We start from the raw sequence: 47761 nt of genomic DNA, 5'->3' as shown, positions 1-47761 counted from the left end.
GGATCAACAGCACCATCGCCTGATGACGGATTGCGCCGTCTAACACCTTTTGCGTCCGATAATCATGGATACAGGTGGTCTGGGTATGACAGGACGGACAGATATGGGGTTTCTTCTCCATTTGTAGATGGATGTGAATGGCCGCCTCTTTTCTATCGATTTTCGTTACTTCTACCCCTTCCAATCCGAGTAATTCATTGGTATAATCTTTATTGAGCATGATGGTTCCTCCTTGAATATGGTCTGGTCGCTTTATTCTAACGGATATGAACCACTCATGCTCATTTTTTTCAAAAATAATAAATGCTGAGGTGGTCCTCTCCCCAACATTTATTATAGAATCGGAATAATCAAGTGTAATACAAAGGGACGGTCATGCCCATGGGGGATGCTGTCCCTTTTGGCGTTCGTCTTTATTTGGAGGGAGGGGAGCCCTGTTTTAACGCCTCTCGAATCCGACGGTATTCAATAATCGGGGAATCCCCGGGAATGAGATGCTCATCCATAACGTACTCTGATTTTAAAGGACGTTGGGTTTCCACCACCCGGCGATCCTGATTGAGTACAATTTTGCTGAAGAGCTTTCCGCTGAGGTCCACGGCCTTGTGGAGAAGGGGTGCTCGGACAAAGCGCTGATAATAGCGAATATAGACCATGGTATGTTCTTCATCGATGGGGGCAAAGGCGGCAAAAACCCGCATCATGGGAGAAATTCGGTTTTGCCAGATATTGGGATATCGAAATTGCAGGGAGAACCATTTTTTATAATCCACCTCAGCATCGGGGCGCAGGGGGATCGTCCGGCCGTCGTCTACCGCGTTATGGACATAAAAGGTGAGGGTATCGTCGTCGTAGATGACCTTCGGGCCATCCACCAGGGTTTTGTTCCCCCGACCAATGGTATTATGATGGACAAAGGGCACGTGCACGGCGTCCAGTTGGTTTTCGATGCACCGGGAATAATGGGTATTCCAGGGGTCCCGGATTTCGGAAAAGGTCATTCCATCCAGCTCTTTAAAGAAAGGAAGATCCCAGGTAGTGGGCTCACCCTGGCCATACCACACCCAAATGAGGTCATGGGCCTCCTGAACAGGATAAGCCGAGACCTGGTAGTAATCCGGGACCGGGGCGTTTTTACCATTGGCCGGAATTTTAGTGACCCGGCCCATCCCATCGTATTCGATGCCGTGGAAGGGGCAGGCAACTGTATCTCCACAATGCCAGCCAGCGGCGATGGAGGCCCCGCGGTGGCAGCACTTGTCGGCGATACACTGAATGTCACCTTGGGTATTTCGGAAAAAAACGAGTTGCTCACCCAGGCGTTTGACTCCCGTTAACTTCCCCTGTTTAACCTCTTTGGAGGACAGGATCGCGTACCATTTATTTTTAATCATGGGAAACCTCCTTTATCTGGAAGCCTATACTGGCATCCATCAATGTGACATCATTATATTCGGATTTTCTTAATCTTTACCAACAAAGGTGATTCATAGTCATCCAGCGGAGAAATTTGATGACTGGAATATGCAACGGCAAGGGATAAAAAAAGAATGAAAAGAAAATCGCGGATTCTTTAAGGCAAGAGCAGAGGATAAATGCAATAATGAAAAAAATATGGAAAAAGACATGGAGGATACAACGAATTTCTTGATTCAATTTAGTCGCTTTAAGAATTAATAAAATTAAGGGTAAAAATTAGGTTGGATAGGACGTGTACAATGGAAAAAATACCACAGGGGAGAAAGGAAATGAAAAACAAAAGACAGGAGATTATTCTAAAGCTTCTTAAGGAGCATCGAATGATCAAGGCAAAAGACCTTAAGCAAATGTTTAAAGTTTCGATGGAGACTATCCGTAGGGATTTGGAATTTTTGGAAGAAGAAGGGTACCTGAGCCGAGTTTATGGCGGTGCAATTCTAAAGCGGCTTCACGGGATTGAACCAGAATATGGTGGGCGTGGCATTAAAAATTTTGAAGAAAAGAAGAAGATTGCCTTGGCCGCCACTGCTCTGGTGGAGGATGGGGATACCATCATCATTGATGTCGGAACGACGACCTTGGAGTTTGCGAAGCACCTTTATACCTTTAAGAATCTAACGGTTTTAACCAATTCGATTCCCATTGTTGTTGAGTTGAAAAAAAGTGCGGATATTCGGACCCTGATTGTCGGCGGAGAGGTTCGACAAGGAGAGCTTTCCAGTTCTGGCTGCTGGGCTGAGGAGATGATCAGTCGTTTTAACGTGGACAAGGTGTTCCTGGGAATCGGGGGAATTGATGGAGAAAAGGGTGTCAGTGATTACCATATGGAGGAGGCTAACTTGAGAAAGTATTTTATCCATAGTGGCCAGATGCTCATTGGGCTGGCGGATTATAGTAAGTTTGGAGTAACAGCCTTAAACAAAATTTGCGAGGTTTCCGACTTTGATTATATCGTAACGGATGATTGCACACCGGTGAAAATGGTGAATCAATTGAAAGAGAAAGGAGTCGTCCCTCTTATTGGAAGAAAAGTCGTCTGAGAGGCGGCTTTTTTATTTGTGCGATTATATTGCGATTGCACACAAACACACAAAAAAAGGGCGGTTTTTAGGGCAATGGGTGCGTTGACACACACAATCCAACCTGATATCCTGACGACATCAACGAAGAACGTTGTGAATCAGTTGCGGGCCTGCGACACTGAAGAGGAGGAAATCATGTCAGAAAAAGTAAGGATTACGGTTCTAAAAAAACTGTTGCTGTCAGATGTGGTGAATCAATTTGCGGGAAAGGATGCCATTGGCATCTGTGGAAAATTTGAAGAAGGTGACGAATACATCACCGATGGCAGAACGGTACCGGAGGGGTTTTGTACATGGGCCTGGGCGGACATTTTTAAAGATATTATTTTCGTTCGCAATAATATGGAATGTATCGGGACCTTGGATAAGCAATCTCAGATTGCCAGCTGCACGGATGGATTTCGGCCAGTTGTCTTTCGGATTGAACCCATTGATTGAGGATTAGCCGGGGGGCTGCACAATCGATAAATACAACTGAATATACATTTTCTACAGGAGATAAAGGAGAACAGAAAATGTCTTTTGATAAGGTAATATTATGGATTATGGCAATCGGCTTATTGGTGGGTGCCATTGACAAGATAACAGGAAATCATTTTGGCCTGGGTGAGAAATTTGATGAAGGCTTTAATGCCATGGGGCCTTTAGCTTTGGGAATGGTAGGGATTGTCTGTCTCGCCCCCATTATTGCAAAGGTATTGGGGCCGGCCATTATTCCGGTGTTTGAAGCAATGGGAGCCGATCCTGCTATGTTTGCCTCTATTCTGGCAAACGATATGGGCGGTTATTCCCTGGCGACGGCCTTGGCCCAGAATAAAGAAGCGGGATTATTATCAGGGAATATCGTCGCATCAATGTTGGGGTGTACCTTGGTTTTTTCGATTCCAGTGGGGCTTAGTCTCATTGAAAAGAAGGATCAGCCTTATTTCTGTAAGGGGTTACTCATTGGCCTTATTACCATTCCTGTTGGCAGTATTATAGGTGGTATTATTGCAGGATTTGACTTTATGATGGTTCTGAGAAATACGATCCCGGTTATTATTCTTTCGGTTTTGTTGGTTGTTGGATTAAAATTCATCCCTAAAAAAATGACCAGTGGATGTATGGTTTTTGGAAAAATCATCACGATTATTATCTATATTGGCTTGGCATGTGCCGCTTTTGAGTATATCACTGGGGTTGTTATTATTCCGGGGATGGCGCCCATTATGGATGGGATGCAGGCCATTGCAGGCATTGGTATCGTCCTTCTGGGGACTTTCCCGGTTTTAGCGATTTTAACTCGGATTCTGGACAAGCCCCTGAATTTTTTAGGCGGGAAAATAGGAATGGATGCGACCAGTGCAGCAGGCCTTGTTTTTACTCTGGCTAACTCAGTTCCGGTTTATAAAATGATGAAAGATATGAACCCTAAGGGGAAAATCGTTAATACAGCATGGTTAGTGCCAGCGACAGCCGCTTTGGGAGATCATTTAGGCTTTACTGCGGGGGTTGAGCCGACAATGATTACCCCTGTGGTCATCGGGAAGATTGCTGCTGGAATATTGGCCATCGCCCTGGCCATTGCCTTTAGTAAAAACATGAGTGATGAAGATGCTGAGAGCGAAATGATCCGTATGAAAGAGATGGTGTGTGATGAGTAAAAAATATTATTTAGGGATTGATCAGGGAACCACAGGGACGACAGCTTTGTTGCTGGATGAAGAATGGAATCAAGTAGGACGTGGTTATAAAGAACATACCCAATACTATCCCCAGCCTGGATGGGTAGAGCATGATGCGATGGAGATTTGGGATCGACTCAGAGAGTCTGTGGAGATGGGGCTAGGGGACGCCGGGATTACCATGGATGACATCAAATGTATGGGTCTGGATAATCAGGGAGAAACCGTGGTGCTGTGGGATAATGTCACTGGTAAGCCTGTATATCGTGCCATTGTATGGCAAGATCGCCGAACAGCCCGGGATGCAGATGAAATTAAAGCAGGTTATGGAGATATGATCCGCGAAAAGACAGGATTAGTCGTCGATGCTTATTTCAGTGCGACCAAAATAAAGTGGATTATTGATAATGTACCAGGGGTTCAAAAAGATATCGAGCGGCATCGGATTAATGCAGGAACCCTGGATTCCTGGATGATCTGGAAACTGACCCATGGGCGGGTGTTTGTCACCGATCAGTCCACTGCGTCCAGAACCATGCTCTTCAATATACATACTGGTCAGTGGGACGACGAAATCTTAGAAATCTTGGGGATTCCAAAGGATATTCTCCCGGAAATTTGTGATAGCGCCCAGATTTATGGGGAAACGGATCCCCTGGATTTCTTTGGAGGACGGGTTAAAATATCCGGTTCGACGGTGGATCAGCAGGCGGCACTTTTTGGACAAGCCTGTTTTACCCCTGGAATGGTTAAAACAACCTATGGTACTGGAGCTTTTATGCTCATGAATACCGGAAGTAGTCCCGTTTATTCCCAAAATGGGTTGTTAACGACGGTGGGATGGGGTCTGGATGATCATCAGATGACCTTTGCGCTGGATGGTGGTATTTATATTGCGGGAGCAGCGGTTCAGTGGCTTCGGGACAAGTTGAAAATTATTGCAGATGCCGCGGAAACAGAAGCCATGGCGAAGGCCGTTGAGGATACGGGGGGCGTTTATTTTGTACCGGCTTTTGCAGGTCTGGCGGCCCCCCATTGGGATCAATACGCCAGAGGGACTATTATTGGTATTACAGGAGGAACGACAAGGGAGCAGCTTGTTCGGGCGACGCTGGAAAGTGAAGCATATCAGGTAAAGGATAATCTGGATGTCATGGAACGGGATTCTGGCATTCCTATAGAGGTTATGCGAGTGGATGGAGGCGCAGTGGCCAATGCGTTTTTGATGCAGTTTCAGGCTGATATCCTGGGAATTCCTGTTGATGTTCCTGTCATAACAGAAACAACGGCATTGGGTGCAGCTTATCTGGCAGCCTATGGCATTGGGGATTATGAAAGTCTGGAGGATTTATCCTCTAATTGGAAGCTATACAAACGGTATGAGCCGAATATGGACGATGCCACACGGGAACGTTTGCTCCACCATTGGCATAAAGCTGTGGAACGGGCAAAAGATTGGGATGAAAATTAAAAATTAATGGAGGAAGAAATGCAGGAAACAGATATTATCATTATCGGGGCGGGAGCCGTTGGTTGTGCCATCGCACGGGAATTGTCAAAATACGATGTTGCAGTTATTGTTGTCGATAAACGGGATGACGTTGGAGGGGATGCCTCTAAGTCCAATAGTGCCATTATCCACACCGGATATGATGCAAAGCCGGGAACCTTAGAATCCCAGCTGGTGGTCGCCGCAAATCCCATGTACGATCAACTGACCAGGGATTTGGATATTCCATTCCATCGTATCGGCGCGATTTTACCAGCCATTACGGCAGAGCAGTTCGAGCAGCTGCCGGCCATTAAAGAGAAGGCCTTTAAAAACCATGTGTACGATGTGGAATATTTATCCAGGGAAGAAATTCTGAAGAAGGAACCAAATCTGAACCCTGAGGTTAAGGGCGGATTGTTTATTCCCAGGGAAAGCCTCATTGATCCCTTTGTTTTTGTCCAGGCTTTAGCCGAAAATGCCCATGCCAATGGTACAACATTCCTGCTGGAAACAGAGGTGACGGATATTTTAACGGCGGACGGTAAAGTTCAGGGAGTCGTTACCACAAAGGAGACCATTAAAGCAGACTGTGTCATTAATGCGGCAGCCCTTCATTGTGATGATATCGCCGCTATGGTGGGAAAGGCAGATTATAAGGTTGTCCCCAGACGGGGTCAGTTCTATATTCTGGATAAAAAGACGTCCTGCCAGGTGAAGAATATCGTACTTCCCATTCCCACAAAGGTCACCAAGGGAAAATTGATGACACCCACGATTCATGGGAATATGTTAGTCGGACCAACCGCAGAGGATTTGGATGATAAAGAAAACACAGGGGTAACCACCGAAGGCCTTGATAGTATACTGGCCGATGTCAAGAAAATGATTCCTGGCGTAAATGTGCGGGATGCCATTACTGAATACAGCGGTCTTCGTCCCAATCGAAATCCAGAGGGTCTCCATGTGGATACATACGATGATTTAGGGGGATACGTCAATCTTTCTGGGGTACGCTCCACAGGGCTCACACTATCGGTTTCTATTGCAAAATATGTGGCGGAGCAGGTTAAAGCCATTGGTTGGGACTTGACCCTGAAGGAGCATTTTATTTCAGAGCGGAAGGGAATCCCCTGCTTCCATGAGATGAGTCGGGAAGAACAGGAAGCCATCATTAAGGAGAACCCACTGTATGGCAATATTGTCTGTCGCTGCGAAACCATTACTGAGGGTGAAATCCTGGAGGCCATTCATCGTCCACTAGGGGCCCGTACAATGGACGGTGTCAAACGCCGTGTCCGTGCGGGAATGGGACGCTGCCAGGGTGGTTTCTGCGGACCAAAGGTCCTTGAAATTCTCGCTCGGGAGCTGGGCGTACCCACCGAGGAGATTAATAAAAATCTGGATGGCTCCTATATGGTCACCCGGAAAGTAAAATAGGGGAGGGCATCGAATAATGTTAGATATGAAATGTGATGTAGCGGTTATCGGCGGTGGTCCTGCCGGACTATCGGCTGCGGTTGCAGCTAAAAAAGAAGGGGCAAAGAAAGTTGTGATTATTGAACGGGATGAAACCCTGGGGGGGATCCTCCAACAGTGTATTCATCCAGGCTTTGGTCTCAATTATTTCAAAGAAGAGCTAACGGGGCCGGAGTATGCCGGACGCTTTGTAAAAGAAGCACTGGATCTCGGGGTAGAACCAATTTTAAATTCCATGGTTCTTGAGGTGAATCCCCAGGAAGGAAGCATTATATGTATTGATAAAACCCATGGATTAATGAACGTTCAGGCGGCCAGTATTGTATTGGGGATGGGCTGCAGGGAGAGGACCAGGGGAAGCATCATGATTCCTGGGACACGTCCAGCAGGCATTTATACCGCAGGCTCAGCCCAACGCCTCGTCAACCGGGAAAATGAAATGGTGGGGAAGAAGGTCGTCATCCTGGGGTCTGGTGATATCGGGATGATTATGGCCAGACGGATGACCCTGGAAGGGGCAGAGGTTCTGGCTGTGGTCGAAATCATGGACTATCTGGCGGGTCTTACCCGGAACAAAGTCCAATGCCTGGATGATTTTAGCATTCCACTGATGCTAGGCCATACCATTACTGAAATAAAGGGATACCGTCGGGTGGAAGGTGTTGAGATTGCCAGGGTGGATGAAAAACGGAAGCCGATTCCTGGAACAGAGACCATTATCCCTTGTGATACCCTTTTGCTTTCTGTCGGGCTGATCCCGGAAAACGAGCTTTCAGGACAGGCAGGGATTGAAATATCATCAGTTACCGGAGGACCGGTGGTGAACCAATATATGCAGACTACCGAGGATAATATCTTTGCCTGTGGAAATGTCGTCCATGTCAATGATCTGGTGGATAATGTCACAGAAGAAAGTGCCAAAGCCGGAAAGTTTGCAGCACAATACGCGATGGGAGCCTTGCCAGAAGGGATAGGCACCATGAATACCAGCCCAGGAAATAATGTCCGATATCTGTGTCCCCAGAGTATAAAACGCAGCGAGGAAAATGAAGAAGTCCAACTTTTCTTCAGAGTATTATCACCAGAGAAAGATGTCGTCATTCAGGCAAAAAGTGGTGGGACCGTCATTGCAAAACGTAAAGTACAACGGGTTAATCCGGGAGAAATTGAGAAAATTAAATTTAATACCGAAAAACTCATGGATGGCCCACTCACCATTGATGTTGTGAAGGAGGCATAAGAAAATGAAAAAAAAGATTATTTGTACCGTTTGCCCAATGGGGTGTCTGATCACTGTTGATGGTGAAGGTGAACGCATTGACGATATCCAGGGATACGGCTGTAAGCGAGGATTGGAGTATGGCACCAATGAGTTTTCTCACCCCGTTCGAATTTTAACATCGACGGTTAGAACCAGCAGTACCCATACGCCACTGCTCCCTGTTCGATCCCAAAGCCCCATTCCCAAAGAAAGAATGATGGATTGCATGGAAGAAATTAGGAAGGTTACGGTGGAAAAAGGCGTTAGATGTTACGATACCATTATTTCAAACATCTGTAATACAGGGATTGATATTGTCGCGACGGGTGAATTTTTATAGGACCAAATACGAAAATAAAAAGAAGAAAAGCCGATGGCGCATGGCTTTTCTTCTTTTTTAAGGCTGTGGTTTCTTTTTGCTTTAATAATTTTCCGTATGCACTTCAAAATAGCTTTGGGCCTTAAAGCACACCGGGCAAACTTCTGGCGCCTTCTTACCCATGACCAAGTGGCCGCAATTTATGCATTCCCACATGGTTTCGTCAGCCTTTTCAAAGACAGCCTTCATTTCCACGTTGTTCAGTAGCTTACGGTAACGTTCTTCGTGGTGGCGTTCAATGGCGGCCACTTCCCGGAACTGCTTGGCCAGCTCGGGGAAGCCCTCTTCTTCGGCATCCTTGGCAAAGCCATCGTACATATCCGTCCACTCGTAGTTTTCACCCTCGGCGGCGTGGAGCAGGTTAGCCGCGGTATTACCCAGCTCACCTAAAGCAGTAAACCATAGCTTGGCATGCTCCCGTTCATTCCCAGCGGTCTTTAAGAAAAGCTGGGCGATTTGTTCGTAGCCTTCCTGGGCAGCAACTTCTGAGAAATAAGTATATTTATTTCTGGCCTGGGATTCCCCGGCGAAAGCAGCCATGAGATTCTGTTCGGTTTTTGTCCCAGCGTATTTATTTTCAGTTGCAGGTGCGTCAATCTTTTCAAATTTATCTGCGGGCTGTTTACATTTTGGGCAAACAAAATCCCCCGGTAGATTTTCTCCTTCATAAACATAACCACAAATAGTACAACGATAACTCATATTTGTTCTCCTCTTTCTTTAAAAATTACGGTTTGATAGTAATATTTTCCCCCTAATGCCATGAAATGTCAATGGCAAGTTGGAATCATTTCAATATAGAAAGAAAAAATTCAGTATCTTTACAGAAAGGACCCCCAGGATCATCCTGGGGGTCCTGCTGTGGTTTTGCCTTTTGTTTGAGGAACAGTATGGATGCAAAACCAAGAAACTTATGGGGATAGGAGTGTGATTCCGGCCGTCACTAAAGGTGGTCAGGCACCAGCCTGGATTTTCTTCACCTCTTCAATGAAAGCCGGCAGGACCTTCAGAGCGTTACCGACGATGCCGACGTTGGCAACCTCAAAGATCGGGGCATCCTCATCCTTATTGATGGCCACGATGTAGTCAGACCCGGTGATGCCGCTTAAATGCTGGGTAGCGCCTGAAATGCCGCAGGCGATATACAGCTTAGGGGCAACAATTTTTCCGGATTGGCCCACCTGATGGTTTCTGGGAATCCAACCGTCTTCGATGGCTGGACGAGTTGCTCCGACGACACCGCCGAGAAGCTCGGCCAGGTCCTTTACCATCTGGAAGTTTTCGGCACTGCCCATGCCCCGGCCGCCAGCCACAATAACCTCAGCCTCTTCCAGATTAACGGCTTCGGCAATTTCCTTGACCGATTCAGTAATCTGGGCACGAATGGCGTCATCGGCCACGGTAATGCTTTCAGAAAGGATGGTGCCCGCTGTGGATTCCTCCACCTTTTTAAAGGCACCGGAGCGGATGGTGGCAATTTGGGGACGGGCCTCTGGGATGGATACATCGGTGAGGACTGTGCCGCCGTAAAGGGGGGTGGTGAAGATGAAATCATCTTCGCCAACGGCGGCAGCCATCACATCCGAGGCACAGCCGGTTTTAAACCGAGCCGCCAGCTTCGGGGCTAAATCCTTACCATCCTGGGTTCCACCGATAAAGACGGCGTCTGGCTTTTGGGCTTCGATAATCTGTCCTAAGGCATCCGCGGTGGCATCCAGATTGAATGTCCCGAAGGCGGGATCGTCCACTGCAATGACGGTATCCGCACCCAGGGTGGCGGTAGCAGCAGCCGCTTCGCCAATCCCTTCGCCCAGAAGAACGGCGATGACGGCTTCGCCCTTGGCGGTGGCTAAAGATCTTCCGGCCGCCAGGGCTTCAGCGCTGACTTTGACGGGAGCACCATCAGCCAGTTCGACATAGACTAAGATATTTTTGGTTTCTGTTTTATTCATAATGGCCTCCTATCCCAGTACCTTTGCTTCGACCATCATGGCGATGGCCTTCAGGGCGGAATCCTCGTCGGATTCTTCCTGGACCTTGACGCCAGCGGCCTTTTTCGGCGGTTCGTAAACCTTAAGGGTGACGACCTTGGCACCAGTGGTGCCCACATCGGCGGCGTCGGCTAAGAGATCGGCGGCCAGGGTATCAATGGGTTTCTTCCGGGCGGCCATCTTGTTTTTAATGGTGGGGTATCGGGGCTCGTATTCGGGCTTTGATACGGTGAGCACACAGGGGGTGGCACTGACCACCGTGCGGTAGCCTTCTTCGGTTTCTTGCTTGGCGGTGGCTTTACCATCCTCCACCTGGATATCGATGACGTTGGTAATAACGCCGTCTCCCAGGAGATCCGCCAGGATAATGCCAGTTTGGCCCAGGGCCGCATCAGTGGCTTCCTTACCAGTGAAGATCAGGTCGAAGGCGCCTTTTTCGGCTTCCAGACTGGCGATGGCATCTTTTAAGATGGTGGCCACGCCCAGGGAGTCACTGCCATCGAAGGCCGGATCCCAGGCCAGGGTGGCGAAATCACCACCCACAGCCAGGCAATTCTTCAGGGAGTTTTTGGCTTCATCCGGACCGACGCAAAGGACGGTGATCTGGGTATCATCCCCCAGATTTTCCTTTAAACGGGTGGCCATTTCCAAAGCATAGGTATCGAAGGCGTTAACCACCTTGGTGATGTCTGCGATGGCAGGGGTGCCATCGGCACCCAGGTGCACCTCGATGGAGTCATCGGGGACCTGCTTGATGCATACGAGTATGTTCATGGTGTCCTCCTGATCTAGCGGGGAATGGTGTTATTGGCGGTGACGATGTGCAGGATTTCGTTGGAGCCTTCAAAAATCTGGAAGATTTTGGCATCCCGCATGAGCTTTTCAACTGGGTATTCCCGACTGTAGCCGTAGCCGCCAAACATCTGGACCGCTTCGGTGGTCACTTCCATGGCACGGTCAGAGGCGTAGCACTTGGCGATGGCCGATTCCTTGGCGAAGGGGAGCCCTAGATCCATAAGGGTCAGGGAGTGGGCTACCATCTGGCGGGAAACCTCAATCTTCATGGCCATATCGGCGATCTTGAATTGCATGGCTTGGAATTTGATAACCGGCTTACCAAACTGAACCCGCCCTTTACAGTATTCCATGGCTTCTTCCATGGCACGCTGGGCAATACCTGTGGAGACGCAGCCCATCCAGGTCCGGGCCTGGTCCAGGGTCTTCATGGCGATGCCGAAGCCCTTGCCTTCTGCGCCAATGAGGTTGGCAGCGGGGATGCGGCAGTCTTCCATGACCACATCGCAGGTGTTCGAGGTCCGAATTCCCATTTTATCTTCTTCGTTCCCAGTGGACAGACCGGGGGTTCCCTTTTCGATGAGGAACATGGACATCCCCTTGACACCGGCTGACTTATCAGTGAGTGCGGTAACACAGTAGAAATCGGCGATGCCTCCATTGGTGATGAAGCATTTGCGGCCATTTAAGACGTAGTCGTCACCGTCCTTAACGGCAGTGGTGGTGCCGGCAGCAGGATCAGAGCCCGCACCCGGTTCTGTCAGAGCAAAGGCCCCAAAGCCACCATCGACGATGATCTGACAAACCTTTTTCTTCTGTTCTTCCGTCCCGGCAATGAGTACCGGCTTGGTTCCCAGGCCACTGGCCGAGATGGTGGTGGCAAAACCCGCATCCGCCTTGGCCATTTCTTCCATTAAGGCAGCAATATCTACCCGGGAAAGCCCCGGTCCGCCGTATTCTTCGGGGATTTCTAAGCTGTGAAGCTGCATTTCAATGGCCTTGTCATAAATTTCTTTGGGCCATTCCCCACTGCGGTCGTATTCCTTACATTGTTCCTTGACTTCATTTTCGCAGAATTCTTTAACGTCCTGTAATAAATCCTTTGCTTCATCTGAGATGAGATATGCCATGTTTGTGTTCCTCCTAAAGAAAAAAGTTTTAGTTGAACTACGCTTCAATGGCGTAGCATACTTTACCGGGGTTTAAAATCATGTTGGGGTCGAACACTTCCTTGATCCCGCGCATGAGCCGCATATTCACCGGCCCTACAAAATCAGATAAGTATTCCATCTTACCCGAGCCGATGCCGTGTTCGCCGGAAATCAAGCCGCCCATTTCAGTGGCCTTGGCATAGACCTGTTTCATAAACTTCGCGGCTTCTTCCTTGAACTTCCCTTCCTCCATGTCATTGCTGCAGGTGTATACGTGGAGATTGCCATCACCGGCGTGACCGAAGCTTTTGATGGTAAAGCCGTGTTCATCCTGTAGGGACTTGGCATAGGTTAAAAATTCCGGAATCTTATTGACCGGGACCACCACGTCACATTCATCCAGAAGGGTGGTATTGGCTTCAATGGCTTCCAGCAAGGCACTGCGCACCGCCCAGGCATCCCGCATGAGCTGGGGTGTATCCGCCACCAGCACATCGATGGCGCCAGCTTCCAGCACGATTTCAGAGGCAGCTTCCACAATATCCATGAGTTCATCCTCATCGCTGCCGTCGAAGGTGGCCAGGACATAAGCGCCGATTTCCATCCCTTCCATCTGCTTGGGATAAACCTGCTTGCCCAGGAATTTTTCGGTGTCATCCACCACATCCCGTTCCATGAATTCCAGAGCCTGGGGTGAGAGATGGTTTAAAAAGAACTTCGGTACCGTGGCAATGGCTTCTTCCAGGGTTTCGTAGGGGATGATCATGCTGATGGTGGCCTTGGGCTGGGGGATGACCTTCAAGGTCAGCTCTGTGATGATGCCCAGGGTCCCTTCGGAGCCAATCATCAGATTCAGCAGGCTGAAGCCCGAGCTGGTCTTGGAGACGGTGGCCCCTTCGGTGACCACTTCGCCAGTGGGGAGCACCACCGTCATGGCCCGGACGTAATCTCTGGTGGTGCCGTATTTGACGGCACGCATTCCACCGGCATTGGTGGAGACATTGCCGCCCACGGTGGCAAATTTTTCACCGGGATCCGGGGGATACATCAGGCCCTGCTTAATGCAGTCCTCGGCCAGATCGTTGAGGAGTACACCCGGCTGGATGCGCACCACGAAGTTTTCCTGATCGTAGCCTAAAATTTTATTCATCTTGGTGGTGGAAATCATGACCCCGCCAAGCAGACTCACGGGACCACCGGTTAACGCCGTACGGGCACCACTGGGGGTAACGGGAATTTTATTTTCATTACAAATCGTCATGACTGCGGCCACTTCTTCCGTCGTGGTGGCTTCCACCACCACATCCGGCATAGCCTTGCCGTAGATGGACATTTCATCATGGCAGAAATCTTCGTTGATGGCATCGCCCACCAGGACATGGCCGGGAGCGGCCGCCTGGATGGCTGCAATAATTTCCGGCGTTACCGGATTGTAGGTAATACTCATAATCTGTTCCTCCTCTGAACACTCTAAACACAGGGATTGTCAGACCGATGGATTCAGCATGGGGATTAATTGGTCTGACCAATTACCAGTATTATATTAATTGGTCTGACCACTGTCAAGGTTTTTGTATTTTTTGTAAATCATGAAAATTTTGAAAATCAATGAAAGAGATTCGAATCTTAATCAAGGGATTGGGGAATGTACCGTTTGGCGTTGACATCATATCGTAATGTGATAATATAATGTAAAAGATTGCGATTGGATTTTGTGGTATTATTTAAGGAGGGTGGTATGAAAAAGCTCAGGAAAGCCAATTGGGTTTGTGGCCTTTGTTTGTTGGTTATGTTATTTAACGGAATACCTGTCCAGGCTTCCTTACCGGGAAGTGAAACTGTGGCGATGGAGCAAGAAGAGATGTCGGTGGCTGCACAAAACTTTTTCGATTCAGTTCCGGATGAAGATGGCGGCAGTTCCATTGATGACCAGACCATTTATAAATATGCTGCAGAATTAATTGATGTCGGATTGGATCCGGAGAAATTTGCTCAGTGGGGTGCAAAAAAACTATTGGCGGCAGCCATGGGAATCAGTGATGACGACCCCAATGCCGCAGTCGTGGCAAAGCTGGACATCATCATCAAGAATCAGGATGAATTGGCTCGGAAAATTGCCATGATCGACGAAAAGGTGGTAAAAAGCGATATCATTAAGAACCTCAATGAGTTTATGAAAACGGAATGGAATGGCGATTTTAAAAATTATTATGGGACCCTGCGGGACATCGACCAACAATACGAAGACGGGACAATCACCGCAGAAGCGGCAAAAGCAAGTCGCGAAGCAACATTGGTTTATTCCATTACTGGTGTTTCGCCAACGGGAGCACCCAGTGGGTCGATTTGTAAGTATGATGAGGATGCTTATACCTATGGCTCTTACATGACGGAGAATATGCAGGTCCTCTTTGGATCCGGATCATCGGATTTATTTGGGATGTATCATCAGCTCATGAAATATAAATACCATTGGGAGAACCAATCCTATGAGGATTGGGCAAGCTTCCAAAATTATGCCATTGGGAAATATTTATCCGTCATTTCGGTGGACCGATTATCCCTCATCGCCCGAATCCAGGCCATTGACGAATGGAACACGACTCATCCGACCCAGCCGGTTGACAGCAGTCTGCTGAAGAATCGTTTAAAATTGGTGGATGAGCAGGTTGTAAAGGTCCAGAAGCTGGTTAAGGATAACCAGGTTGTACCCAGGCCGGATAATGTGCGCTACTACCAATATCCGGGAAATGAAAAGCTAATCCACACCACGGCAACCCAGCAGGTGGTGCCCATTGAATCTAGTGGTCAGGGAAGTGATTCAATTCGGATGTGGGCTTACCATGGCAAGTCAGAATCAAGGCTGAAGGGTATTATTGGCAAAATGGTAGGGACGAAGGTCCGTTCCTTAGTGATAGAACCCGGAGCAGATTTTTGGCATCCCTTTGTTGCTTATCAAAATAGTGGAAACCTGGTTGATAATCAATGGCTTAAACAGGTCTATGATGATTATGGCGGGAAGGTTGACTTATACACCATTTTCTTTTCTGAAGGCGAGGGAAAGCTGACCCCTCCAGAAGGTGCTGATGGCAATTGGCGTTATGTGGTAAAACCCACCCGGGCCAATCCCCTGGAATTTTGGAATGGTGGCTTGTTCAGAGCGGATCGCATCAACACACCAACGGTTGATAATAGTGGCGGTGTGGAGCAAACCACCATTTACTATTATCATTATATGTCCAATGAACCCGCCAGCCGGGCCAATGCGTATATCGGAATTGGACTAGCAGAGGATCAATTGGAGGCATTTGAGCCCGATGCGATTATTACACAGGGGGCGGAGGTGCCGGATGTTTCGGGCAGCAATAATCCTAAAACTGGTGTTTGGGGTGTGCACAGTGGTTATTATGCCATACTTTTCATTGGTTTATCGGTTGTCATCACAGGGGTTTATAGGGGACGCAGGACGAACTAAGTGGGCTCTGCCTCCTGTGATTTGAATAAACGAAGGCGACGGGACAGTATGGGATATGGCTACTGTCCCGTTTCTTGTGGAATAATTGGAGTTGTGCTATGCTAAAGATAATACATTTAATAAAGGATGAACCATGAGCATTGTACTAGGAATCGATACCGGCGGAACCTATACCGACGCCGTTTTATTTAAACAGGAAACCAATACCGTCTTAGCCAAAGCGAAAGCCCCCACGACCCGGCAGGATTTATCCCTTGGCATCAGCCAGAGTGTTGGGGCTTTGGGCATTGCAGATCCAGCGGATATCACCAAGGTGGTATTGTCCACCACCCTGGCCACCAATGCCATTGTTGAGGGGGAAGGGCGGCCAGCGGGGCTGATTATCATCGGGGAGCCCCCCAGGGGTGGGCTGCCCCAGGGTGAGATGGTGCGCATCGAAGGACGGATCAACGTCAAGGGCAAGGAGGTTATTCCTTTGAATCCCGATGAGGTTGCCACGGCCTGTGACAGGCTTACAGGACGAGTGGAAGCCGTGGCTGTTGCTGGAATGATGAGTGTGCGGAATGCCGTGCAGGAGCTGGCGGTGAAGGCGGAGGTCGAAAAACGCTGCGGGGTACCCGTGGTGTGCAGCCACACCCTTTCCAGCAAGCTGGGTTTCCATGACCGAACGGTGACCACGGTGCTCAATGCCAGTTTAATTCCCATTATTGAGGGCTTTATCCAGGCAGTGGAGCAATCTCTGGCTGTACTGAGCATCCGGTCACCCATCTTCATGGTAAAGGGAGACGGCAATCTGGCCAGTTTGGATTTCATCCGGGAAAAACCCATTGAATCCATCCTTTCCGGTCCGGCGGCCAGTGTCATTGGGGCACTGGCTTTGGCCAATACCTCAGACGGTGTTGTGATCGATATGGGGGGGACCACCACGGACAGCGGCATCGTCCGGGGAAATACCCTGGCATTGTCTCCCATCGGAGCCCATGTGGGCAGCTGGCAGACCCAGGTGAATTCGGTGCAGATTAATACCTTCGGCCTGGGGGGCGACACCCAGATCATTGGTGAGGACGGGGGGCCCAGGTTGACAGGACGACGCATCCTGCCGGCCTGCCGGGGTGGTGGGGACGGATTGACTCCGACGGATATCCTGCACCTGACCGGAGAGTACGTCAAATGGTCCCCTGATGATGCCAGGACGGCGGCGGAGGTCCAGGCCCAGGCCTGCGGCCAGTCCATGGCAGATTACCTGGCCGCAGCACAAGATGTCATTCTGGAGACGATCCAAGGGGAGGTACTGGCTCAGTACCGCCACCATGAACCGGAGGATGCGGAGCCGGAGGTGGGGTATGTGGCCCGGATGCAGGGGCCGGTGGACCGGTCGGAGGATCTGTTGGCGGCTTTCCCCATCATCGCCATCGGCGCTCCGGCAGGGACCTGGTATGGTAAGCTGGCAGAAGCTGGGGACCGGGTGGTGATTCCAGAGCATTATGAGGTGGCCAATGCCGTGGGCGCCGCCTGTGCTGCTGTGGAGGAACGGGTGGAGGCCATGGTTCGGCCCGATGAGGTCAACGACGGCTACGTGGCCCATGTGGTCGGGCAGTGTAAAAGTTTTACCAACAAAGATGCGGCAGTGACCTGGGTCTCTCGGGAAGTGGAAGTGCGCAGCCTGAAAGCGGCTAGAGGACAGGGTGCAGAGTCGGTCCACACCCAGGTGTTTGTGGAAGAAGTGGTGGAAAAAATTGGCTGGCGGGAGCGCTACGTCCATACCAATGTATGGGCCGTAGCCAAGGCCACAGGGCTTAAGCTGAAATAAAAAGATAAAAATAAAAAGCTTCCGGTGTGTAATCCCCATTTTAAGGAGAATGCACAGCAGGAAGCTTTTTTAGGGTTGATTAAATCGTTAGACTATGCCAACGCCGCAGTAAGGATAAATTTATATCAAGGCATGCGACACGGCGGTATTGATTCAGCTACTGCCAGGGTAAGAAATGGCAGAATACCATTAGAAAATGAAGTTGAATAGTGAACCTATTTTTTGTAGCGTCCAGTTCCAGACTTCCATATAATCTTGTTTAAAAGTTCCAAAAGTAAAGACAATAAAAACAATGCTTCCGAAGATAATCAAAAGATAAAGGACTGCTTCTGTTGTACTCTCTTCAAAGGAATAATCTCCGCTACTCAGTTCAAGTACAATCCAGCCACCAATAAAGCCAAAGAAAAGCATGGTGATTCCAGCGGAAAATGTTTTTAAGATTAGCCAGAAATCCGTTGTATTATAGTTGAGGTCCGAGAGAATTCCGTGGTTCATTACGCCCAGTAAAATCAGGATGATGGTACATAATAACGTTCGGAAAAATTTACTGGCAGGATTGTGATAATCATCGTCATAAATTGCATAAATTGAAGTGATAATTGCAATGATATAGAATATGATAATAATAATTTGGGCCACCGAGACAACCGTATGAATGATGCTGGGGGGAATCATAAAAACCATGAGTATCATAAAAAGGAAAAAAACGACCTCAAATGGAATAACAAGAATCATAGCACGCTCCAATCATTATTACTGAAGATGTAAGAATTGTAATATGGGTTTAAAAACAGCAATGTAATGAAAACCAAAGAAACGATACATTAAGTAAATATAAATACCACTTGCAATAAAACGCAATATTGTGCTAAAACACTCTTCTTTTAAACTATAATCCTGTAAGTCAATAATAAGGAAAAGGGCTGGTACAGAAATAGGTATAATAAAGCCAACACTCATTATGGATTGGATAACAATCCATAATGGTGTTTCAACTGTTGCCAAATCAGAAAGAATGGCATACACTACAATCGCTGCCATTATTGTTATCAGGATACATAATAGTCCCCGAAAGATTTTGCTAATAGTGTAATCCTCGGGATAATCATCCAAAATATTCCCTAAAGTGAACACGCAGGATAAAACAGTGCTAATTATCAGAATAAAACGGACAACATTAACCACGGTATGGACGGCTTCTACAGGAAGTAGCATCAAAAGGATGACTTCCATAATAATGGCGACGGTACTACCGGAAATGAGAATAATCATTTTTCAGATTCCGCAAAGGGATTGTGCTCTACAATAATATCACCCTCAGTATTGATATACTCCATGGAACCGCCAAGGAGACAGAGGCCATCGGCAAAGCGATGGGAGAAGGTTTCATCATCAAAGGTCAGTTCCTTTTTTACAGTACCTTCTAAATCGGTTAACTGAAAGGTATCATAATCACTTTGAATGACAATGGTATTATTGGCGTAATCCTCCGTACAGATGGTTAGTATTTTATCGGACGCATAGGTTTTCCGGGGTTCAAAGCAGTAGGTACCATCCGATTTCATAAGGGTTGTATAATAGCCATCGATTCCTTCAATACCCACGGCAATATACCCTTCATTCGCAAGCTTAAGGCGCTCGATTTTGACGTTGCCTAAATCCTTAAAATCAAACAAAAGATTACCGGACGTATCTCCAATGAAGCCACGGCTACCCAGTTCTCCGGACTTCCGGGGAAAAAGGGTATAGATGATTCCCTTAGAGGAATCGAAGACACAGGTTGCGTCTGTGAGAAGCTCTGAATCGGTATTCGCCGTACCAAAGTCCAGTTCTTTATTGTAAGAACCATCGGTATTGTAAAGATAATAATGATGTCGATGGTCGTTGAGGTTAATAAATTCACTGGATACCACCAAGAACTGATTATCATAGTAATAGAGGTTCGAGATTGTTTGTTTCTCTACATTGGTGGGCATTGTAATCTTAAAGTAATGATTCGTTTGAACATTATAAAAAAGAGAATAGAATGTATCGGTGTTTTTCGATTGTTTAGAAACAAAATAGCTATCCCCGAGGTATTTTACTGTCCCGATTTTTGTTTTTACAGTTTCTTCTCGAGTGAGGAAATCTCCGCAGGTATTCCAAAACCCTTTTTCATCCTCGGTGATATCGTGAAGGGGTGTAATCCACTGGCCGTCTTTGTCGAGAACGCCGACCTTGGCAATATCGTAGGCATAGCCACTGGGAGCCTGTTTGGCTAAATAATAGTCACCACCGGGGACAATATCGATATTCTTATCTAAGGTGTTTAGAATCTTCCCCTCATGATTAATAATGACATGCCTACCGTCATCGAGAAGCATCACGGCTGAGCAGCTGTTGAATTTGGAAAACTGATGAGTATTTGGTGTTTCCCCATCTTCGTGGAGGGTGAATTCAACATCGGTGTCCGCATCCTCCACCTTAAAAACAAGCTGGCCTTGGGGATCAATGGCACCGATAAAGAGGTCACCCTCTTTATCGGCCCCTTTTATCCAGGCTAAGCCATTGGAAAAATTCGTGCCTTCGATGAGTTTGTAGTCTTGCTTGTGAGCGGGAGTATTCTTTAATCCACATGCGGTACAAAGAGGGATAAGGAGGAATAACAAGAGGTAGAAGGACCACTTGCTCAGAATATTTTTTTTCATTGAGTAATCTCCATTATTTTACTCAAAGGTGGGGAGGGAGTCGATTCTTAGGAATATATGAGTAACATCTTCGTCACTTACATCTTCATCATCTTGCTTAATTAATTTCATAGTAACAACATCGTCTGTTTTTTCTGCTCCCTCGGAAACGCTATATTCAAGCTCTGCTGATTTTACAAAGGTTACATCACGAGAGTTTTCAGGATAATCGTCTCCATATTTTACGGTCGACTTTGAGAAGTCATTTTTGAGGATACGATTTTTTTCATCAACTGAATATTTGAATTCATATGTATAATATGCCGATGTTCCTTGGAAGGCACTGACAACAGTATCTTTTTTATCGCGGAGGTTATAAGACCAACCGCCATAACCCTCACCGTCGACATAATAATCCTGTGCAGTGCCGTTACTTTTATAAGAGACAAATCCGGTAAAATAATAGAATTGATTATCATCATCATAGCGATATGCTGCCCATGTTCCCACAAGTGGGTTATTAGCCGACTGACATCCAGTTAGGCTAAATATCATTACGAATAAACTCATTAGGGTTAAGCCAATTAATATTTTCTTTTTCATTTTGAAATCTCCTTATTTAAATTTTTGCTAATTCAACATTTTATTTAAAAGCTGGGAGTGAATCAATTCGGTACAGTATTGTCGTCACTGCCTCAGGTATTTCTGTAAATTGAAGCGTTATTGTATCCTTCGAAGAATCGGAGCCTTGAGACAATGTATACTTTACTTTGTATATACCATCAGGTTTGAGATTGCGTTTGTCTAGTGGAACATCGTCCCCATATTTAATTGCTGCATCGTTTGAATCAAGGGTTAAAATACTATTTTTAGGATCAAGTGAATATTTCGCGGAGATGGCACAGTAATTTTTGGCATCTTTATACTCATCTATTAAATCATCTTTTGTACCAAGAACATCAAAATAAAGCAAGTCATAATCGTAAAAATCATTATATATATCATATGTTGTGAGAGTGCCGTTTGAATTGAAAGATTTAAAACCTTGTAAAAAATATGTATTTTCACGGGGTTCAAGTCCTTTTTCAATAGTATATTCAGCCCATGCTCCAACGAAAGGGTTATTAGTCAACGGACATCCAGTTAGGCCTAATATCATTACGAATAAACTCATTAGGGTTAAGCCAAGCATTAATTTCTTTTTCATTTTGAAGCATCTCACTTTCTATTTTGATACTAATTAAAGGCCGGAAGGTCATCGATGCGGACAAGCACTACATCATCTTCAATTGTATGCTCAACCATAGTCTCATCATTGTAAAGTCGAATAAATTGGAGCGTAATAGTATCCTCAGAGCTATTACTCCCTTTGGAAATACCATATTTATATTCACTAGTTGATTCAGTAGTATCGGTTGTCGGATAAACTTGATCAATTGGCCAATCCTCACCATATTGAGTATCTGATGCTTTAGTAATCAAACTTAAAACATTGTTTTCTTCATCCACGGTATATTTACATGTATTTGAAATATATTTCTTGGATCCTTCAAATTCTTTGGATAGGGAATCTTTTCTTTCAAAAACCTCATCTAGAGACAAATACCAATCATCATTGTATTCTATAAAACGGGAATCATCTATTGAGAAAGATGTTAGATTCCCAATTTGATTGAAATTCCAAAATCCTATCAAATGATAACCATCCTCAACAATACTGTCTCCTTTTGCAATAGAATACATGGCCCATGCTCCAACGAAAGGGTTAGTAGTTTGGCATCCTGTCATCCCTAGTATCATCACGGTCAATAGCAAACCGGTTAAAAGAATTCTTATCGTTGTTTTGTTTTTCATTCCTTACTTTTTTATAATTGACTGTATAATGATTATCTTTCCTTATGATTTCTGCGATAAAGCCCACAGAATATAAGGAGAATACTGGAAATAAGCGCTAATCCGAGTGCTTCTTGTAATCTTGCGTGGTTTGTGCTTAGACCTGTATCTGCATTAGTATTTGCCTCATCCGTCTTAGCAATAGTCCCTTCACTGGTTTTGTCTGTTGTTGGAGTGGCTGAAGGTGTTTTGGCTACGGTAACAGCACAGGTTGCAGCATGATTTCCATCTTTTGTTGTAACAGTAATGGATGCTCTACCTTCTTTTAGAGCTGAAACCTTTCCACCGGTAACCGTTGCTACTGTTTCATCTGAACTGGCCCAACACATTTCTTTATGCGTTGCATTTTCAGGAGTGATGGTTGCGGTCAATGTTGCACTATCGCCTTTTTTCATCGAAAGACTGGTTTGATCGAGTGAAATGCCAGTAACTTCAACTGCTGAGGTGGCAATGATGGTTTCATATTCGCCGTCACCGTCCTTATCAATGGAAGCTAATAATTCTCCGTTCTTTTCACTAATTAGCACGTTCTCCGAATCTGTTGATAAATTTAGATTTTTTTCTATGGTATTGTTGTTGCCTTTGATTGTAATATCCTTCAAACTATCACCATTGAGTAAGACGCCATTGTCGGAGTTTTCTAGAGAAACGATGTTTGCGTTGTTTCCACTTACTGTGGTTGTATAGAAAGTAGAATTATTATTGATAAGATTGTCATTTAAGGTCAAGCCTAGCGTATACTGTGCCTGATTACCCGTTAAAACTACCTTCCCCTTTGGATCAAAGGTGATGTTTGAGAGATTCTTACCGTCAATACTTCCAGAGGCATCGCTGGCTGTTACTGCAGCAGTGAAGCTTTCTACGGCATTTTGAGGGCTGATGATGATGGTATCTGTATTGTCGAGTTGATAGCATAGATTTCCAGATTCGGTAGGGATTGCTTTTGCTACACTTAAAGGGCCAGCCTCAAAGGTTTGATATGAAGTACCATCTGTTAATGCTGCTGTAAAAGAGAGCGCTCCTGTCGTTTCAATTTGTGTTTGTCCTTCCGGATAAGTAGTCAATGTAGTGTTGTTATCACGACCATCGATATTGATAAGGTCAAGGTCACTTAAATTGCTGGTTATGGTTACAGGTAAAAATGTTGTGTCTTTCCATTGCTGTTCTAACACATCCGCTTTTGTAGAATAAGTGAGAGTGAATAGACTAGCTGTTTGAAGTTGAATCTCTCTTCGATCTGCAGAAATTGTTAAAGTTTTTTCTTTGTTATTTTCGTTAGGGTCGCATATTTTTATTTCATAAGCGCCGTCTTTATTTTTATTCATGTCAAAAATCAGAATCGCATGCTGACTAAAGGATTTTGTTGGATTGTTTTTAAAATACTCACTCCATTTATCACTGCTTAAAGGGTGTTCAATGGATATAAAATAGTCTGGCACATATTTGTATTCCAACATACTCGGTTTTCCCTTATCATGCGCCGTCTGCCCTGCGGCAATGAGTCTATCTGCAAATGACGTTTCGGATTGAATAAGCATTTGAGAATCTTGAGCCTGATAATTTTTGTGATCGGGCAAATTTTGCATTAAGTAATAATAATTGATTAGTGATGCGGACATGGGATTTCCTATGCTTTCTTGTCCTGCACTTACTTTATAATTTAATAATTCATTGAGGTTAACAATATTTGCTTGATAATTCTCTAAATTAATTCGACCATACTTATTAATTGCTTCGGCAACAACCATACCATAACAGCTACCATTCATTTTTCCAGTCATTGATTTTAAAACGTTATTTTTTACAACGTTTGATTGTCCCTCTACCAACGTATTGAAGAAAGTCTTATTGGTCGATGGATTAATTATGAACATCCCCATATCGTGTGGGGCATTTTCATTATTATTCCAGCTTAAATTATCTTGTCCCATAACAAAAGTACTTTGCTCAGAATAAGAAACCGCAATGGCCTTCTCTGTGGTTACAGTATCAAAATTATCTCCTGACACGGATACCTTAATCGCAAGTTTATCCGGCCGGTTTCCCTGGGCCAGCGTATTGGTATAAAGGGTCAGATCCTTTGTTTCTTTTGCAAGTGCGTTAAGGTCGCTCAAGGAATAGGATGTTTCGTGCTGGTTCCCTTCTTTATCAAAGCTCAACCCAGTATCAACAGATAATGACATCTTTACATTTTTGGCTACCGTTGGAATTTCAGTGATTGCTAAATTGGTAACTTCAATTTTCAAGGGCACACTATCCAGCGTAAAGACCCCGTCACTCCGATTACAGTCGATTTTATCGGTTGTGTTAATGTTGATATGGACATCGGGTGTGGAGCTATATTCCGATAATGGGGTAGCAGGGATATTCTGATGTGGATAGGATGCAATGATAGACTTTGCCTTCTCTTCAGAAATGGGAGAACCATCTTTTCCAGATTCTATTTCTGCGGTATTGCTATAGAACCAAGGTTGATTGGGATTAGTCCAAGCATCATATAATACGCATTCAATGTGACTTAACTGGGAATCCTTGTAATTGTAGAAATGCCAGCTTGACAAAGAAGCACCACTAGATCCTTCATTCGCAATTTTATTATCGTTACAAAGATTGTATCGATCACGGGCCTGACTACGAAGTACTAGGGTGGCATTATTGTTAGAATCAAGGGTGTATACGTCATATAAATTCCATGAAGTGCTAGAGACACCGCCACTCATTGGGACGATCATCAATTCATCAATGCCGTTGTTATCAATATCTGAGAGATAATACCCAATATCGGATAATTTTTTAACATATTGACATTCTTCATTTAAACCTTCATCAATATACTGCTTTGCAGTCCAGCCCTCAGAAACACCTTGATAGTATTTATTGATGATTGACCGATAAACCCTTTCTTCATTCGGCGTATTTTTTGCCGATTCTTCTGCCAATACGCTAATGGGCAGTAAGCAAAGGCTACACAATACAACGAACAATAGAAGCAACTGATTTTTAAAACCTTTCATCTCTTCCTCCTTAATTAGACCTTAAGTCATATTTTCTTTATTATATGCTCTTAAAAGGCACTATGTCAATATAATAGAGATTGAAAATGCATAAAAAAATAAGAATGTGCTTTATAATAGAAAAGATAATTGAGGAAGTGAGGTGGGTACCTTGTATGAAGAGGATTTTTCTGACAGATTGGCAGAGCTAAGAATTAAAAAAGGGGTATCTGCTCGCGATATGAGTTTATCTTTAGGGCAAAGTTCGGGTTATATCAATCACATTGAAAATCGACAAATTTTGCCATCAATGTCGGTGTTTTTTAATATATGCGAATACTTTGGCATTACACCAAAACAATTTTTTGCGATAGAAGAAAAGGACCCAGTATTAATTGGAGAGACGATTGAATATTTAAAAAGGTTGAATCAAGAGCATTTACTCTGTCTATCGGTTTTAGCCCGTGATTTAGTTCGTGAATAAATAGTGTGAGGGCGCGTACACCGCGGATTTCAGACGATAACAGCAGTACAAAAAAAGGAGACCATCACCATATAAATATGGGATGATCTCCTTTTTCGATGGATAAAGACTATGCCAACGCCGCAGTAATAATGGCCATGGAGTAAACCTCTGCCGCATTACATCCCCGAGATAAATCATTAACCGGGGCATTGAGGCCCAGCAGGATGGGGCCATAGGCTTCAAAATTACCCAGGCGCTGGGCGATTTTATAGCCGATATTACCAGCGTTGATGTCTGGGAAGATGAAAGTATTCGCCTGGCCGGCGACCTTGGAGTCGGGGCATTTTGTCCGGGCCACTCGAGGGGCGACCGCAGCATCAAACTGGATTTCACCTTCGATATCCAGCTCTGGTGCACGTTTCCGGGCTTTTTCAGCAGCGTTGCGCATTTTATCCACATCTTCACCAGAACCAGAGCCCATGGTGGAGTAGCTTAAGAAAGCGACCTTGGGATCGATGCCGAAGATTTTAGCACATTCTGCGGCTTCTGTGGCAATTTCGGCCAATTCATCTTCGTTGGGATGGATGTTGATGGCGCAGTCCGCCATGGCCAGCACTTCGTTTTCACCAATGGCGGAAGGCCGAACCAGTATAAATACAGAGGAAACCAGATTGTTGCCTGGACGGGTTTTGATCAGCTGTAAAGCCGGGCGGACAGTGTCTGCGGTGGAATAGGTGGCGCCGCCGAGGAGGGCATCTGCTACACCCATTTTCACCAGCATTGTACCGAAATAGTTGCCCTGGGAGAGGATTTCCCGGGCTTGTTCCGGTGTGACGCCCTTGCTTTTACGCAGTTCACAGAAGGTTTCAATCATCTCATCCATTTTATCATAATTCCCGGGATCGATGATTTCGGCACCACGGATGTTGAAGCCGGCTTCTTCGGCTGCCGCCATAACCGCTTCAGGATTTCCCACCAGAATGGGATGCAGGAAGGTCCCGGCCAATAAACGGGAAGCCGCCTCTAGAATTCGGGGTTCCGTCCCCTCGGTGAAAACGATCTTTTTGGGATCTTTTTTCAAGCTGTCGATCAATTGTCCAAATCCAAACATAGTTACGCTCCTTCACTCAATTTATAATACAAACCTAAATTCATTCTAGGCACTTTGCCTTCAAATTGCAAGGGTATAATTTTACATAAATTTTGCGTTGGATCCGGAATGTCCCATGAATTTTCCATCTAAAAATTACGGTTTGATAAATTAAAGACAAAGAACAAAAAAATCCCCCCGTCCATTGGATGTCAGAGCTGGTTTGGGGAGATGGTTTTATTGGGATGGATGTTTTTTATTTTGAGGACTGAATCCGTTCCAACACAGCGCGTACGGTATCCGAAAGCCATTTTTTCTCTAATACGGCATGGATATCCCCATCCATGACGGCGGGGATGATTTCTTTAACCTGTTCGTCTGGCAGGTCCCACCATTTCAGAGCCATGAGCTGATTGATGGTGGCATCGTCAAAACGCTTGCGGATGATGCGGGCCGGAGAACCGGCGACAACGGTATAGGGGGGGACGTCATGGGTAACGACACTGCGGGTGCCAATGACCGCCCCATCTCCGATGGTGACACCAGGCATGATGACGGATTCAAATCCGAACCATACGTCGTTTCCCACGATGGTCGGCCCTTTCCATTCAGAGACTTTGGTCATGCTCTCTTCGCCCAGCTCCCAATGCTCAGGGATAATGGGGAAGGGATAATTGGCCAGAGAGGTAAAGCTGTGATTGGCCAGGGGGCAGATGAATTTGGTGCCACAGGCGATGGAGCAGTATTTTCCAATGACGATTTTATCCCCGAAACCCGGGAAATGGTACAGGATATTATTTTTGACGAAATCCCGGGGATCCTTAAAAAAATCATGGTAGTAGGTGTGCTCACCCACCTGAATTTCCGGGTCATCAACTACATTTTTCAGATACACTACATCAGTGCTGTCATCCATTAAATAGACGCGTTTGTCATTATCCTTACGCATTTTCCCTCTCCTTTTCGGCAATGGTACTGCATATTATGATGCTATTTTAGCATGTTTCAGGCCCGGGGGATAGAAAAGGACGAATTCTTCCATCAATCCATCAAAGTTTTACTGTATTCAGATATTTTTAACGCTGGAGTGCGGATAACACCTCGTCCACTTGGGCAGAAATATCCTGGACGACGACGATGGCCTGGACCGGATTCCCCTCATCAGAAAACTGAGTGGCAAAATCAATCTGCTCCCAGGAGAAGCCTCCGTTAATGTTTTGGATGCGGACAACCACGCTGCCGGTTTCCTCGCCATTTAGAATACGCTCGTAGAAAGCATTGTATTTCAGACGGTCCTGGGGCAGGACCGAGGCCGCACCATGGGGGATGTTTTGGCGAACCAGTGGGGCGCCGTGCTTTTGAGCATAGGCCTCAGGCATGGAAAGGGTACGGGTAGCAATATCAAAATAACACACGTGCTTGCCCATCTTTGAAATGGAGAGCTGGAGAGCCTTCTGGTTGATGCGAAGCTGCTCTTCGATATGCTTGCGGGAATTGATGTTTTCCAGAGCGAGATACAGGATGCAGGTATCACCGTTTTTGGCCAACAGGCGGACCCGGTTGGCTGTCCACAAAGGCTCGGCATCCAATGCGTGGGGTTGGCTCTTGATTTCACATTCGGCTTCTTCTCCGGTGCGTATGGCGGTTTCCAGCATTTCGATATATCTGGCCCGATTGACAGAATCAAAGCGCTTTAACAATTGCTGCTGGCACTGGAGGTACGCTTCCCGGGTGGTTCGGATTTCCTTGTAGAAGCGATCGTTGGCCCGGAGGATTTCAACCTCGCCCATATGATATTCAATGATGGCTGCTCCTCCGACGAAGCTGTTGAAAAGCAGGGCGTTTTGGGCCGAAGGATCCCAAAATGCGGCGATACCATTTAAATCCACATTTTTATACCGATCAGTTCCTTCGATTGCGTTGCGGAGGAGGAGGGGTTCGAAGGCATCAATGGCCATAGGCCGATCAAAATAATAGCCCTGCATATATAAGCATCCCAGGCTTTTCAGGTAATCTGCCTGATGTTGAGTTTCGACCCCTTCGGCGATGACAGGGATTTTGAGCCAATGGGCCATGCGAATGACTGAGGACAGAATATTACCGCCTCTGGCATCGTCCTCTCCAGAGGAAAGAAAACGCATATCCAGCTTGAGCAGGTCTACAGGGACATCTTTTAGGGTGTTCAGGGAGGAATAACCAGAGCCGAAATCATCCATTTCGATAAGGAATCCTGCCTCACGCAGGGCTTTCACCACAGCAATTAATTGGTTCGGATTTTGCATATAGGCGGTTTCGGTAATTTCCAGCTTCAGCATACCTGCAGGAAGATGATATTTTTCAACCAGAGCGGTCAGACGCTCGCAGAGATGTGGATTATAGATGTCCACCCGGGAGATATTAACGGAAACAGCGATGGGGACGTACCGTTGGGTATCATCCAGCCATTTACGCAGGATTCTGCAACATCGATCCCAAACATACTCATCTAAATCTGAAATAAAGCCATTGCGCTCGAATAGGGGGATAAAGGTAGACGGCGGAAGCATACCGCGTTCTGGGTGGTTCCATCGGACCAGGGCCTCTGCCCCAATCAAGGCGCCGCTTTCATAATTAACCTGTGGCTGGAAATAGATTTCAAACTGGCCTTGGGCAAGGGCGGCTGCCATTTCGCCTGAAAGCGCCTGTTCCTCCATGAGCCGGGCTCTCAGGGAATCATCATACCAGGCGATGCGCTTCGTGTAGCTGCCTTTGATGGATTTTAAAGCGAGGAGGGCACGGTCGCACATGATTGCAGCATCCATATCCCGGGATTCCACTGTGTAGACTCCCATGTGGGTAGAAAGTTTGAATTTTAAGGGATAGGTCGAAAACCAATGGCTAAGCTGTTCGAATAGCGCCGTATCATTAAGGGTATCCTGGGGGATGAGACCGGCAAAATGGTCCGAATCCAGTCGGGCGAAAAGGGTATGTTCGTTGCGATATTTCTGAAGAAAAGCTCCGCAGTCTTTTAAAAGGGTATCCCCGGCTTCGATGCCCAGAGTATCATTAAGCATCTTAAAATTATCAAGATCAATGCGGATGATGCTGAAATGCCGCTTGTTATCAGTATCCAGAACCCTTCGGACATGGCGATAAAACCCATACCGGTTTAGCAGGCCGGTCAGAGGATCCCGTTCCTGGGAAACGGCTTCGGTGATATCGGTGCTGGCAATGAGAATGATGGTTTTACGATCATCCAGATACGTGCATTTCCATTGGAAATACCCGTTTTTTACTGAATCGTGAGGTTTGACAGGAAAGTTACAAAGATAAGGGTCGTGGATCGCCAGTTGTTTAATGATGGTACTGAGGCTCAGGGCCTGGACGGCTTCGGCGTAATAGTTATCCTGAATGATTTTTTTAAAAACAGTGGGAACCAGCTTGTCATAATGCATCTGGATGAAATCATCCTTTTTGAAATGGAAGTTGGTATCGTCGTCGTATAGGGTGGCCAGGCCGGTAGCCACCTCAATCTGGCCTAAGAACATATAATCATCATTAATCAGGCGGTTAATCATCAGACGCATGTTGTTCATATTGATGGCTCGACGGTCAGCTTGGATCGGCTTATCATTTTGGTGTTCCATCTCTCGTCCTCTCATTGGTGGGATTTCTTTTGTAATAAGGATAGTTTATCACAGATTTGTAAAAAAAACATTATTCTGAATGGTTTTACGCCCATAATAAAAGCGCCTGGGAGCCCCAGACGCTTTTAATGAGCATTCTATTTTTTAGGTAAAATTTGTACATGAATTCGGATAACCGGTGTACCCAAGGGGAGTACGCCCCCGTCCAAGGGACGGCTTATTCAAGCAGCAAAAGGCTGCGAAAGGGGGATTAAAATCCCAGAAGGGGTCCGCCGAAGAAGACCACCAGTCCAATGAGGACCACATAGGCGGCACAATACTTAATGGTACTGCCCAGAATGCGGCCCTCCTGACCGATTAGGCCAGTGGCAGCGGTGGCAACAGCGATGCTCTGGGGTGAGATCATCTTCCCCGCAGTAGCCCCAGCCATATTGGCGGCAGCGATCCAATATGGATCGGCCCCAATGGCCTGGGCAGCCTCGACCTGAAGCTGTCCGAAAAGGACGTTGGCGGAGGTATCACTCCCGGTGACAAAGGTACCCAGGGCACCGATGATGGGGGCAATGAGGGGGTAGACGTTCCCGGTAAGGGCGACCAGCACAGCGGCGATGACCGAAATCATACCGGAGTAGCCCATCACCTTGGCGAGGCCGACAATGGAACATACCGTAATGGCCGTTTTAGCCATTTGTTTGACGGTCTTGCCTAAAACAACTGCAATTTCCTTAAAGGACATTCCCTGGCACAAGCCGCCTAAGAAGGTGGCAATGATGATGAGCGTGCCAGGACAAGCCAGCCAGGCAAAGGTATAGGGTTTTGCACCCTCCCCGGTGTAAATGGGAATCGATGTTTTCACCATATTCAGCGCGTGATTAATTGGGGGGACAAGCGATGAACATAAAATAATCAGGAGGAAAACAAAGATAAAGGGAAGCCATGCTATGAACCCTTCCTTTGCCGATACTTTGTTCTCGTCTGCCGATTCCATGTCCCTATGGTAGAACTTCTTCGCGATGAAGATAGTCACTCCCAGGCAACAGATGGAGCCGACGATGGCGGGAAGCTCCGCGCCAATAAACTTGGCGACGACGATTTGGGGAAGGGCAAAGGCCAGCCCCGAAGCTAACGTGATACCGAATACGCCTTTGATGGCTTTAACGCCACCACCGGCAATGGCCACCAGCACAAATGGGATGATAAGAATCAGCACAAAAAGCTGGATCGTAACCACATAGGATAAGTGCATCACGTCCAAACCAGCCACCTGGGCTAAGGTGGTCACCGGGAGGCCGATGGCACCGAAGGCGGTGGGGGTGGTATTGGCAATCAGACACATCACGGCGGCTACAACGGGGCCAAACCCCAGAGCAGCCATGATGCCAGCGGGGATAGCGACGGCAGTACCGAAGCCAGCGATGGCTTCTAAGAAGCCGCCGAATCCCCAGGCGAGGATGAGGACGAGGATCCGCTTGTCCGAAGACACGCCGGTCATCATTTTCTTGATGGTATCCATACTCCCCGAAGCAGTGGTGAGGTTATAGGTAAACACCGCTGCAATGATAATATAAACAATGGGCCATAGCCCCATCACGATGCCCTCCAGGGCTCCGGTCAACGCATTAACAAAAGAAAATTTCCAAACCAAAATCGATAGGAGTAAGGTAATGACCAGGGCAATGGAGCAAGCAATGTGCCCAGGCATCTTGAGGACGCCCAGGGACACAATGAGCCACACGATGGGGACAAGGGCCAGGAAGAAAAGCAAGATTTGGTTATCCATGAGGCCCCCTACATCTGACAAACTTTTTTAGGGTTCAAAATATTTTTAGGATCAAAGGTTCGTTTGATGCCATCCATCAGATCCATTTCAAAAGGACCGTAATCCTGCATGAGGTAATCCCGCTTAGCATACCCAATGCCGTGTTCGCCGGAAACCAAGCCTTCCATTTCAAAGGCCTTGGCATATAATTTGTCGAAGGCTTCCTGGAGCACACGCTTCCAAGTGATCTCATCTAAATCATCCCGGCAGATGTAGAGGTGTAAATTGCCGTCGCCGGCATGGCCAAAGCTGGGGATTCTGACTCCGAGCTCGGCTTCCAGCTCATGGCTGTAATTAATGAAGTCCGCCACACGGTTCCGTGGGACGACCACGTCGCATTCGTCCATTTCAGGAGTGGACGCTTTAATGGCTTCCAGGAAGGCGCCCCGGGCACTCCAAACAGAGTCCTTGCGTTCGTCAGTATCGACGATGTACACATCCTTGGCTCCCTCGGAAAGGCAAAGACCTGCCACCACTTCGTATTCGCTTTCCACTTGTTCCTTGGTATTACCATCAAAGGTTAGCAGAATATAGGCTGCACTCCCCGTATCCGGGAATTTCTTTCCTAAAAATTCTTCGGCAAAAAGGATGGTGGGCTTTTCCATGAATTCAATGGCGGTGGGAATCGCCTTGGATTTAATAATCTTAGGAACGATGGCCGCAGCATCCGAGAACGTTTCGAAGGGAACCAAAAGGCTTAAGGTCTTTCGGGGAAGGGGGAGGAGGCGAAGTATTGCTTTTGTAATGACGCACAAGGTCCCTTCGGAGCCAACGACTAGATCTTTAAGGCTGTAGCCGGAGCTATTCTTGACGATTTTACCCCCCAGCTCACAGATTTCACCACTTGGCATAACTACGGTCAGCCCCCGGACATAGTCCCGGGTAACACCGTATTTTACAGCCCGCATCCCACCGGCGTTGGTGGAGATATTGCCCGCAATGGTGGCGGATTTTTCACCAGGGTCCGGGGGATAAAATAAATCATTGTCCTCGACAAACTGGGACAACTCCATGAGGAGGACCCCAGGTTCGACGGTGATGGTGAGGTTTTCGGTATCCAGTTCTAAAATATGGTTCATCAGAGTGGTTTCAATCATAATGCCGCCATAGACGGGGACGCAGGCGCCCACGAGGCCGGTGCCGGAGCCCCGAACCACCACGGGGATATCCCGTTCGTAGGCGTATTTCATAATGGCAGAAACCTCTTCTGTGGAGATGACCTGGATGAGGACATCGGGATAATGGGAGATGGTGCCCATTTCATCGTGGCTATAATCCTCGCTGATTTCATCGCCAACCATAATTCGGTTGCGATCCACCAGACTCAGTAAATAATCAATATCGAATTCGTCAATTTTTTTATAAGCCATTACACGGCCTCGCTTTCTGCACAATTGGAATCAATCATGGTCATGAGCTCTGGAAGGATTTCATATAAATCCCCGACAATCCCTGCATGGGCAATGTTAAAGATGGAAGCCTTGGGATCGGTATTAACGGCGATGATGAAATCGGAATTCTGCATCCCTGCAGCAAACTGGACGGAGCCAGAGATGCCCAGGGCAATGATGATCTGGGGCTTGACGGTCCGTCCGGAGAGACCAATTTGGCGGCGGGCGTCAAACCAACCCGCTTCGATGCAGGGCCGGGTACAGGCTAGTTCTGCCCCAATGGCATCGGCAAATTCCTGGATCATGGGGAGGTCCTTATCGGATTTTAGGCCCCGGCCAACGGCGACAATGACATCGGCCTCGGAGATATCGATGCCCTTTTCCTTCTGGATCACTTCCAGAACATCAATGCTGGATTGGTACTTGTCGTCCTCCATGGTCATGGGGATGATGTTCCCAGAGGCGGATGTGGACCGGACTGGCGCGTTGAAAATCTTATAACGCACGGTGGCGAACTGGGGACGATTGTTTTCGGTGACGATTTGAGCCATGATGTTTCCCCCAAAGGCTGGGCGGATCTGGACCAAATCGGTATTTTCCTTCATTTCAAGGACGGTGCAGTCAGCGGTGAGGCCGGTGCGGAACCGAGCAGCCACCCGGGGTGCCAGGGAACGGCCAACATTGGTGGCTCCCACTAAAATGGAAGAGGGCTTTTCTTTTTCGATAAAATCGGAAAAGGCATTGGCATAGGGTTCAATGGCAAAGTTTTTAAGCCGGGCATCATCGTAGACAAAAACCTTGTCTACGCCGTAGTGGAGTAGCTCCATGGCCTGTTTCTCAACGCCCGAGCCGATGAATAACGCGTAGACTGGATGATGGATGACCGCGGCCAGCTCCTTGGCCTTGCCAATGAGCTCCAGGGTGACCGGATGGACCTGGCCTTCCACGTGGTCCACATAGACGGTGATACCCTTGTAGGCGTCCTTATCGACCTTTGGTTCCTCATCGGCTTCAAATTCTAAGATACCTTCCGGCCCTTTTTTCAGGCACATTTTACACATCTTACAAGCGGCGGTAACTTCTAAAGTATCATTTTCATAGGAAAAAGCACCGAAGGGACAGATTTCAGAAAACGCTTCGAAAACGTCCTGGCCGCAATTGGGTTTAATTACTTTAATTCCTGCCATTTTGGTTCCCCCTAGATATATTTCTGTTCAGAAAGGATGCCATAAAGCACCTTGGCCATTTCTCCGGATGTTCCCTGATAGCTGGTTTTCTTGGTGTTGGATTCGGGTGGGAAGATGCGTTCGACTGAGGTAGCGGAGCCAGCAAGACCGTAGTGCTTTTCGTCGGTGTCGTACATATCCTTTAAAGAGAGCATCTGGACTTCCTGTTTTCCAGCTAAGTTCAGCTTACGCAGATAGGAAGGAAGGCGAGGGGTGTAGATGTCCTTATCTACGGTGAGCAGACAAGGGGTGGTTACCCGCTGGACCTCAATGGAGTTTTCCATGTTCATTTCGATGGTCAGCCCTTTGTCATCCGCCAGCCGGATTTTTCCGACGTTGGTTACGTGGGGGATACCCAGGAATTCTGCCATTTCAGGACCAACCTGGGCGGTGTCTCCATCGGTGGTCTGCTTCCCACAGAGGATGAGGTCAAAGCCGCCTAACTTCTTGGCGCCCTGGGCCAGAGTGTAGCTGGTGGCCACCACATCTGCCCCGCCAAACTTGCGGTCAGAGATGAGACAGCCGGCATCAGCACCCATGAAGAAGGATTCTTCAATAACCTCCTTGGTCTGTGGCGGTCCCATGGATAATGTCGTAATGGAGCCGCCAAGTTCGTCCCTTAATCGAAAGGCGGTTTCCAATGCGAACAGATCATAGGGATTCATTTTAGATTCCACCCCGTCACGGATCAGTACGCCAGTTTCCGGGTCCACTGCAACGTTGGATGTCCCGGGTACCTGCTTGATACACACTAAGATTTTCATTAATATTACCTCCTATTGGTCAGTGGTCTGACCAATTGATGGGTTTAGTATATCGGGATGTCCATGAAGTGTCAAGGGTAAAATCTTGTTAAAAAAGGTGGGTTGTGTTAAAATAACAATATATTGTTCATAATGAGCGCATTGGAAGGAAAATTAAAATAAAATGGTTTATAAAGATATCTCACAAAAGAGGATTTATTTGCAAATTCTCGATCAGATTAAAGATAATATTGTCCATAAGCAGCTGCGGGCAGGGGATCGGCTACCACCGGAGCGGCAATGGGCTGAACAGCTGGGCGTTTCCCGGGCCACGGTTCGGGAGGCCATTCGTTCTTTGGAGATGTACGGCTTGGTAACGTGTCGTCAGGGAGAGGGGAATTTCGTCAGTGATAATTTATCTACGGCCCTTACCCAGCCCCTGTCCATCATGTTTTGGCTGAATGATGGTGAAGTTCGGGATATTCATCGCTTCCGGCAGGCTTTAGAGCTCCAGGCAGCTCATCTAGCTGGGGAGAATGCCAGCGATGCCGATATTGCTTTTTTAACGGATATCCACACCCGAATGGAGAGGGCTGAGAATGAAAAGGCGGCATCGGTTTTGGATAAGGAGTTTCACGATACCATTGCCAACATCAGTGGAAATTGTCTGATTCGGGATACCTTATCATCAGCGACAGGTTTGATGGAGGACATCATTCGGGAGGGACGTACTGCGATTCTGAAAAAAGAACAGGATGCAGAGGTCATTAACTTCCAGCATCGGCGAATCTTGGAAGGCATTGCTTCTAAAGATGGGCGTCTGGCCGAAAAACGTATGCTGGAGCATATGCTCTATATTGAGGATTTTTTGGATGAATTAACTGAAGGAATGAATGCCAATAGGGCTTAGAAAAAATTTGCCATTACCGGTTAGAATTATATCTTGATTATCCGTTACATACTGGTATGATTAATAATACAAATAATATATTCAAGGGAGAGTAATATTATGGCGTATCGAATTGTTTTAAATGAAACCTCATATCATGGTTCCGGTGCGATTCAGGAAATCGCTGCAGAAGCAAAGGCCCGTGGCTTCCAGAAAGCCTTGGTCTGTTCTGATCCCGATTTGGTAAAATTTGGAGTGACCCAGAAGGTTCTGGATGTGTTAGATGGCGCTGGTCTGGCTTATGAAATTTTTTCGGAAATCCAGCCGAATCCGACCATCGAAAATGTGCAGGCTGGTGTGGCCGCGTTCAAGGCTGCTGAAGCAGACTACCTCATTGCCATTGGGGGAGGTTCCTCCATGGACACTGCGAAGGCAACAGGGATTATCATCACCAATCCAGAATTTGCGGATGTTCGCAGCTTAGAAGGTGTGGCGGATACCAAAAAACCGGCAGCACCTATTTTCGCCGTGCCAACCACCGCTGGTACCGCTGCGGAAGTCACCATTAACTATGTTATCACCGATGTCCAGAACACCCGTAAAATGGTGTGTGTCGATGTCCATGATATCCCCGTTGTGGCCTTTGTTGATCCGGATATGATGAGCAGTATGCCTTATGGCCTCACCGCCTCCACCGGTATGGATGCCTTAACCCATGCCATCGAAGGTTACACCACCGCTGGTGCTGTGGAAATGACCGATATGATGAATTTAAAGGCTATCGAAGTTATTGCCCGCAGTCTGCGTGCCGCCTGCGATAACGACCCCAAAGGCCGGGAAGATATGGCCCTTGGACAATACCTCACGGGTATGGGCTTCTCCAATGTGGGACTGGGCATTGTTCATTCCCTGGCCCACTGTCTGGGTGCTAAGTACGATACCCCCCACGGTATTGCCAATGCCATCCTCCTGCCCACTATCATGGAATATAACGCCGAATATACTGGCGAAAAATTCCGTGAAATTGCCCGGGTCATGGGTGTGGAAGGTGTCGACGACATGACTCCGGAAGAATACCGTAAAGCAGCCATCGATGCTGTTAAACAATTATCCGCAGATGTCGGAATTCCCGCTGATTTAAAGGATATTGTAAAAGAAGAAGATTTAGATTTCTTAGCTGAATCTGCTTATGCTGATGCCTGTCGTCCTGGTAACCCCCGGGAGACCAGCGTGGAAGAAATCAAGGCACTGTACCAATCTTTATTGTAAGAAAAAGACCACAGAGAATACCCTCAGCCGCCCTTCGGGGCGGCGTTCTTTATCTTTCTTTAAAGAATATGGTGTATAATAAAAGTTAAACTTAAAAGAATGAAGGGGGATAGAGAAATGTTGGATGACAAATTATTTTATCAGATGGTCAAAGATCATGAAGCGTGGCTGGCAGATCCCTCAAAGGGAAAACCAGCGGATTTTTCTGGGATGGATTTGAAGAATCATGACTTCGTTAATGTCGATTTGCAAAAAGCCAATTTCGAAGGTGCCGATTTAGAGGGATTGAAGTTTATTCGCTGTAATCTGGCCTTTGTAAACTTTAAGCATGCCAACCTTACCGATGTTATCTTCTCTAAGTGTGAGCTATACCAGACCAATATGCAATCTGCGAAAATGGTGGATTGTGAGTTCCGGGAAGTGCTCATGAGTAAGACGATTATGACGCCAAAGGATGATCAAAAAGAGCGTTATATTTCTAAATATGTTAAAATTGACGACTAATTCGGGGCTTTCGGGCCCTCTTTTTATTTTTTGCTTTTAAACCCCAGGGATTTAATGTAGAATAGCAGTATTACAATCGATTTTTTGGAAAGGTATTCATAGAAAGCGAAAATGTTATGAACAAACAACGTAAGGTGGTGTGGTCGATTTTGGCGGTGGTCATCGTCATTGTCGCCATCCTCATCACTGGCAACAAATTTTATATTGATTATCTGTGGTTTTCGGAAATGGGCTATCTGGACGTCTTTTTTAAAGAGCTTGTGACAAAACTGACCATTGGTGTGCCTCTCTTTATTATTCTGGTGGTCCTGGTGTATTTTTACCTGAAGTTCTTAAAACGCTTATCAGAAAAATATCTGGGAGTAACAGGGCGAATCACGACCCGATCAGAGAAACGGGTAGCCCTGGTTATGACGGCCCTGGCAGCTTTAGTGGTGACATCCACAGTGGCCAATGGGATTTGGAATGAAGTACTCCTCTATACCAACTCGGATGGCTTTGGAATAACGGATGCCCTTTATGGCATGGATCTGTCCTTCTATTTCTTTTCCCTGCCTTTGTTTAAAGCCGTTTATTCCGTCGTTTTCAATTGTTTCATCCTGATGGTGGTTCTCACCTTTTTATATACAGCCTATGTGCTGTACCGTGAGAATGACGATACCCCCAGAGATTTAGGGGAATTAGGAGAGTCGGTGGTGGCGTTCTTTAAGCGTTTTGTTACTTTAGCAGGACGCCAGATTGGTATTTTCCTGGGGGCCTTTTTCATTTTATTGGGCCTGGGTCAGGGAGTGAATCTTTTTGAAATGGTCTACGGTGGCACTGGGATGGTGTATGGTGCCGGGGCCTCGGATATTATCATCGGACAGAAATTTTTATTCCTGCGCATGGGCCTTTGTGTGGTCTTTGCAGTGACCTCGGTCATTGCTGGGATTCGTTTGTCCGGTGGCGGGAATAAGCAGGTCACCCGAAAGAATTATATCCTGTTGGTAGCGGGACCGGTCCTTTTTATTGCAGTGGCGGTGGTGGGGACCGTTATTCAGGCAGCCTATGAATACGTCGCAGTGGTTCCCAATCAATATGTGGCAGAATCTCCCTATTTGGAAAAGAATATCGAGGCCACACGGAAATCCTATGGCCTGGATAATGTGGTGGTTAAGGAATATGCACCAACTCAGGCCATTACGGCAGCAGACGTAGCAGCAAACAGTACAACCATCGGTAATATTCCCATTAATGATCCCGGGCCAACGAAGGAAATGTATAATTCCCTCCAGGGGATTCGAAATTACTATAAATTTGACAGTGTTGATGTCGACCGGTATACCATCGATGGCACCTATACCCAGGTTTTCCTGGGGGCCAGGGAGATGGATAATCAGGCATTATCCAGCGATGCCAAGTCCTGGATTAATCTTCATTTAAAATATACCCATGGCTTTGGCGTGGCGATGTCGCCAGTGAATAAGGTGAATGCCGTTGGTCAGCCGGAGCTGATGATTAAGGATATCCCACCGGTCACCACCACCAAGAGCCTGTCCGTGGAGCAGCCCCGGATTTACTTTGGTGAAGGGAATCAGGATTATGTGGTGGTGGGGGCCTCCAGTCCGGAATTCGATTATCCCAAGGGAGATAATAATGAGGAAACCTGGTACAATGGCACCGCTGGCATTAAAATGTCCTTTATCAACCGCCTGGCCTTTGCCCTGTACACCGGCTCCCCGGAGATGCTGTTTACCTCAGAGATTACAGGGGATAGCCGCATTCTGCTCCATCGTAATGTCATGGAGCGCATTAAGACCATTGCCCCCTTCCTTGAATATGATGATAACCCCTATATCGTACTGGTTGGTGGCAAGCAGTACTGGATTGCAGATGCCTTTGTAAAAAGTGATAAATACCCCTACGCCACACCCTACGATAAGTCTGGGAATAACTACTTAAAGAATTCTGTCAAGGTCGTGGTGGATGCTTATAACGGGGATGTCTCCTTCTACCAGGTGGAAGATGAGCCCATTACCAATACTTATTCGGGCATTTTCCCAGACCTCTTTAAATCCATGGATGAAATGCCCGAGGGTTTAAGGAGCCATCTGCGTTACTCCAAAACCCTCTTTGATGTGCAGTCAGGGATTTATAGCACCTATCATATGACCAATCCCCAAGTTTTCTACAATAAGGAAGACCAATGGGATGGGGCGAAGCAGTTCTATGGTGATTCCAAGGAAGAGGTGGAAATCGAATCCTCTTATATTATTATGAAGCTGCCGGACCGGGATAATGAATTTATGCTCACCAAGACCTTTACACCGAGCAATAAGGATAATATGATTGCCTGGCTGGCAGGGGTATCCGATGGGGCGGATTACGGGCAGTTGCTGCTGTATCAATTCCCCAAGCAGGCCTTGGTGTACGGCCCCATGCAGATTGAGCAGCGCATCGATCAGGACACTGTCATCAGTCCTCAGCTGACCCTTTTGGGGCAGCAGGGCTCCAAGGTGCTCCGGGGCAATATGATGACCATCCCCATTGAAGAGGGCCTCATCTATGTGGAGCCGGTTTATCTGCAGGCCAGTGGCGGGGAAAATAACCTGCCGGAATTAAAGAAGGTCATTGTATCCGATGGGGATGCCATTGTCATGGCTGATACCTTAGGAGATGCTTTGTCCCAGGTCTTTAACTATACGGCAGCTAAGGAAGGCGGCGGGGCATCCACCGCGGATAACTCTGCCCCAGCACTGGTGAATAAGGCCAACACCTTATATAATGAGGCCACGGAGGCCCAGAAAAATGGGGATTGGGCAACCTACGGTAGTAAGCTTTCAGAGCTGCAAAAGATTCTTTCCCAATTAACCCAGGTGGTAAAATAGAGGAGTCGTTCAAGAAAAGAATATAACCTGAAAAAGGTCTCGTGATGCGTATTGTCACGAGACCTTTTTTTATGGACACTTAAGGAAAAAGGGGTGAAAAACACAAAAAATGCCATAAGAAGAACAAATAAAACCAATAAGAAGTGGTCGGATTTGTGTTTTTAGATGTTGAAAATGGCTTAAAATAGGGCGTTACAAACTCTGCCAAAAGTTGGCACGGAAATTGCTTAAGTATAAAGGTGTGAAACGTCAACCATCAATGCAATGCGGGTATGGGTATGGTATGCTACTACGACCACTTGTTCTAAGGAGCGTGTAAAATGAAAGAAAAATTACGGGCAATTATCGAATCGGAAGATCCGCATTGCCCATTAACAGACGAACAAATCGCAAAGAAGCTCAATACCCGACGCGAAAAGGTGACGACATCACGAAAAGCTTTGGGCATTGAGGATTCCCGGGAGCGGCTCAAAGGCTTCGTATCGACGTACATAACAGAGCAGATACCGGATTTTGAAACCCTTTCAGACCGAGGGCTGACGGCCCGGCTCAATGGGGCTGGCTTTATCATCTCCCGCAATGCCGTGGGTGAAATCAAAAAAAACCTCATGGCTGGTGCAGTGCCCAGGGAAACAAAGGCCCCCAAAAAGAAGGTGGATGCTTTTGACTCCTTTGTAGGTCATGATCGCAGTTTGGCGCCAATTATTAAACAGGCTAAGGCTGCCATGATGTATCCCCCCCGGGGATTGCACACCCTTATTTTAGGGGAAACCGGAGTGGGGAAAAGTGATTTGGCAACGGCGATGTTTCGGTTTTCCCGGGATATTGGCTACCTGGATAAGGATGCGGAATTCATTGTATTCAACTGTGCCGATTATGCGGAAAACCCAGAGCTGCTCATGTCCCAGATCTTCGGCTATAAAAAGGGTGCCTTTACGGGAGCCAATCAGGATAAGCCGGGGCTGGTGGAAAAGGCCGACCGCAGCATTCTATTTTTGGATGAAGTCCATCGACTGCCGCCCGAGGGTCAGGAACAATTGTTTTATCTTATTGACAAGGGCAAGTTCAGGCGACTGGGGGAAACCAGTAGTGACCGGAGTGCCAGCCTGACCATTATTGCGGCGACGACCGAAAATCCGGAGTTAACCCTGTTAGATACCTTCAGACGGCGGATTCCCATGGTCATCGCCATGCCTTCTCTGGCAGAGCGCCCCATGCGGGAAAAGCTGGATATCATTAAGATCTTTGTTCAGCAGGAGGCCCTGCGCATCAGCCGGACGATTATCGTTTCCAACGATGCCTTAAAATCGCTCTTGCTCTTTGAGTGCCCGGGGAATCTGGGGCAGTTGAAAAGTGAGATTCAGGTGGCCTGTGCCCGGGGATTTATGAATGTGGTCGTGGGGGAACGGGAAGAGATGGAGCTGACCATGGACGATTTGTCCACGCCGACGAAACGAGGGCTCCTGCAAATGAAGTATTATCGGGAGGAAATGGACCAAATTGTCGGACATGAGGCCATTATCATTACCCCGGGATACACACAGACCATTTCCTCCATTAAGAGTAATCTCTATATTATGCCGGATGAAATCTATGCTTTTATTGAAGAGCGCTACGGTGAGCTGAATGGAAGGTATGACAATCAGGAGATTGTGAATTATATCCTGGGCAATGAAATTGAGAAAAAGCTGATTCACTTTGTTAAACGGGTGGAGGGTTCAAAGAAGCGCCTCAGTAAAGAAGAGCTGGTCAACATCTTTGGACTGGAAATCCTCGGGATTGTGGATAAGGTCATTCAGCATATTGAAAAGAAGTACCGACTGGATTTAGAGGGTCTGTACTACATTCTGGCAGCCCACCTCAGCGCCACCTTTGAGCGGGTACGGGGCGGAAAAGCCCTGATTAATCCCCAACTGGCAAAGATTAAGAAGGAATATGTGAAGGAGTTCCAGATGTCCCTGGAGATTACGGATATCATTGAGCGGGAAATGGGCGTTTCCCTCCCAGAGGATGAGGCAGGCTTCATTACCATGTACCTGCGGATGATTATCGAGGGGATTGAAGAGGAACGGGAGGGCTGCGTCGGGGTTATTGTGGCCTCCCATGGATCTGTGGCCGAGGGAATGGCCGCTGTGGCCAACCGCCTGCTGGGGGTGAACCACGCTAAATTCATGGAGATGGCCTTGGATGAAAAGCCCCAGCACGCCCTGGAACGTACCCAGGCTTTGGTGCAAAAGGCTGAAATGGGGAAGGGGGTGCTGCTGCTGGTGGATATGGGTTCCCTGGTTTCCTTTGGGGACATTATTACTGAAAAAACCGGAATCCCCACCCGGACCATTACCCGGACCGATACGGTACTGGCCATCGATGCGGTGCGTCGGGCCATTCTGCCAGAGTCCAATTTAGACGATATTGCTGATGGGCTGTTGTCCATGTCTAAAAATCCCCTGGAGCCAGAGTCCCAACGCAAAGGGCAGAAAATCCTGCTGACGGTGTGTATCACCGGACACGGTGGGGCGGTCCGTATTGTGGATGTCCTTGAGAGTCTTTTGGGCGATGAGGCCCCCCAGTATAAAATTATGCCCATGGGTCTTTTTGATAAACAGCTGGAGGATACCATCCGGGATTTGAAACGAAATAACGAGGTTCTGGGGATTGTGGGGTCCATCAATCCCCAGGTCCCAGGGATTCCCTTCGTTCATGTTAATGAATTAAGCAGCGGGAAAGGCCTGGCTAAAGTTCGTGCGATTATCGGAGGGAGTGCGAAGCGCCTGGAGGGTTGGCGGGAGACTCCAAAGCCCTTGGGACTAAAGGATTTAGTGCAAATCCGTTTCCTGACCTGTGCCCAGAGTGTGTCAACCAAAAAGGCCGCTATCCAGGAGTTAGTCAGTGGTCTGGAGGACGCAGAAATGGTGTCACCGATTTTCAGGGATACCGTATTTGAACGGGAGGACCTTAGCAGTACGTATTTTAGGGATGGCATTGCCATTCCCCATGGATTGCCCGAGGCAGTCAATCGGCCGGGGCTAAACATCCTAAAGCTTAAGGAGCCGGTGGATTGGGATGGACGGCCGGTGTGGTTGGTGGTGCTCATGGCAGTGGACTCCCAGTGCCTGGGAGCCATCGGTGAATTTTATGATTTCTTTGATGGGACGGATCGTGCTGAAGCCCTGCGGAATGCTGAAAACCCAGAGGAATTATTTGCGATTTTTAAGAATTGTGACAGAACAATAGGAGGCAAGGTAAATGGAAAATAGTATTGGAATGTTAAAGGAAGCGCTGATTTATATGGATTTAGAGGCTGAGGATAAGTTTGACGCCCTAAAGACCATGGCCGAGGATTTTGTGAAGCTGGGTTACGGAAAGGCTAGTTTTACTGAAGCGGTGCTTGAGCGGGAAAAGAACTTTGCCACAGGGATCCCGACTCAAACCATTGGGGTGGCGATCCCCCATGCCGATCCCATCCATGTGGCCGATAAGGCACTGGGGATTGCTATTTTGAAGAAACCAGTGGATTTTGTCATCCTGGGGGATGATACCGCCACTGTACCGGTGGAAATGATCTTTATGATTGCGACCAATGAGCCGGATGGCCATATTGAAACCCTGCAGAAGCTTATGGAGATTTTCCAAAATAGTGCGTTGTTGGATCAGATTCGCCAAGCGAAGAATAAAGAAGCTGTTTTAGAGATTTTCTCTCAAATATAAAAATCCAAAGGAGGATATTTTTATGAAAAAGATTTTAGTTTGTTGTGGCACAGGTGTGGCCACATCCACCATGGCAGTTAAGAAAATTGGCAGTGCATTGGAAAAAATGGGAAAGGCAGATCAGGTGACCATCGGTCAGTGCAAGGTAGCAGAAATGAAAGCCAAAGCCAAGGATTATGATTTGGTGGTTTCCACTACGGTACTGAAGAACCACGACTTTGAAACCCCTTATATCAATGGTCTGCCCTTTGTTTCTGGGGTTGGTATTGATAAATGTATGGCTGAGGTTGTGGATATTTTAGGGATTTAATGGAAAAACAGGTTTTTATCGGCATTATGTAATTATAGGACAGGAGAGGTTTCATGGAATTTATTGCTAATTTTTTTAATACGTTAAGCAGTTTGGGCGCCAGCGTTATGATGCCCATCATCATTTTAGTCTTTGCCCTGGTTTTAGGTGCAAAATTTGGGGAATCCCTGCGGGCTGGCCTCATGGTTGGTGTTGGATTTATTGGTTTGAATCTGATTATCGGGCTTTTGGGGGATAGTCTTGGACCGGCGACCCAGGCCATGGTGGATACCTACGGCCTTCAGCTCAATGTCATCGACGTCGGCTGGCCGGCATCGGCTGCCATTGCCTTTGGGACCCAGGTTGGGGCCTTTATTATTCCAGTGTGTTTGTTGCTCAATATTGTGATGCTTGCGACGAACACTACGGAAACAGTAAATATCGACATCTGGAATTTCTGGCATTTTGCCTTTACGGGCTCCCTGGTGGCCATCCTTACCGGGAGTATTGGTTGGGGAATCTTTGCTGCTGTCATCAATATGATTATCGTCATGGTTATTGCAGATGTCACTGCCCCCATGTTTGAGGAATACAATGGACTGCCGGGGATTTCCATTCCCCATGGCTTCAGTGCCGCTTTTGCCCCAATCGCCTGGGTGCTGAATAAAATTATTGATTTTATTCCTGGTGTGAATAAAATTGATATTGATGCTACGGTGCTGGAAAACAAAATGGGCGTCTTTGGGGAACCACTGCTGGTGGGGACCATCATTGGTTTGGTCGTTGGGATGGTGGCCTATGGCTTTGGAGAATACAAGACTTATCTGACTCTGGCCATCACCATGGGAGCTTGTTTGGTGCTCATTCCTAAAATGGCGGCACTGCTGATGGAAGGCCTGATTCCGGTGTCCGATGCGGCCCAGGAATTCATCCAGAAAAAATTCTCGAAGCGGGATAAAATTTACATCGGTCTGGACTCTGCTGTTGCCTTAGGACACCCGGTTACGCTTTCTGTCGCATTATTGTTAACTCCCATTACATTGTTACTTGCTGTTATTCTGCCTGGCAACCAGGTTATGCCCTTTGCGGACCTTGCGGTTATTCCCTTTATGCTGGTATTTATCGTACCCATTTGCCGGGGGAATGGCTTTAGAACCTTCATCATTGGTCTGATTATTATTACCGTGGGTCTTCTGATCTCCACAAATCTGGCACCGCTGCAGACCCAGGCTGCCATCCAGGCTGCCTTTGATATGCCCCAGGGGGTTAAGCTTATTTCTTCTCTGTGTGACGGCGCCAATCCTTTAACCTGGTCCATCGTGCGGATGATGGAATTTGTGGGGAGCATTTTTGGAGCCATTATTCTTGGGGTTCTGGCCCTTGGGCTGGCCCTTTGGAACCGTAGCCGCATCTTAAAAAATGCCAAGCTGCGGAAGGAAATGGAATCGGAAGACGTTTCTGCTGCTTAAAAATTAACGGTTAAGGAGGATAAGCCATGACGAGCTATACCTATGATAAAAAACGATACATCACTGGAATAATCCTGCCCAATGTGGTGCTTATGGGCTGTTTGGCAGTCTTTGCCCTGTACGATAATATCGTCATTTACAAGGGGTTCGATCTCTTGTCTCTGGTGCTGGTGGTGGCCGTTTATACACTGTTTAACACCTTGGTGGCACTGGCTTATCCCCAAAAAATTGTCGATACGGGATCAGCTTGGGAATTCCACGCCTTTGGGCGGCGGCATGTTTACCCCAAAGGGGAACTGACAAGCTTCCATATCCGGGACTTAGCCAATTCCCGTATTTATCTGCGGGTCAATGGGGCCAAATTGGTTCGGGGACGTTATTGGATCAAGCTTAAAATGTACAGTGATGGAGAGGCCCTCTACCGGGCCTTCCATGAGATCGAGCATGAGATGCATCCCGAGGATTTAAAATTCAATCGGCGGCCGTCCCACACCCAGACAATGGAATAAGAACATAAAAAAGGACCATTGATATCTGCGGATATCAATGGTCCTCAGAGCGTAGACAAACCAGCTAACCGAAACAACACCATCGGTTCGCTGGTTTTGTTTTTTCCTTAAAATTGAAAAAAGCAGTAAAAAATGAGATAGGCGCAAAAGAATCCCGCTCAGCAAGTCCCCTTTTATACTTCAGGATGGCCAGCTTTTTTAAATTTAGACAGGCCAATGTCAGCCCGACCTGTATGGCAACCCGGGCTTTTCCGATGCTTTGGGTATAACGCATCCCATGATGTTCTTT

General features: G+C 47.0%; 39 protein-coding genes and 2 pseudogenes. 19 read left to right on the top strand and 22 right to left on the bottom strand.

The features are described from left to right. A partial coding sequence (locus tag BLU30_RS11895; RefSeq protein ID WP_176770929.1) for a transposase family protein occupies positions 1-220 on the bottom strand: 220 nt, incomplete at its 3' end. Positions 221-413: 193 nt separating this feature from the next. Beyond that, positions 414-1394, bottom strand: a complete 981-nt coding sequence (locus BLU30_RS11890) for an aromatic ring-hydroxylating oxygenase subunit alpha (protein ID WP_090246666.1) — start codon at positions 1392-1394, stop codon at positions 414-416. A gap of 354 nt (positions 1395-1748) precedes the next feature. Here BLU30_RS11890 and BLU30_RS11885 point away from each other — a divergent pair, with 354 nt between their 5' ends. The 7 genes from BLU30_RS11885 (at position 1749) to BLU30_RS11855 (ending at position 8794) form a co-directional block, all read left to right on the top strand. Beyond that, positions 1749-2519: a DeoR/GlpR family DNA-binding transcription regulator gene (locus tag BLU30_RS11885; RefSeq protein WP_176770928.1), complete on the top strand. Its 771-nt coding sequence runs from the start codon at positions 1749-1751 to the stop codon at positions 2517-2519. 177 nt (positions 2520-2696) lie between these two features. Next, the gene (locus BLU30_RS11880) at positions 2697-2999 is read left to right on the top strand and encodes a TIGR04076 family protein (protein WP_176770927.1); all 303 of its coding nucleotides are present in this window, start codon (positions 2697-2699) and stop codon (positions 2997-2999) included. A 77-nt stretch (positions 3000-3076) separates the two neighbouring features. Then, complete coding sequence (locus tag BLU30_RS11875; protein ID WP_090246662.1) at positions 3077-4204, top strand: ethanolamine utilization protein EutH; 1128 nt, start codon at positions 3077-3079, stop codon at positions 4202-4204. After that, the gene (gene glpK, locus BLU30_RS11870) at positions 4197-5696 is read left to right on the top strand and encodes a glycerol kinase GlpK (RefSeq protein ID WP_090246660.1); all 1500 of its coding nucleotides are present in this window, start codon (positions 4197-4199) and stop codon (positions 5694-5696) included. Before BLU30_RS11875 ends, glpK begins: the two co-directional genes overlap by 8 nt. A gap of 18 nt (positions 5697-5714) precedes the next feature. Further along, a complete protein-coding gene (locus BLU30_RS11865) occupies positions 5715-7154 on the top strand; it encodes an NAD(P)/FAD-dependent oxidoreductase (RefSeq protein ID WP_090246659.1) in 1440 nt (479 codons plus the stop codon). Between the two features lie 16 nt (positions 7155-7170). Beyond that, positions 7171-8433 carry an NAD(P)/FAD-dependent oxidoreductase gene (locus BLU30_RS11860; protein ID WP_090246657.1) on the top strand — a complete coding sequence of 421 codons (1263 nt, stop codon included), beginning with the start codon at positions 7171-7173 and terminating at the stop codon, positions 8431-8433. A gap of 4 nt (positions 8434-8437) precedes the next feature. After that, positions 8438-8794, top strand: coding sequence for a DUF1667 domain-containing protein (locus tag BLU30_RS11855; protein ID WP_090246655.1), 357 nt, complete (start codon positions 8438-8440; stop codon positions 8792-8794). Between the two features lie 81 nt (positions 8795-8875). Here the strand turns inward: BLU30_RS11855 and rbr are convergent. The 5 genes and pseudogenes from rbr to BLU30_RS11830 all read right to left on the bottom strand — a co-directional run. Further along, a pseudogene (gene rbr, locus BLU30_RS11850) lies at positions 8876-9523 on the bottom strand (rubrerythrin); the annotation flags it as partial. Positions 9524-9786: 263 nt separating this feature from the next. Further along, the gene (locus BLU30_RS11845) at positions 9787-10785 is read right to left on the bottom strand and encodes an electron transfer flavoprotein subunit alpha/FixB family protein (protein ID WP_090246652.1); all 999 of its coding nucleotides are present in this window, start codon (positions 10783-10785) and stop codon (positions 9787-9789) included. 9 nt (positions 10786-10794) lie between these two features. Beyond that, entirely contained in the window at positions 10795-11598 is an 804-nt protein-coding gene (locus BLU30_RS11840) for an electron transfer flavoprotein subunit beta/FixA family protein (RefSeq protein WP_090246651.1), read from the bottom strand. 14 nt (positions 11599-11612) lie between these two features. Continuing rightward, positions 11613-12749, bottom strand: a complete 1137-nt coding sequence (locus BLU30_RS11835) for an acyl-CoA dehydrogenase family protein (RefSeq protein ID WP_090246649.1) — start codon at positions 12747-12749, stop codon at positions 11613-11615. Positions 12750-12786: 37 nt separating this feature from the next. Beyond that, positions 12787-14217: an FAD-binding oxidoreductase gene (locus BLU30_RS11830; protein WP_090246647.1), complete on the bottom strand. Its 1431-nt coding sequence runs from the start codon at positions 14215-14217 to the stop codon at positions 12787-12789. 291 nt (positions 14218-14508) lie between these two features. On the opposite strand from BLU30_RS11830, the gene BLU30_RS11825 reads away from it, so the two are divergent. Together BLU30_RS11825 and BLU30_RS11820 are read left to right on the top strand one after the other, a co-directional pair. Next, positions 14509-16245 (top strand): hypothetical protein, encoded by a 1737-nt coding sequence (locus BLU30_RS11825; RefSeq protein WP_090246646.1) that lies wholly within the window; start codon positions 14509-14511, stop codon positions 16243-16245. Between the two features lie 133 nt (positions 16246-16378). Further along, complete coding sequence (locus BLU30_RS11820) at positions 16379-18055, top strand: hydantoinase/oxoprolinase family protein (protein ID WP_090246644.1); 1677 nt, start codon at positions 16379-16381, stop codon at positions 18053-18055. Between the two features lie 189 nt (positions 18056-18244). Here the strand turns inward: BLU30_RS11820 and BLU30_RS11815 are convergent, their stop codons facing one another. From BLU30_RS11815 to BLU30_RS14370, 7 genes are read right to left on the bottom strand one after another with little or no spacing between them, the layout of a single operon-like run. Then, the gene (locus tag BLU30_RS11815) at positions 18245-18790 is read right to left on the bottom strand and encodes a hypothetical protein (protein WP_090246643.1); all 546 of its coding nucleotides are present in this window, start codon (positions 18788-18790) and stop codon (positions 18245-18247) included. A gap of 18 nt (positions 18791-18808) precedes the next feature. Next, positions 18809-19327: a hypothetical protein gene (locus tag BLU30_RS11810; protein WP_090246642.1), complete on the bottom strand. Its 519-nt coding sequence runs from the start codon at positions 19325-19327 to the stop codon at positions 18809-18811. Beyond that, entirely contained in the window at positions 19324-20742 is a 1419-nt protein-coding gene (locus BLU30_RS11805; protein ID WP_090246640.1) for a hypothetical protein, read from the bottom strand. The genes BLU30_RS11810 and BLU30_RS11805 overlap by 4 nt, the downstream gene beginning before the upstream one ends. Before the next feature lie 18 nt (positions 20743-20760). Then, the gene (locus BLU30_RS11800; RefSeq protein ID WP_090246639.1) at positions 20761-21324 is read right to left on the bottom strand and encodes a hypothetical protein; all 564 of its coding nucleotides are present in this window, start codon (positions 21322-21324) and stop codon (positions 20761-20763) included. Between the two features lie 40 nt (positions 21325-21364). Next, the gene (locus BLU30_RS11795; protein WP_090246637.1) at positions 21365-21928 is read right to left on the bottom strand and encodes a hypothetical protein; all 564 of its coding nucleotides are present in this window, start codon (positions 21926-21928) and stop codon (positions 21365-21367) included. A 29-nt stretch (positions 21929-21957) separates the two neighbouring features. Then, on the bottom strand, positions 21958-22575 hold the full coding sequence (locus BLU30_RS11790; protein ID WP_143024239.1) for a hypothetical protein: 618 nt from the start codon (positions 22573-22575) through the stop codon (positions 21958-21960). 32 nt (positions 22576-22607) lie between these two features. Then, the gene (locus tag BLU30_RS14370; protein WP_207648009.1) at positions 22608-25628 is read right to left on the bottom strand and encodes an Ig-like domain-containing protein; all 3021 of its coding nucleotides are present in this window, start codon (positions 25626-25628) and stop codon (positions 22608-22610) included. Positions 25629-25779: 151 nt separating this feature from the next. Here BLU30_RS14370 and BLU30_RS11780 point away from each other — a divergent pair, with 151 nt between their 5' ends. Continuing rightward, positions 25780-26091 (top strand): helix-turn-helix domain-containing protein, encoded by a 312-nt coding sequence (locus BLU30_RS11780; protein ID WP_090246668.1) that lies wholly within the window; start codon positions 25780-25782, stop codon positions 26089-26091. A 109-nt stretch (positions 26092-26200) separates the two neighbouring features. Here BLU30_RS11780 and pta read toward each other — a convergent pair whose 3' ends face one another. The 7 genes from pta to lctB all read right to left on the bottom strand — a co-directional run bounded on the left by pta (position 26201) and on the right by lctB (position 35989). Beyond that, positions 26201-27184: a phosphate acetyltransferase gene (gene pta / locus BLU30_RS11775; protein ID WP_090246634.1), complete on the bottom strand. Its 984-nt coding sequence runs from the start codon at positions 27182-27184 to the stop codon at positions 26201-26203. A 235-nt stretch (positions 27185-27419) separates the two neighbouring features. After that, on the bottom strand, positions 27420-28112 hold the full coding sequence (locus BLU30_RS11770; protein WP_090246632.1) for a CatB-related O-acetyltransferase: 693 nt from the start codon (positions 28110-28112) through the stop codon (positions 27420-27422). Between the two features lie 127 nt (positions 28113-28239). Further along, on the bottom strand, positions 28240-30789 hold the full coding sequence (locus BLU30_RS11765) for an EAL domain-containing protein (RefSeq protein ID WP_176770926.1): 2550 nt from the start codon (positions 30787-30789) through the stop codon (positions 28240-28242). Positions 30790-31039: 250 nt separating this feature from the next. Continuing rightward, positions 31040-32569, bottom strand: coding sequence for an L-lactate permease (locus tag BLU30_RS11760; RefSeq protein ID WP_090246629.1), 1530 nt, complete (start codon positions 32567-32569; stop codon positions 31040-31042). An 8-nt stretch (positions 32570-32577) separates the two neighbouring features. Then, positions 32578-33978: a lactate dehydrogenase subunit LctD gene (gene lctD / locus BLU30_RS11755; RefSeq protein ID WP_090246627.1), complete on the bottom strand. Its 1401-nt coding sequence runs from the start codon at positions 33976-33978 to the stop codon at positions 32578-32580. Next, positions 33978-35186, bottom strand: a complete 1209-nt coding sequence (lctC, locus tag BLU30_RS11750; protein ID WP_090246625.1) for a lactate dehydrogenase subunit LctC — start codon at positions 35184-35186, stop codon at positions 33978-33980. Before lctC ends, lctD begins: the two co-directional genes overlap by 1 nt. 11 nt (positions 35187-35197) lie before the next feature. Next, positions 35198-35989, bottom strand: coding sequence for a lactate dehydrogenase subunit LctB (lctB, locus tag BLU30_RS11745; protein ID WP_090246622.1), 792 nt, complete (start codon positions 35987-35989; stop codon positions 35198-35200). A 199-nt stretch (positions 35990-36188) separates the two neighbouring features. Between lctB and BLU30_RS11740 the strand changes: the two genes are divergently transcribed. The 9 genes from BLU30_RS11740 (at position 36189) to BLU30_RS11700 (ending at position 47472) form a co-directional block, all read left to right on the top strand. Then, positions 36189-36878 carry a FadR/GntR family transcriptional regulator gene (locus BLU30_RS11740; protein WP_242873579.1) on the top strand — a complete coding sequence of 230 codons (690 nt, stop codon included), beginning with the start codon at positions 36189-36191 and terminating at the stop codon, positions 36876-36878. Positions 36879-36977: 99 nt separating this feature from the next. Next, a complete protein-coding gene (gene fucO, locus BLU30_RS11735) occupies positions 36978-38126 on the top strand; it encodes a lactaldehyde reductase (protein ID WP_090246618.1) in 1149 nt (382 codons plus the stop codon). A 117-nt stretch (positions 38127-38243) separates the two neighbouring features. Then, positions 38244-38630, top strand: a complete 387-nt coding sequence (locus tag BLU30_RS11730; RefSeq protein ID WP_176770925.1) for a pentapeptide repeat-containing protein — start codon at positions 38244-38246, stop codon at positions 38628-38630. Between the two features lie 116 nt (positions 38631-38746). Then, positions 38747-41497, top strand: a complete 2751-nt coding sequence (locus BLU30_RS11725) for a UPF0182 family membrane protein (protein ID WP_090246615.1) — start codon at positions 38747-38749, stop codon at positions 41495-41497. Between the two features lie 320 nt (positions 41498-41817). Next, positions 41818-44754, top strand: a complete 2937-nt coding sequence (locus tag BLU30_RS11720; protein WP_090246613.1) for a sigma 54-interacting transcriptional regulator — start codon at positions 41818-41820, stop codon at positions 44752-44754. After that, positions 44744-45205 carry a PTS sugar transporter subunit IIA gene (locus BLU30_RS11715; RefSeq protein WP_090246611.1) on the top strand — a complete coding sequence of 154 codons (462 nt, stop codon included), beginning with the start codon at positions 44744-44746 and terminating at the stop codon, positions 45203-45205. The genes BLU30_RS11720 and BLU30_RS11715 overlap by 11 nt, the downstream gene beginning before the upstream one ends. Before the next feature lie 22 nt (positions 45206-45227). Further along, positions 45228-45515: a PTS sugar transporter subunit IIB gene (locus BLU30_RS11710; RefSeq protein ID WP_090246610.1), complete on the top strand. Its 288-nt coding sequence runs from the start codon at positions 45228-45230 to the stop codon at positions 45513-45515. Positions 45516-45568: 53 nt separating this feature from the next. Then, positions 45569-46963 carry a PTS galactitol transporter subunit IIC gene (locus tag BLU30_RS11705; RefSeq protein ID WP_090246608.1) on the top strand — a complete coding sequence of 465 codons (1395 nt, stop codon included), beginning with the start codon at positions 45569-45571 and terminating at the stop codon, positions 46961-46963. A 26-nt stretch (positions 46964-46989) separates the two neighbouring features. Next, on the top strand, positions 46990-47472 hold the full coding sequence (locus BLU30_RS11700) for a hypothetical protein (RefSeq protein ID WP_090246606.1): 483 nt from the start codon (positions 46990-46992) through the stop codon (positions 47470-47472). Between the two features lie 64 nt (positions 47473-47536). On the opposite strand, the pseudogene BLU30_RS14365 reads toward BLU30_RS11700, so the two are convergent. Further along, a pseudogene (locus BLU30_RS14365) lies at positions 47537-47761 on the bottom strand (IS5/IS1182 family transposase); the annotation flags it as partial.

Origin of the sequence: Eubacterium barkeri (assembly GCF_900107125.1) — a bacterium.
GTDB lineage: Bacteria > Bacillota > Clostridia > Eubacteriales > Eubacteriaceae > Eubacterium_O > Eubacterium_O barkeri.
Note: the sequence above shows the minus strand (reverse complement) of the source record. Positions and strands in the feature narration are given on the sequence as shown.

What these genes read in the sequence shown, in the direction of transcription:
- BLU30_RS11770 (WP_090246632.1), bottom strand. Translation starts at nt 28,112, where the DNA reads ATGCGTAAGGATAATGACAAACGCGTCTATTTAATGGATGACAGCACT.
- BLU30_RS11865 (WP_090246659.1), top strand. Translation starts at nt 5,715, where the DNA reads ATGCAGGAAACAGATATTATCATTATCGGGGCGGGAGCCGTTGGTTGT.
- BLU30_RS11805 (WP_090246640.1), bottom strand. Translation starts at nt 20,742, where the DNA reads ATGAAAAAAAATATTCTGAGCAAGTGGTCCTTCTACCTCTTGTTATTC.
- BLU30_RS11890 (WP_090246666.1), bottom strand. Translation starts at nt 1,394, where the DNA reads ATGATTAAAAATAAATGGTACGCGATCCTGTCCTCCAAAGAGGTTAAA.
- BLU30_RS11840 (WP_090246651.1), bottom strand. Translation starts at nt 11,598, where the DNA reads ATGAACATACTCGTATGCATCAAGCAGGTCCCCGATGACTCCATCGAG.
- BLU30_RS11875 (WP_090246662.1), top strand. Translation starts at nt 3,077, where the DNA reads ATGTCTTTTGATAAGGTAATATTATGGATTATGGCAATCGGCTTATTG.
- pta (WP_090246634.1), bottom strand. Translation starts at nt 27,184, where the DNA reads ATGTTTGGATTTGGACAATTGATCGACAGCTTGAAAAAAGATCCCAAA.
- BLU30_RS11800 (WP_090246639.1), bottom strand. Translation starts at nt 21,324, where the DNA reads ATGAAAAAGAAAATATTAATTGGCTTAACCCTAATGAGTTTATTCGTA.
- BLU30_RS11860 (WP_090246657.1), top strand. Translation starts at nt 7,171, where the DNA reads ATGTTAGATATGAAATGTGATGTAGCGGTTATCGGCGGTGGTCCTGCC.
- BLU30_RS11700 (WP_090246606.1), top strand. Translation starts at nt 46,990, where the DNA reads ATGACGAGCTATACCTATGATAAAAAACGATACATCACTGGAATAATC.
- BLU30_RS11760 (WP_090246629.1), bottom strand. Translation starts at nt 32,569, where the DNA reads ATGGATAACCAAATCTTGCTTTTCTTCCTGGCCCTTGTCCCCATCGTG.
- BLU30_RS11705 (WP_090246608.1), top strand. Translation starts at nt 45,569, where the DNA reads ATGGAATTTATTGCTAATTTTTTTAATACGTTAAGCAGTTTGGGCGCC.
- BLU30_RS11830 (WP_090246647.1), bottom strand. Translation starts at nt 14,217, where the DNA reads ATGAGTATTACCTACAATCCGGTAACGCCGGAAATTATTGCAGCCATC.
- lctB (WP_090246622.1), bottom strand. Translation starts at nt 35,989, where the DNA reads ATGAAAATCTTAGTGTGTATCAAGCAGGTACCCGGGACATCCAACGTT.
- BLU30_RS11880 (WP_176770927.1), top strand. Translation starts at nt 2,697, where the DNA reads ATGTCAGAAAAAGTAAGGATTACGGTTCTAAAAAAACTGTTGCTGTCA.
- BLU30_RS14370 (WP_207648009.1), bottom strand. Translation starts at nt 25,628, where the DNA reads ATGAAAGGTTTTAAAAATCAGTTGCTTCTATTGTTCGTTGTATTGTGT.
- BLU30_RS11835 (WP_090246649.1), bottom strand. Translation starts at nt 12,749, where the DNA reads ATGGCATATCTCATCTCAGATGAAGCAAAGGATTTATTACAGGACGTT.
- BLU30_RS11845 (WP_090246652.1), bottom strand. Translation starts at nt 10,785, where the DNA reads ATGAATAAAACAGAAACCAAAAATATCTTAGTCTATGTCGAACTGGCT.
- BLU30_RS11820 (WP_090246644.1), top strand. Translation starts at nt 16,379, where the DNA reads ATGAGCATTGTACTAGGAATCGATACCGGCGGAACCTATACCGACGCC.
- lctD (WP_090246627.1), bottom strand. Translation starts at nt 33,978, where the DNA reads ATGGCTTATAAAAAAATTGACGAATTCGATATTGATTATTTACTGAGT.
- fucO (WP_090246618.1), top strand. Translation starts at nt 36,978, where the DNA reads ATGGCGTATCGAATTGTTTTAAATGAAACCTCATATCATGGTTCCGGT.
- glpK (WP_090246660.1), top strand. Translation starts at nt 4,197, where the DNA reads ATGAGTAAAAAATATTATTTAGGGATTGATCAGGGAACCACAGGGACG.
- BLU30_RS11815 (WP_090246643.1), bottom strand. Translation starts at nt 18,790, where the DNA reads ATGATTCTTGTTATTCCATTTGAGGTCGTTTTTTTCCTTTTTATGATA.
- BLU30_RS11885 (WP_176770928.1), top strand. Translation starts at nt 1,749, where the DNA reads ATGAAAAACAAAAGACAGGAGATTATTCTAAAGCTTCTTAAGGAGCAT.
- BLU30_RS11790 (WP_143024239.1), bottom strand. Translation starts at nt 22,575, where the DNA reads ATGAAAAACAAAACAACGATAAGAATTCTTTTAACCGGTTTGCTATTG.
- BLU30_RS11710 (WP_090246610.1), top strand. Translation starts at nt 45,228, where the DNA reads ATGAAAAAGATTTTAGTTTGTTGTGGCACAGGTGTGGCCACATCCACC.
- BLU30_RS11715 (WP_090246611.1), top strand. Translation starts at nt 44,744, where the DNA reads ATGGAAAATAGTATTGGAATGTTAAAGGAAGCGCTGATTTATATGGAT.
- BLU30_RS11825 (WP_090246646.1), top strand. Translation starts at nt 14,509, where the DNA reads ATGAAAAAGCTCAGGAAAGCCAATTGGGTTTGTGGCCTTTGTTTGTTG.
- BLU30_RS11730 (WP_176770925.1), top strand. Translation starts at nt 38,244, where the DNA reads ATGTTGGATGACAAATTATTTTATCAGATGGTCAAAGATCATGAAGCG.
- BLU30_RS11720 (WP_090246613.1), top strand. Translation starts at nt 41,818, where the DNA reads ATGAAAGAAAAATTACGGGCAATTATCGAATCGGAAGATCCGCATTGC.
- lctC (WP_090246625.1), bottom strand. Translation starts at nt 35,186, where the DNA reads ATGGCAGGAATTAAAGTAATTAAACCCAATTGCGGCCAGGACGTTTTC.
- BLU30_RS11725 (WP_090246615.1), top strand. Translation starts at nt 38,747, where the DNA reads ATGAACAAACAACGTAAGGTGGTGTGGTCGATTTTGGCGGTGGTCATC.
- BLU30_RS11855 (WP_090246655.1), top strand. Translation starts at nt 8,438, where the DNA reads ATGAAAAAAAAGATTATTTGTACCGTTTGCCCAATGGGGTGTCTGATC.
- BLU30_RS11810 (WP_090246642.1), bottom strand. Translation starts at nt 19,327, where the DNA reads ATGATTATTCTCATTTCCGGTAGTACCGTCGCCATTATTATGGAAGTC.
- BLU30_RS11795 (WP_090246637.1), bottom strand. Translation starts at nt 21,928, where the DNA reads ATGAAAAAGAAATTAATGCTTGGCTTAACCCTAATGAGTTTATTCGTA.
- BLU30_RS11765 (WP_176770926.1), bottom strand. Translation starts at nt 30,789, where the DNA reads ATGGAACACCAAAATGATAAGCCGATCCAAGCTGACCGTCGAGCCATC.